The sequence below is a fragment of the Seleniivibrio sp. genome (genome assembly GCF_021209385.1).
Lineage (GTDB): Bacteria > Chrysiogenota > Deferribacteres > Deferribacterales > Geovibrionaceae > Seleniivibrio.
This window is the reverse complement of the sequence record NZ_JAJOIL010000023.1, coordinates 1-57671: the sequence shown is the minus strand read 5'-3', so window position 1 is coordinate 57671 and position 57671 is coordinate 1. Positions and strand designations below refer to the sequence as shown.

Annotated in this window: 56 protein-coding genes and 1 pseudogene; 31 read left to right on the top strand and 26 right to left on the bottom strand. The window is 47.1% G+C overall.

Annotated elements, in window-relative coordinates:
* Nucleotides 1-7 precede the first annotated feature (7 nt).
* The 13 genes from LRY47_RS07145 to LRY47_RS07085 all read left to right on the top strand — a co-directional run bounded on the left by LRY47_RS07145 (nt 8) and on the right by LRY47_RS07085 (nt 12055).
* Nucleotides 8-2524, top strand: a complete 2517-nt coding sequence (locus LRY47_RS07145; RefSeq protein WP_295223731.1) for a flagellar hook-basal body complex protein — start codon at nt 8-10, stop codon at nt 2522-2524.
* 162 nt (nt 2525-2686) lie between these two features.
* Entirely contained in the window at nt 2687-3451 is a 765-nt protein-coding gene (locus tag LRY47_RS07140; RefSeq protein WP_295223730.1) for a MotA/TolQ/ExbB proton channel family protein, read from the top strand.
* 20 nt (nt 3452-3471) lie between these two features.
* Entirely contained in the window at nt 3472-4236 is a 765-nt protein-coding gene (locus LRY47_RS07135) for an OmpA family protein (protein ID WP_295223729.1), read from the top strand.
* Nucleotides 4236-4748, top strand: a complete 513-nt coding sequence (locus LRY47_RS07130) for a flagellar basal body-associated FliL family protein (RefSeq protein WP_295223728.1) — start codon at nt 4236-4238, stop codon at nt 4746-4748. The genes LRY47_RS07135 and LRY47_RS07130 overlap by 1 nt, the downstream gene beginning before the upstream one ends.
* A gap of 5 nt (nt 4749-4753) precedes the next feature.
* Nucleotides 4754-5041 carry a FliM/FliN family flagellar motor C-terminal domain-containing protein gene (locus tag LRY47_RS07125; protein ID WP_295223727.1) on the top strand — a complete coding sequence of 96 codons (288 nt, stop codon included), beginning with the start codon at nt 4754-4756 and terminating at the stop codon, nt 5039-5041.
* Nucleotides 5025-5813, top strand: a complete 789-nt coding sequence (locus LRY47_RS07120; protein ID WP_295223726.1) for a flagellar biosynthetic protein FliO — start codon at nt 5025-5027, stop codon at nt 5811-5813. The genes LRY47_RS07125 and LRY47_RS07120 overlap by 17 nt, the downstream gene beginning before the upstream one ends.
* An 80-nt stretch (nt 5814-5893) precedes the next feature.
* Nucleotides 5894-6544, top strand: a complete 651-nt coding sequence (fliP, locus tag LRY47_RS07115; protein WP_295223725.1) for a flagellar type III secretion system pore protein FliP — start codon at nt 5894-5896, stop codon at nt 6542-6544.
* Nucleotides 6545-6550: 6 nt separating this feature from the next.
* Nucleotides 6551-6823, top strand: a complete 273-nt coding sequence (gene fliQ, locus LRY47_RS07110; protein WP_295223724.1) for a flagellar biosynthesis protein FliQ — start codon at nt 6551-6553, stop codon at nt 6821-6823.
* Nucleotide 6824: 1 nt separating this feature from the next.
* Complete coding sequence (locus tag LRY47_RS07105) at nt 6825-8150, top strand: caspase family protein (RefSeq protein ID WP_295223723.1); 1326 nt, start codon at nt 6825-6827, stop codon at nt 8148-8150.
* A 13-nt stretch (nt 8151-8163) separates the two neighbouring features.
* On the top strand, nt 8164-8847 hold the full coding sequence (locus LRY47_RS07100) for a Crp/Fnr family transcriptional regulator (protein WP_295223721.1): 684 nt from the start codon (nt 8164-8166) through the stop codon (nt 8845-8847).
* 123 nt (nt 8848-8970) lie between these two features.
* A complete protein-coding gene (locus LRY47_RS07095; protein WP_295223719.1) occupies nt 8971-10467 on the top strand; it encodes an FAD-dependent oxidoreductase in 1497 nt (498 codons plus the stop codon).
* A 60-nt stretch (nt 10468-10527) separates the two neighbouring features.
* Complete coding sequence (locus tag LRY47_RS07090; RefSeq protein WP_295223717.1) at nt 10528-10893, top strand: cytochrome c3 family protein; 366 nt, start codon at nt 10528-10530, stop codon at nt 10891-10893.
* A gap of 1 nt (nt 10894) precedes the next feature.
* On the top strand, nt 10895-12055 hold the full coding sequence (locus LRY47_RS07085; RefSeq protein ID WP_295223716.1) for an MFS transporter: 1161 nt from the start codon (nt 10895-10897) through the stop codon (nt 12053-12055).
* On the opposite strand, the gene LRY47_RS07080 is transcribed toward LRY47_RS07085, so the two are convergent.
* The 10 genes and pseudogenes from LRY47_RS07080 to LRY47_RS07035 form a co-directional block, all read right to left on the bottom strand.
* Nucleotides 12052-12306 (bottom strand): hypothetical protein, encoded by a 255-nt coding sequence (locus LRY47_RS07080; protein WP_295223714.1) that lies wholly within the window; start codon nt 12304-12306, stop codon nt 12052-12054. The two genes, LRY47_RS07085 and LRY47_RS07080, sit on opposite strands and share 4 nt — an antisense overlap.
* The gene (locus tag LRY47_RS07075; RefSeq protein ID WP_295223713.1) at nt 12303-12881 is read right to left on the bottom strand and encodes a phospholipase D-like domain-containing protein; all 579 of its coding nucleotides are present in this window, start codon (nt 12879-12881) and stop codon (nt 12303-12305) included. Before LRY47_RS07075 ends, LRY47_RS07080 begins: the two co-directional genes overlap by 4 nt.
* The gene (yihA, locus tag LRY47_RS07070; RefSeq protein WP_295223706.1) at nt 12847-13419 is read right to left on the bottom strand and encodes a ribosome biogenesis GTP-binding protein YihA/YsxC; all 573 of its coding nucleotides are present in this window, start codon (nt 13417-13419) and stop codon (nt 12847-12849) included. The genes LRY47_RS07075 and yihA overlap by 35 nt, the downstream gene beginning before the upstream one ends.
* Nucleotides 13409-14263, bottom strand: coding sequence for a DHHA1 domain-containing protein (locus tag LRY47_RS07065; protein ID WP_295223705.1), 855 nt, complete (start codon nt 14261-14263; stop codon nt 13409-13411). The genes yihA and LRY47_RS07065 overlap by 11 nt, the downstream gene beginning before the upstream one ends.
* The gene (locus tag LRY47_RS07060; RefSeq protein ID WP_295223704.1) at nt 14264-14683 is read right to left on the bottom strand and encodes a secondary thiamine-phosphate synthase enzyme YjbQ; all 420 of its coding nucleotides are present in this window, start codon (nt 14681-14683) and stop codon (nt 14264-14266) included.
* Nucleotides 14684-14720: 37 nt separating this feature from the next.
* On the bottom strand, nt 14721-14948 hold the full coding sequence (locus LRY47_RS07055) for a DUF2905 domain-containing protein (protein WP_295223703.1): 228 nt from the start codon (nt 14946-14948) through the stop codon (nt 14721-14723).
* 4 nt (nt 14949-14952) lie between these two features.
* A pseudogene (locus LRY47_RS07050) lies at nt 14953-16275 on the bottom strand (UDP-glucose/GDP-mannose dehydrogenase family protein).
* The gene (locus LRY47_RS07045; RefSeq protein WP_295223702.1) at nt 16272-17225 is read right to left on the bottom strand and encodes a UDP-glucuronic acid decarboxylase family protein; all 954 of its coding nucleotides are present in this window, start codon (nt 17223-17225) and stop codon (nt 16272-16274) included. Before LRY47_RS07045 ends, LRY47_RS07050 begins: the two are co-directional and overlap by 4 nt.
* Nucleotides 17226-17343: 118 nt before the next feature.
* Nucleotides 17344-19113: a methyl-accepting chemotaxis protein gene (locus LRY47_RS07040; protein WP_295223701.1), complete on the bottom strand. Its 1770-nt coding sequence runs from the start codon at nt 19111-19113 to the stop codon at nt 17344-17346.
* Between the two features lie 197 nt (nt 19114-19310).
* Entirely contained in the window at nt 19311-19877 is a 567-nt protein-coding gene (locus LRY47_RS07035; RefSeq protein WP_295223699.1) for an epoxyqueuosine reductase QueH, read from the bottom strand.
* A gap of 173 nt (nt 19878-20050) precedes the next feature.
* Between LRY47_RS07035 and LRY47_RS07030 the strand changes: the two genes are divergently transcribed.
* Both LRY47_RS07030 and LRY47_RS07025 read left to right on the top strand, forming a co-directional pair.
* Complete coding sequence (locus LRY47_RS07030; protein WP_295223698.1) at nt 20051-20605, top strand: DJ-1 family glyoxalase III; 555 nt, start codon at nt 20051-20053, stop codon at nt 20603-20605.
* Nucleotides 20606-20647: 42 nt separating this feature from the next.
* Nucleotides 20648-21244 (top strand): hypothetical protein, encoded by a 597-nt coding sequence (locus LRY47_RS07025; protein ID WP_295223697.1) that lies wholly within the window; start codon nt 20648-20650, stop codon nt 21242-21244.
* A gap of 24 nt (nt 21245-21268) precedes the next feature.
* On the opposite strand, the gene tpx is transcribed toward LRY47_RS07025, so the two are convergent.
* On the bottom strand, nt 21269-21775 hold the full coding sequence (tpx, locus tag LRY47_RS07020; RefSeq protein WP_295223696.1) for a thiol peroxidase: 507 nt from the start codon (nt 21773-21775) through the stop codon (nt 21269-21271).
* A gap of 210 nt (nt 21776-21985) precedes the next feature.
* Between tpx and rsgA the strand changes: the two genes are divergently transcribed.
* A complete protein-coding gene (gene rsgA, locus LRY47_RS07015) occupies nt 21986-22942 on the top strand; it encodes a ribosome small subunit-dependent GTPase A (RefSeq protein WP_295223694.1) in 957 nt (318 codons plus the stop codon).
* Nucleotides 22943-23007: 65 nt separating this feature from the next.
* The gene (nikR, locus tag LRY47_RS07010) at nt 23008-23427 is read left to right on the top strand and encodes a nickel-responsive transcriptional regulator NikR (RefSeq protein WP_295223693.1); all 420 of its coding nucleotides are present in this window, start codon (nt 23008-23010) and stop codon (nt 23425-23427) included.
* Here nikR and LRY47_RS07005 read toward each other — a convergent pair.
* The 8 genes from LRY47_RS07005 to LRY47_RS06970 all read right to left on the bottom strand — a co-directional run bounded on the left by LRY47_RS07005 (nt 23421) and on the right by LRY47_RS06970 (nt 31688).
* Entirely contained in the window at nt 23421-24179 is a 759-nt protein-coding gene (locus tag LRY47_RS07005) for a penicillin-binding transpeptidase domain-containing protein (RefSeq protein ID WP_295223692.1), read from the bottom strand. The two genes, nikR and LRY47_RS07005, sit on opposite strands and share 7 nt — an antisense overlap.
* A 46-nt stretch (nt 24180-24225) precedes the next feature.
* Nucleotides 24226-25095 carry a glycine--tRNA ligase subunit alpha gene (gene glyQ, locus LRY47_RS07000; RefSeq protein WP_295223690.1) on the bottom strand — a complete coding sequence of 290 codons (870 nt, stop codon included), beginning with the start codon at nt 25093-25095 and terminating at the stop codon, nt 24226-24228.
* A gap of 13 nt (nt 25096-25108) precedes the next feature.
* Nucleotides 25109-26320: an argininosuccinate synthase gene (locus tag LRY47_RS06995; protein ID WP_295223688.1), complete on the bottom strand. Its 1212-nt coding sequence runs from the start codon at nt 26318-26320 to the stop codon at nt 25109-25111.
* 59 nt (nt 26321-26379) lie between these two features.
* Entirely contained in the window at nt 26380-27303 is a 924-nt protein-coding gene (argF, locus tag LRY47_RS06990) for an ornithine carbamoyltransferase (protein WP_295223687.1), read from the bottom strand.
* A gap of 1 nt (nt 27304) precedes the next feature.
* Nucleotides 27305-28474, bottom strand: coding sequence for an aspartate aminotransferase family protein (locus LRY47_RS06985; protein WP_295223686.1), 1170 nt, complete (start codon nt 28472-28474; stop codon nt 27305-27307).
* A 527-nt stretch (nt 28475-29001) separates the two neighbouring features.
* A complete protein-coding gene (locus LRY47_RS06980) occupies nt 29002-29877 on the bottom strand; it encodes a lysophospholipid acyltransferase family protein (protein ID WP_295223685.1) in 876 nt (291 codons plus the stop codon).
* Nucleotides 29861-31084 carry a glycosyltransferase N-terminal domain-containing protein gene (locus tag LRY47_RS06975; protein ID WP_295223684.1) on the bottom strand — a complete coding sequence of 408 codons (1224 nt, stop codon included), beginning with the start codon at nt 31082-31084 and terminating at the stop codon, nt 29861-29863. Before LRY47_RS06975 ends, LRY47_RS06980 begins: the two co-directional genes overlap by 17 nt.
* Complete coding sequence (locus tag LRY47_RS06970) at nt 31059-31688, bottom strand: lysophospholipid acyltransferase family protein (RefSeq protein WP_295223683.1); 630 nt, start codon at nt 31686-31688, stop codon at nt 31059-31061. Before LRY47_RS06970 ends, LRY47_RS06975 begins: the two co-directional genes overlap by 26 nt.
* An 86-nt stretch (nt 31689-31774) precedes the next feature.
* On the opposite strand from LRY47_RS06970, the gene hslV reads away from it, so the two are divergent.
* From hslV to LRY47_RS06930, 8 genes are all read left to right on the top strand, one after another.
* Nucleotides 31775-32305, top strand: a complete 531-nt coding sequence (gene hslV / locus LRY47_RS06965; RefSeq protein ID WP_295223682.1) for an ATP-dependent protease subunit HslV — start codon at nt 31775-31777, stop codon at nt 32303-32305.
* Nucleotides 32305-33624 carry an ATP-dependent protease ATPase subunit HslU gene (hslU, locus tag LRY47_RS06960; protein WP_295223681.1) on the top strand — a complete coding sequence of 440 codons (1320 nt, stop codon included), beginning with the start codon at nt 32305-32307 and terminating at the stop codon, nt 33622-33624. The genes hslV and hslU overlap by 1 nt, the downstream gene beginning before the upstream one ends.
* A 22-nt stretch (nt 33625-33646) precedes the next feature.
* Nucleotides 33647-35251 (top strand): VCBS repeat-containing protein, encoded by a 1605-nt coding sequence (locus LRY47_RS06955; RefSeq protein WP_295223680.1) that lies wholly within the window; start codon nt 33647-33649, stop codon nt 35249-35251.
* Between the two features lie 400 nt (nt 35252-35651).
* The gene (locus LRY47_RS06950; protein WP_295223678.1) at nt 35652-36974 is read left to right on the top strand and encodes a hypothetical protein; all 1323 of its coding nucleotides are present in this window, start codon (nt 35652-35654) and stop codon (nt 36972-36974) included.
* Between the two features lie 325 nt (nt 36975-37299).
* Entirely contained in the window at nt 37300-37950 is a 651-nt protein-coding gene (locus LRY47_RS06945) for an ABC transporter ATP-binding protein (protein ID WP_295223677.1), read from the top strand.
* A complete protein-coding gene (locus tag LRY47_RS06940) occupies nt 37947-38738 on the top strand; it encodes an S-methyl-5'-thioinosine phosphorylase (protein ID WP_295223676.1) in 792 nt (263 codons plus the stop codon). Before LRY47_RS06945 ends, LRY47_RS06940 begins: the two co-directional genes overlap by 4 nt.
* Nucleotides 38735-39598: a UDP-N-acetylmuramate dehydrogenase gene (gene murB, locus LRY47_RS06935; RefSeq protein WP_295223675.1), complete on the top strand. Its 864-nt coding sequence runs from the start codon at nt 38735-38737 to the stop codon at nt 39596-39598. Before LRY47_RS06940 ends, murB begins: the two co-directional genes overlap by 4 nt.
* On the top strand, nt 39561-40988 hold the full coding sequence (locus LRY47_RS06930; protein ID WP_295223674.1) for a hypothetical protein: 1428 nt from the start codon (nt 39561-39563) through the stop codon (nt 40986-40988). Before murB ends, LRY47_RS06930 begins: the two co-directional genes overlap by 38 nt.
* 1 nt (nt 40989) lies before the next feature.
* Here the strand turns inward: LRY47_RS06930 and LRY47_RS06925 are convergent, their stop codons facing one another.
* Nucleotides 40990-41274, bottom strand: a complete 285-nt coding sequence (locus LRY47_RS06925; RefSeq protein WP_295223673.1) for a late competence development ComFB family protein — start codon at nt 41272-41274, stop codon at nt 40990-40992.
* A gap of 57 nt (nt 41275-41331) precedes the next feature.
* On the opposite strand from LRY47_RS06925, the gene LRY47_RS06920 reads away from it, so the two are divergent.
* Genes LRY47_RS06920 through hisD form a run of 4 tightly spaced genes read left to right on the top strand, consistent with a single transcriptional unit; the run spans nt 41332 to nt 47047 of the window.
* Nucleotides 41332-42324 carry an NAD(P)H-dependent glycerol-3-phosphate dehydrogenase gene (locus tag LRY47_RS06920; RefSeq protein ID WP_295223672.1) on the top strand — a complete coding sequence of 331 codons (993 nt, stop codon included), beginning with the start codon at nt 41332-41334 and terminating at the stop codon, nt 42322-42324.
* Nucleotides 42321-44723, top strand: a complete 2403-nt coding sequence (locus LRY47_RS06915) for a DNA polymerase I (protein ID WP_295223671.1) — start codon at nt 42321-42323, stop codon at nt 44721-44723. Before LRY47_RS06920 ends, LRY47_RS06915 begins: the two co-directional genes overlap by 4 nt.
* The gene (locus LRY47_RS06910) at nt 44723-45772 is read left to right on the top strand and encodes a diguanylate cyclase (protein WP_295223670.1); all 1050 of its coding nucleotides are present in this window, start codon (nt 44723-44725) and stop codon (nt 45770-45772) included. Before LRY47_RS06915 ends, LRY47_RS06910 begins: the two co-directional genes overlap by 1 nt.
* Complete coding sequence (gene hisD, locus LRY47_RS06905) at nt 45773-47047, top strand: histidinol dehydrogenase (RefSeq protein WP_295223669.1); 1275 nt, start codon at nt 45773-45775, stop codon at nt 47045-47047.
* Nucleotides 47048-47078: 31 nt separating this feature from the next.
* Here hisD and LRY47_RS06900 read toward each other — a convergent pair whose 3' ends face one another.
* The 6 genes from LRY47_RS06900 to LRY47_RS06875 all read right to left on the bottom strand — a co-directional run bounded on the left by LRY47_RS06900 (nt 47079) and on the right by LRY47_RS06875 (nt 55662).
* The gene (locus LRY47_RS06900) at nt 47079-47444 is read right to left on the bottom strand and encodes a thermonuclease family protein (RefSeq protein WP_295223668.1); all 366 of its coding nucleotides are present in this window, start codon (nt 47442-47444) and stop codon (nt 47079-47081) included.
* A gap of 71 nt (nt 47445-47515) precedes the next feature.
* Nucleotides 47516-49489, bottom strand: coding sequence for a methyl-accepting chemotaxis protein (locus LRY47_RS06895; RefSeq protein ID WP_295223666.1), 1974 nt, complete (start codon nt 49487-49489; stop codon nt 47516-47518).
* 94 nt (nt 49490-49583) lie between these two features.
* Nucleotides 49584-50837, bottom strand: coding sequence for a PAS domain-containing sensor histidine kinase (locus LRY47_RS06890; RefSeq protein WP_295223664.1), 1254 nt, complete (start codon nt 50835-50837; stop codon nt 49584-49586).
* A gap of 77 nt (nt 50838-50914) precedes the next feature.
* On the bottom strand, nt 50915-52888 hold the full coding sequence (locus LRY47_RS06885; protein ID WP_295223663.1) for a hypothetical protein: 1974 nt from the start codon (nt 52886-52888) through the stop codon (nt 50915-50917).
* A 217-nt stretch (nt 52889-53105) separates the two neighbouring features.
* Complete coding sequence (dnaX, locus tag LRY47_RS06880; protein ID WP_295223662.1) at nt 53106-54773, bottom strand: DNA polymerase III subunit gamma/tau; 1668 nt, start codon at nt 54771-54773, stop codon at nt 53106-53108.
* Between the two features lie 100 nt (nt 54774-54873).
* Nucleotides 54874-55662: an IclR family transcriptional regulator gene (locus LRY47_RS06875; protein WP_295223661.1), complete on the bottom strand. Its 789-nt coding sequence runs from the start codon at nt 55660-55662 to the stop codon at nt 54874-54876.
* A gap of 197 nt (nt 55663-55859) precedes the next feature.
* Here LRY47_RS06875 and LRY47_RS06870 point away from each other — a divergent pair, with 197 nt between their 5' ends.
* Both LRY47_RS06870 and lpxK read left to right on the top strand, forming a co-directional pair.
* On the top strand, nt 55860-56636 hold the full coding sequence (locus LRY47_RS06870) for a glycosyltransferase family 2 protein (protein WP_295223659.1): 777 nt from the start codon (nt 55860-55862) through the stop codon (nt 56634-56636).
* A complete protein-coding gene (lpxK, locus tag LRY47_RS06865) occupies nt 56614-57525 on the top strand; it encodes a tetraacyldisaccharide 4'-kinase (RefSeq protein WP_295223658.1) in 912 nt (303 codons plus the stop codon). Before LRY47_RS06870 ends, lpxK begins: the two co-directional genes overlap by 23 nt.
* Nucleotides 57526-57671: the final 146 nt, after the last annotated feature.

Genomic DNA, 57671 nt, shown 5'->3' with positions numbered 1-57671 from the left:
TGCGGTTATGATGCGATCACTTTACTCGGCCATCAGCGGTCTTGGTGTAAACCAGCAGGCGATGGACGTTCTGGGTAACAACATTTCAAACGTTAACACAATAGGTTATAAAGCTGGCAGAACCATATTTCAGGATATGCTGAGCCAGACGATATCAGGCGGTACGGCAGCCACCAGTTCTGTGGGAAGCACAAACCCCTCGCAGATAGGTCTCGGTTCCGTTCTTGCCACAGTTTCAAACATTTTTACAGACGGTACAAACAAGACCACTGATGTTGACACCGACCTTGCAATTCAGGGTGACGGTTTCTTCATTCTGGAAGGAAAATCGAACAACGAATTCCTTTACACCAGAGCGGGCGATTTCAACTTCGACTCTCTGGGCAATCTTGTTTCAGCCAGCGGCTACAGCGTTCAGGGCTGGATGGCAGATCCTGAAACAGGAGAGATAGTCACCGACACGAACACTGAAGATATCGTTGTCGGAACTGAGTATCAGGCTGTTGAAGCAAAAGCGACAACTGCGACCACGGTTGCAGGTATTCTCAGCACTGATGCGGATCCAAACGTTCTTGAGTTTCCCACTCTTCTGCACAGCGCGGAAGCGGGCAACAGCATATTTGCAGTTTACTCTGCAAACGGCGTGAAAATGGACGTTGCGGACGAAGAACCCATAAAAATAAAAGCTCATGCCACAGACATTACGGATATGAGCAATGTTTTCAACGATACGGACGTGAGCCTTGGTATAACATCTTCAGCAAATAACAGTCTTCTTGTTTATATCAACAACACAGCTGAAACCTTTACATACGGCACAGATTTCACAACGATGGGCGATCTTGCGAACGCACTTGAAACAAGGCTGAACACCATAGCAGGCGCGGCAGACTTCACAGTTTCAGTTGCAAACGGAAAGCTTAGCGTTGCCAAAACTGCGGCAGGCGGCGCAAACGTCACCATCAACTCTTTCAGCGGTTCCGCACGTCTTGCTGTGGCACTGTCCAACCTTGCGGGAACTTACGACGATACGTCTGATGTAAGAACCAGTGATCAGCTCTATTTTGAAAACACAGTATATGCCGGCAGGGATTTCACGACACTTTCTGAACTTGCTGCAGAGATAGAGGCATCCATTGACGGAAACGTCCTTAACGGTGCGGATTTCTCGGTTACATACGATAACACCACAGGTCAGTTCGTATATTCAAACACCGGAACGGGTACAGCTCCCGATCTGACAGGTTTTTCTTTTGATAAGGCATACAGCGGTACCGACTTTGAGCTTAACATGGTAGCAAGCGACCCGCTGACAGTTGCGAAAGGAGCCACAGGCAGAAGTATGACCTTCCTCAGAGAGGCAAAGGACTCCGACGCCCTTCTTAATCTTTACACAAGCAACGGTTCCTCTCTCGGTCTTACAAACGACGCGGTAATGCAGTTCACCTCAGGAATAGGCGGCGAAAACCTCACAGGAACAGGCAGTCAGGCTGTATATTCCGTGGGAACCGACGGTCTTGCGGGAACGACGGATGACGTTTACTACACGCTGCAGGATCTCAGGGTGGCGCTTGCCGATTACCTCGGCTATAACTCCTCTTCTGAATCCGAGCTTGCGCAGCACATCGGCAGTTTTGACGAAAACGCCGGAAAACTTGTGCTGACATCCAATTCTGGTATCCCCAACGAAATAGATTTTCTTAAGTTTGAGATACTCGGATCCGGAAACTACAGCAACTTCTACGACTACTATGACTATTCGACAACCCAGAACGCCACTGGCGGTGTTGTTACAACTTCACAGACCATCTATGATGCACAGGGTAACGAACACACTTTACAGTATAATTTCGAGATGGTGGATGCCATTGACAACCTCTGGAAGCTCACTGTGACCACGCCGGAGACAAATTCAACAGTTGAGTTCAACGAATCCAACGGCGGAAGTGTATACCTTCACTTCAACAACAACGGTTCGTTCAACTATATGGCAACAGAGGCGGGAACAAGGATTGCGTCCCTTACTGCAAACTTTGATCCTAATAACGGTGCAGGAGTTATCTCGGATATCTCAATTGACCTCGGAACACCCTCGATGTTCGACGGCGTATACCTTTCATCAGGTGACGGCGGTATAGAGAAAACAACTCAGGACGGTTACTCCACCGGCTCACTTGAGGACGTTCTCTTCAACACTGCGGGCGAGATAATCGGTTATTATTCAAATAGCCAGGTTGTAAAACTCGGTCAGATCGCTCTTGCGACTTTTACAAACCCCAACGGTCTGCTGAAAGTCGGCGATACAACATTTAAGTCAACAACCAGCTCCGGTGACGCATCTGTCGGAACACCAGGGACAGGCTCAAGGGGAGATATTGCGTCAGGTGCGCTTGAAAACTCCAACGTTGACCTTTCAAGCGAATTTGTAAACATGATCACCACGCAAAGAGGGTTCCAGGCGAACTCAAGGGTAATCACCACTTCGGATGAGATGCTTCAGGAGCTTCTTTCTCTGAAACGTTAATCAACTGACATAAAGGCTGCGGGTACTCACCCCGCAGCCCCCTTTTAATCACCATTTCACCATTATTTCTGTTGACTGCAATGGCTTACATCCTGTATCTTTATAATAATTATAAAACTGTCCTGAAAAAGCGGAAGACGTTAATTACATTTCGGAGAAGTTATGGACATAGCAACCATTGTCGGAATTCTGCTTGCATATTCTCTTGTTATTGCTGCGCTTCTGATGGGTGCGGGTATCGCCCCCTATATAGATATCCCTTCTGTTCTTATAGTTATCGGCGGTAACGCCGGCATTATTATGATGTGTGTCCCTCTGGGGACTTTCCTCTCTTTCGGCAAAGTGACGATGAAAACGTTCAAATATACTTTGGACGATGCCCCGAAACTTATCGGTCAGCTTGTCGAGTTCGCAGTTAAAGCAAGACGCGACGGCATCCTCTCTCTCGAATCCGCAGGCGACGAGGTTGGGGACGAGTTCCTTAAAAAAGGTATCAGGCTTGCGGTGGACGGCACAGAGCCGGAAGTTATAAAGGGCATCCTTGAAACAGAACTTAACTACATGTCGGAAAGGCATAAAACGGGAGCTAACCTGCTCGGTTTCATCGTGGATTACGGTCCTGCGATGGGTATGATCGGTACTCTGATCGGTCTTGTTGCGATGCTCCAGACCATGGACGACCCCAGCTCTATCGGTCCCGCGATGGCAGTTGCCCTGCTTACCACCTTTTACGGTGCGATGATGGCGAACCTTTTCGCCGGACCCCTTAAGGCAAAGCTGGAAGGACGCTCCGCTCAGGAGACCCTTATCAGAGAGATAATGATAGCAGGCATTATGGCGATACAGGCGGGTGACAACCCCCGTATCGTGGAGCAGAAGCTTAACGCTTACTTGGCTCCGAAGGAACGTAAATCTCAATTTGAGTGATATTTCCGGAGATTTTTCAAATGGGCGAAAAGAAGTGTCCCGAATGTAAACCTGGCTCTCCTCTTTGGATGTCAACCTTCACGGATATGAACCAGCTTCTGCTGACGTTCTTCATCCTGCTGCTCTCCATGGCGTCTATGGACCAGAGGAAGATTAAAGTTGCTCTCGGTTCTTTGCAGGGTTCTCTCGGCGTTCTTAAAGAAGGCTCACAGACGGAATATACCAAAGACGACATCATGTCGCGTCTGTCATTTGTGAAAAACGTTCAGTCCATGAAAAATAAATTAAGTGAAAACATAAAGACATATGCGCAGCAGGCAAACCTGCAGCAGAACATTACCGTTTCCGAATCCAAAAAAGGCGTCGCAGTACGCATCATGGATTCGGCATTATTCGCTCCCGGAACCGCAGATATAAAAACGGAGGCTTACCCGCTTCTGGATAAATTTGCAGCAGTTATTTCTGAATCGCCGTTCAACGTTGTTGTGGAAGGGCATACCGACGATCTGCCCATCACCACTGCTCAGTATCCCACAAACTGGGAACTTTCAACTGCGAGAGCTGTCAACGTTGTGAAGTATTTTGTAAACAAAGGTGTTGATGCGCAAAAGCTTTCCGCATCCGGCTACGGGTCGTACCATCCTGTTACACCAAACATTAGCCCCGAAAGCCGTGCGAAGAACAGGCGCGTTGAGATCAACTTTGTCAGCCCGGAATTGGCAGAGTCTAACAAAAATCTGTTTGATGCCGAGGAAGAGGCACAGGCGACACAAGGAGGAAAGTAATGGCCGCAGAAGAAGAAAAAACCGCTGAAGAGGGCGGAAAAAAGAAGAAAGGCGGGAAGCTTAAGCTTATTATAATAGTCGTAGTGCTGCTTATAATTCTGTTGGGAGGCGTTTTTCTCGGATATAAACTGTTTCTGGCGCCGAAAGACGCCACAGCTGAAGGAGAAATGCCGAAAAAAGAGGTCACAGCCGCTCCGACAAACGAAGTGGGAGTACTTTATCCTCTCGAAACCTTCATCGTCAACATGGCGGATAACGACGGTTCAAGATATCTGAAAGTTACAGTTCAGCTTGAGCTGGATAATACCGAAAAACTGAAAGAGGAACTGGATAAGCGCGTTCCGCAGCTTCGCGATGCGATACTCACCATTCTGTCTGCAAAAACTTATGAAGAGGTAAGCTCCGCACAGGGCAAGCTTATTCTTAAACAGGAAATACTCCGGAGGCTGAACTCTCTGCTTCCGTTCGGACAGATAACAAATATCTATTTCACAGAATTTGTGGCACAGTAGGAAATATGAAAGATACTCACATTGCCAAACATGAATTCGGAGAGGTTCTTTTCGACATTAAGGTCGAGCTCGGACGCAAGATGGTGAAAGTCCGCGAGCTTCTGGGCTGGGAAAAGGGAACCATACTGAAATTCAACAAAACGTCGGGCGAACCCGTGGATTTCCTTGTGAACGGAAAACCGCTGGCTCTTGGCGAAATAATGGTTCTGGATGACAAATTTGCCATCCGTATCACAGAGATACTGGACAAACAGAAACTTACCGAGATGTACAAGAATGGCATGTACCGTTAGATATCTCCTGACAGCGGTTCTGTTTCTGGTCAGTCTTACCGCCAACGCGGCGCATCTGACGTATGAGATAGACGACGCTGGTCTCAGGATACAGATAGATTTTGATCAGGGGTATTCCAACGTGAATACCCTTAAACTTGACAAGAGCTTCGTGGTCAGCTTTGAAACTCCTGAACCCATAGTGTTCCAGCAGGAGTTTTGGGATATGCCAGTGGAGAAGCTGTTTGTTACATCTGACGACACAAGAAAAAGGCTTATCACTGATTTTGCCGGAGAACTTGTGGTTCCGGAAATAGTCTCTCAGCCGAAACTGCTCAAGATAACCTACGCATTTCCGAAGATGCAGAAAACCGGCGATCCGGTTGTCGGTACGCAGGCCTATGCAAGAATGATATGGGGGCTGCTCATAATCCTTGCGGTGATGCTTGCAATCTTCTGGGCGTTCAGAAAATATTTCAAGAGACAGGTGTTCACCGACATACCCGGCACAGGAAGACTTCTGGGAAAAGCGGATATAGACCTGCGCAAAAGCCTTTATTTCTACGAAATTGACGACAAAATATACATTCTGGGAGTCACCGATACTTCCATGACACTCATCGAAAAGGTCACGGAAGAGGACGAAGTGACCCGTATCAAGGCGGGATTTACCAAGAAGACCGAATTTGTGAACTATATGAAGTTCTTCAAGAAAAACCCGGGAGTAAAAGACGAGGTGGAGATTTCCAGAAACTCCATTTCGGAGAGGTTGAAGTCATTAAGAAAGCGCTGATACTACTACCGTTACTTCTGATACCCTTCACAGGAGTTCTGGCGGCGGATCCGGTTCCGTTTCCAGCATTCCGTTTCGGCATGGAACAGGCGGCAACCCCGCAGGATGTTTCCGTCACTTTGCAGCTCGTATTCTTTCTGACGATAATTTCTCTTGCACCGTCGATACTTATACTAATGACATCGTTCACGCGCATAATAATTGTGTTCTCTCTGCTCAGAACTGCGATGGGTACCGCAACTGTGCCGCCCAGTCAGGTTCTGGTGGGGCTGGCACTTATTCTGACCTTTTACATCATGCAGCCTGTGTTCAACGAGGCATATACCAAGGGGTACCAGCCGTATATGGCGGGGCAGCTAACTTTTGGAGAGATGCTTACTCAGGCGAAACAGCCCCTTAGAAAATTTATGCTTAACAATACCAGAAAGAAGGACGTGCGAACCTTCATAGAAATAAGCAACCAGCCCAGACCGAAATCTGCGGCGGATATCCCCGACACAGTTCTGGTGGCGTCGTTTGTGGTGAGCGAGCTTACCACCGCCTTTCAGATGGGGTTCCTGATATTTCTGCCGTTTCTCATCATCGACTTTGTTGTGGCGAGCGTCCTGCTTGCCATGGGTATGATGATGCTTCCGCCTGCGATGGTTTCGCTGCCTTTTAAAATAATGTTGTTCATACTTGTTGACGGGTGGGGACTCATTGTTACGTCGCTCGTCAAAAGCTTCTGGTGATAACCTATGACACCCGATTTAGTAATCGACATGCTTACAAAAGCTTTGCAGCTTTCACTGCTGATCGCGTCGCCCATGCTCCTTTTCGGGCTTGTGATCGGTCTGATAATCAGTATCTTCCAGTCCGTTACGCAGATTCAGGAGATGACGCTTACCTTCATTCCTAAAATAATCGGCGTTATCGTGGCTGTTATGCTGTTCGCTCCATGGATGCTTGATCAGATAATGACATACACCATCCAGCTTTTCGGCAACCTTCATAACTATATAGGTAAGTGATATGAAACGTCTTCTGTTTTGCGTCCTGCTGTTTTCTTTCGGGGCTTATGCCGCAGAAAGGGCTGTGGTGCGGATGCCGGACACGCCTGATGATATGTATTCTTCCAGCCATGCGCTTGTGATCGGTGTTTCAGACTATAACGGCGGCTGGCCTAAACTGCCTGGCGTCAAGCAGGATGCGGATGCTGTTGCGGCTGCACTCACGGCGCAGGGATTTAATGTCAGACGTTCCGTAAATCCCACTGCGCAGGATATCAGAATTTCCGTTGATGACTTTATATCAAGATACGCTGATGATCCCAAAGCAAGAATACTCATATATTTCGCAGGACACGGACACACCATTGACGGCACAGGATATGTTGTCGGGCGGGATGCAAAAGACCCTGCGAAGGATTTGAGCGGTTTTAAAAAAGGCGCGCTTACAATAGATTATTTTGCATCAAGAGCAAAAACAATGGATTCCAGACATGGGCTTTTCGTTTTCGACAGCTGTTTTTCCGGTACGGTATTCAAGGCGCTCCGATCAATTCCTGATTTCAAAACAGAGATGCTTTCAAGACCCGCAAGGGAGTTCATTGCGTCGGGTACTGAGAATCAGCAGGTTCCCGACGACAGTGTGTTCCGTAAGCGTTTCATAGACGGTATCAGCGGTTATGCCGATGCAAACGGCGACGGGCTTGTGACAGGAAGCGAACTCGGACAGTTCGTGCAGAACGAGGTGTCGGACTATTCCGCCGGTACACAGACCCCCGTTTACGGCAAGCTGTCTGGTAACGACGGCGAATTCCTGTTTTTCAGAGGCAGAACGCAGCAGACAGTTTCCGCTCCAGCTCCCGCGTCGGACGGAGAGAAGGAACAGCTTCTTGCCGTGATACGCAGAAGCCCCGGTTCAATAGAGGCGAACAATGCCCTGAAAAGACTGCGCGAGATAGACGATTCACTGAAAAATCAGCCGCCTGTGACAGCTCCGGAACGAAAAGACAGAGTGACGACGGTTACGTCAACGGTTATCTATAACCGACCAGACAGAAATTATCCGTTTGTAGTGATAGCGCCTGTGACTGCATACGTCGGCGGACACAGAATAACAGCGGCTTTTTCTGTTGAGGCGGCAAACAGCAACGGATACAGAAATTTGCTGAACAGAAAAGAGATGCTCCGATCTGTAATGGGGCATAGAATAGAAGAGGCGGGGATATCACCGAACGACAGCATGACTGCTGTCAGGCAGAAGGTCAAAGATGCTGCCGCTAAAGGAATGAACTTTGCATGTCCTTCCTGCGGGCGCCATGCACCTGTTCTTAAAGGCTTGATGATAAGGTAGTTTTAGGTACAACGTGAGACAGGTTTTCAACGCTTTCCCATGGGTACTGCCGCAGGAACACGAACTGGTACAGAAACTGTATTTCAGATACGGCAGACTGCGCAAACTTTCAAAAAATGCGATACTTAAATGCGGCGGCGAGTGCAACAAACTTTTTTATCTTAAAAAAGGACTTTGCATGTACATGGTCAACTATGACAGGGAAAAACCAAGGGTACTCGCGCTGATCCCTCCCGGACGTGCTATGGGCGATCTGACCTGCCTTTCCGGTGAAATTGTCAATGTCACTACAGTCGCTAAACGCGAATCGGAAATACTTGTTCTTCCGCCCGATATCCTGAAAACACACATGCGAAGCAGCGTTGAACTTATGGACGCAGTTCTTAAAACCACCATCGCAAAGCAGGAAAGTCATATTGAGGGGATGATAGCAAACTTTACGCTCACCCCCGAAGACAGGCTCAAAACTCTTTTTAAATCAATGATATGCTCAAGCGGTATTGAACCGGAAGGAATGGTTAGACTGCCTCTTAAACTGAGCCATGAAGAACTTGGAATGGTGGTGAGCACAACCAGAGTGACAGTGAGCAGAATCATATCAAAATGGATAGAGGCTGATTTAATAAAAAAAGACGGCCGAAGTTTTGTCATAAATTGTGTTTTGTTCACAGGACTTTATGATTGGCATAATAAATAGTAATAACAACTATCACACATTTTTCTGAAAATTCGTAACACCGTATACATTTTCCGTTTTTTTCATCTGTTAGCCTATTGATAAGAGCAGGGCAAATTTTCCCTGCCATTTAGGAGGTTACAGATGAGTGGATTTCGTAAATTCTTTCTCACATTGTTCTCACTTATGTTTTGTGTTTCCACCGCATTTGCAGACAAAACAATGTCTGCCGATGTTGTAGTTGTCGGAGGTGGAGGATCCGGCACTGCCGCGGCATATTCAGCGGCACAGTCAGGCGCGAAAAGCGTAATAGTTCTTGAAAAACAACCGTCTCCCGGCGGTACCGGAAAATTTTCGGAAGGTATTTTCGGCGCTGAAAGTAAGATGCAGCAGGAACGCAATATCGTTCTTTTGAAAGACGACGCATTCAAAATGATCATGAACTACAGCCACTGGCGCGCAAATGCCAAACTTGTCAGGGCGTTCGTAAACAAATCACCGGAAACCATAGACTGGCTTGAGGCTCAGGGTGTGGAATTTCAGGAGCTTACTGCCAACTATCCCGGCGGTCTTCAGTCATGGCACATTTTTAAAGGCAGAGGCAAAACCATGCTCGAAACTCTGCGTGCGAAATTTCCGCAGCTTAATATCACACTGCTCAGCGAAACAGCAGGCAAAAGCATTATCATGAAAGATGGAAAAGCGGCAGGCGTTATTGCCGAAGACGTTGAAGGCGAAAAGGTCATTATCAACGCAAAAGCTGTTGTAATAGCCACAGGCGGATTCCTTAACAACAAGGAAATGCTGAAAAAATATACCAGATTTCCCGATATCGTTCCGGTCGGAAACGTCGGGAAGACAGGCGACGGCATACAGATGATGATAGATGCAGGTGCCGCACTGGAAGGTACGGAAGTTGTTCAGTCATACAGACCAGGTATGCCCGGGGAGGCGACAGATTCTCAGCTTATCGCCACAGCACGCCAGCCTTATCTTTGGGTTGATCCACACGGCGAGAGATTTTGTGATGAGATGATTATTTTCCAATGGCCTTTCGCAGGAAACGCACTTGAGCGCATCGGCGGTCTTATGTATGCGGTTTTCGATACAAACACCAAAAATTATATGATGCAGCAGGGGCTTGATGTAGGTGTCGGTGTTATGGTTCCCGTTAAAACAAAGCTGACCAAACTGGATGCCGAGCTTGACAGAGGTATCAAACAGGGAATCGCTTATTCAGGAAAGACAATCGAAGAACTTGCTCAGAAAATGGGTGCTGATCCCAAAGTGTTGAGAGCAACGATTGAGAGATACAACACTTTTGCAGAGAAGAAACACGATGACGACTTTGCAAAAGATCCCAAATACATTCAGGCAGTTGCAAAAGGTCCCTTCTATGCGGTCAAATCCATGCCTACGGCACTTGGAACACTTGGCGGTGCGAAAGTTACCGAAAATCTTCAGGTTGTCGGAACAAACGGAAAAGTCATAGACGGTCTTTATGCGGTGGGAAATGATGCCGGCGGTATGTACGGAGACAGCTATGACCTGCTTATGGCTGGCAGTACGATAGGCTTTGCTGTGAACTCAGGCAGAATCGCAGGGGAACACGCTGGCAAATATATTTCAACCGTTAAATAGCTGGTTGGGGGGACCATTGGGAGCGGAGAGTTCCGCTCCCTCTGTTTATAGGAGAAAAAAATGAAAAAAGCATTTTTTACTGTTATTTGTATCATGGTCTTTTCTTTTATCTGTTCAATTGCCATAGCTGGGTCGGGTGACCTAAGAGGCGCGCACAAAGACAGAGGGATTGCCTGCGAAGACTGCCATGGGACAAAAACTCCCGAAAAGAAAGCTCCTGCGTCCGTGTGTAAAACCTGCCATGCCGACCATAGAGGGGAGATAAAAACATATAAGAACAACGGACACGAAGTTAAGGTCAATCCTCATGATTCGCATCAGGGTGAACTTAGATGCACCCTTTGCCACAGCATCCATGAGCCTTCAAAGCTGTATTGCAATCAGGATGGCTGTCACGCATTTGAAAATAACATGAACGTGAAATGACATGAGACCAACCGAAAAAAGATTTAAACCTCTTTTTGCGGTAATGCTCTTTGTTTCCGCCGGAACTGCTGCCGCCGGACCGTTTCTGCCTGTCTACTGGGCAGCGAATATAAGCGGTTCGGTGGGGCTGGCATGGGTCATGGCAGGTTATGCCGCTGCGAAAATAGTTTCAGGTTATCTCGGAGGGCGATATGCAGGGAGGTTCGGAAGCGGTCAATTTATTCGCCTCGGGTGTTATTTCTGTCTGGCGGCATCAATCGGTTATCTGGTTGCACCAGTCTCTGTCGGCTGGATGTTACTTTGCCAGCTGCTGTATGGAGCGGGAGCGGGGCTGGTTCGTCCGATGGCAATGGCGGGAATAGGGGAAAAGTGTCCCGAAAATAAGATGGGAAGGTTTTTCGGCGGATTTGAAACCGTCTTCTACTTCGCTCTGGCAACGGGACCTGCGATAGGCGGGTTTATAGCTGAAAGATACGGTGCGAGCGCTCTTTTTGCCTTTGTTGCGGCGGTGAACACAGCCGCAATTGTTGCTTCATTATTTACGGATGACAGCGTACAGGAAAGAAGACCTGTTCCGTGTGAACTTTCTTCGGCACACAAAAGTATGATGATATACATTTTTACACGCACTTTCGGTATTTCAGCCGTTTCTGTTTTTCTTCCAGTATTCCTGTCTGCGTCGTTTAATATGACAGCTGACAGAATCGGACTAGCCATGGCGGTCATGTGCGCGATTTCAGCTCTATGTATGCCTTTGTGCGGGTATCTGACCGACAGATACGACAAACTGCTTATCATGACGGTTTCTTCGCTTGCGGTGTCGCTTCTGATTGTTGTGCTGGTCTTTTCCGCATCTGATGTCCTGTTCTGGACGCTTATGGCAGGGGTCGGTTTTTTCTCTTCACTTTCAAAGACATCGTCAATAGCGCTTACAGTAGGGATATCAAAGGGCAACGAAGCTTATGTGCTGGGGATGTATAATACATGCATCAATATCAGTTTCGCCGTTTCGTCATTTATCGGTGGCATATTGCTCGGACACAAATGGTTTGGAGTAGAGTCGGTTTTTATCATTTTCGGACTGGCAGGCATAGCGGGAACTCTTTTCACATGCGGCACTTTTGTCGGTAACGGAAGAAAAATACGTTCGATGGAGGCTTAGTTCTTTTTCTTTTCCACCAGATATTTTGCGATGGATTTTCTTTCGCCGCCGCTTATTTCCAATCCGAAATTTTCCATCCTTTTGATGGTGTCAAGCCACTGTTCATAAGTCTTTTTCTTTTCCAGTGCAAGCTGTGAGCCGTGACATCTTGAACATTTGGAAAGAAACAGTTCATCGGCAGGAGTTTTCGGTTCGGAACCGCAGGATACGCAAAGTACGGCTGAAAACATCGCAAGCAAAAAAACTTTCATTTTTCTCCTCTTTTGATGGATTTGATATACTCTGTTGTTTCGGCAGATGCACCGTCGGATACGATTCTGGCGGTTATCTCGTCGTTATATTTCATGGCACTCACAGTGTAGTTGTGACTGCCTATATAGGTTATTTTACCATCAATTACGGTGGTTTTGGCATGAAGACGTTTCTTTTTCGAGTCGTAGACCACTTTTATTCCCGCTTGTTTCAGCTCGTCTCCCGTTTCGCGGTTTATTTTTCCCGTGATGTCTTTGCTGTTGGAATCATCCATTACGACGTAAACTTTCACACCGCTTTTCGCCGCTTTTATGAGTGCCTGCTTGATTATCTCGGTGTCGCCGGGTTTGAAATCCGACGTTTTGAACATGTATATAGCCATATAGATGGACTGTTTAGCGTTCGATATGTCGTGTACGAACACTGGGAGCAGTTCTTCATTGGTCAGGATAGACACTGTGGATTCATATTCCTTTATGTCCGCCTTCAGGTTTGTATATACGAACAGGGAGACAAATATGGCGAGTATTGAAAATAGTTTAAGCCATAACTTCCTGTATTTTCTTCCAAACATCATCTTTTCCTTTTCCTGTGAGTGAGCTGAAAAGCACAAAGGATTCACGTGGCAGATTAAGCTGTTTGCTGATGGCTGCGAGTCTGCTTGCGTTCTGGTTGTTTGACAGTTTGTCGCACTTTGTCAGTGCGATTATTGTTCTGATATTGTAGTGGCTGAACCAGAACAGCATTCCAAGGTCGTCCTCGTTGGGGTCGCGGCGTATATCAAGAATGAGTACGCAGGTGGTAAGCTGACGGCGTTCTGTGAGGTAGTTTTCAATAGTTTCCGCCCATTGCTTTTTTTCTTCTTTGGAAACCTTCGCATAACCGTAGCCGGGCAGGTCAACCAGCATAATGCTGTCCTGCACAAGAAAAAAGTTAACCAGACGGGTTTTACCGGGTGTTTTGCCGACCTTTACCAGTTTGCGGGTTCCTAGCAGTGTGTTTATCATGCTGGATTTGCCTACGTTGCTTCGCCCGCAGAATGCGACTTCAGGAAATTCCGTCAGAGGGTAACCTTTAGGTTCTTTCGCAGAAGTTATAAATTCAGCCTTCATGTATTACTCCTATTTCGTGGAGGAAATCCATTGTGCCGAAATCGAAATCGAACGAAAATCCGGCTGCGTTCTTATGTCCGCCTCCGCCGTTCTGTTCCGCCAGTTTCCGCACGTCCACAGCGGGGCGGGAACGGAGAGACACCTTGCGCCTCTGCATATTTATGATAATGACGTAATCCATTTCAAGGTCTTTTATTATATGGTTGCCGAGTTCCGAGCTGTATTCTTCCGCAAAAACAACGAAGAAATCCAGCCCTTGTATATCTTTCATGGAAAATCCGGATTTTGATGCGGAGTGGATATATTTATCTCTGCGTTCAGTCTCAAGTTCAACTATAATCTGTTCGTCGCTGTTGAACCCGTTGTACGGTCTGCGGGAGAATCTTTCCATATAACGCTCAACGCCCAGTTTCATGAACAGCATATTCATCTGTAGACTGTCCTTGCGTTTCAGGTGCCACATATCAAAATCGTTTACGCACTCCGCAAGTTCTCTGTATGGTTCAACATCCTTTCCCATGTCTTTCAGCCATTCAAAAGTAAGCAGAGTTGCGGATTTTTTAATGTTATGGACACACTCGGTCATTTCTGTGAGCCATACGGAGGATTCGTGGTGGTCGATGATTATCATCTCTATTTCGCCCAGAAGTCTTTCAAAAGCCCGCTTGCCGGGTGACATATCGGTTATGAGTATTCTTTCGTACTCGGAGGTATTAACCTCCGCGAGTATCTGGTCTATCTCGTTATAATTACAAAAAATGTTGTCAACTTCCCGCAGAAATTTTTTTGTGAGAACGCCGCATGTAACGCCGTCCAAATCGTTGTGTGAAATGTGTAATAGCATCTATTCCCCGATTATCTTAACAAGAACTCTTTTCTTTCTTCTGCCGTCAAACTCGCCGTAGAAGATGCTCTCCCACGGTCCGAAATCAAGCTTTCCCTCAGTAACAGCGACTACGACCTCGCGTCCCATTATCTGGCGTTTGTGGTGTGCGTCCCCGTTGTCTTCGCCGGTGCGGTTGTGTCTGTAAAGGCTTAAGGGTTCGTGGGGAGCCAGTTTTTCCAACCAGTCCTTATAGTCCTGATGGAGTCCTGACTCATTATCGTTTATAAAGACCGATGCGGTGATGTGCATGGCGTTCACCAGACACAGCCCCTCTTTAATACCGCTTTCGCGGAGGCATTCCTCCACATCGCGGGTTATGTTCACAAATTCCATCCTTGCGGACGTGTTGAACCATAATTCCTTTCTATATGACTTCATAGTTATAAACTAACAGGAATCTTTTATTATTGAAAGGTTATTTTCTGAAAAACAGGTTCAGTATGATGGTAATGATCACGCTCACGACTATCGAAGTAACTATGGGGAAATGGAAGGAGAAATTCTCCCTGCGGATGTTGATATCTCCGGGGAGCCTGCCCAGATTTATACCGCCAAATTTTGACAGCAGGAGCACCACTGCTCCTGCCGCCGCGATTACTATACCCGTAATTATTAGAAATCTTGCAATATCGTTTGTCTGCAAGGTTTTATACGCCTATCTGGTAATACTCAAACCCATTCTCCGCCAGTTTCTCTTTTTTGTACTGGTTGCGTCCGTCGAAGATAACGGGGTTTATGAGTGATTTTTTTATTTCTTCAAAATCGGGGCTTCTGAACTCTTTCCACTCGGTTATGAGTATCATGGCGTCGGCACCCTGAAGAGCTGTATATTTGCTGTCAACATATTCAACCGCGTCGTTGCCTTTCAGATAGCATACCTTAGCCTCATGAATAGCTTTGGGATCGTATGCTTTTATCTTTGCACCCAGAGCGGTCAGTTCGTTGATAATGGTGATTGAAGCTGCCTCACGCATGTCGTCTGTTTCCGGTTTGAAAGAGAGACCCCAAACGGCGAATGTTTTACCTTTAAGGTCGCTTCCGAAACGTTTGATGACCTTCTGAACTATGACCTTTTTCTGAGCGTAGTTCACGTCTTCGACAGCATTGAGTATCTTGGGTTCATACCCGTTGTTCTTCGCAGTGCGTATGAGCGCCTGTACGTCTTTGGGGAAACAGCTGCCGCCGTATCCGCATCCGGGATAGATGAAGCTGTAGCCGATTCTGGAATCGCTGCCTATGCCGCGTCGCACTTTGTTAACGTCTGCGCCCACTTTTTCGCATATGTTTGATATCTCGTTGATGAAGGATATCTTTGTTGCGAGCATTGCGTTTGCCGCATATTTTGTCATTTCCGCGGAACGGATGTCCATGTCGATGAATCTTTCGTGGTTGACTGTGAAGGGTGCGTAGAGTTCGCGCATAACATCAAGCGCTTCGTTGCTGTCTGCACCGACAACAACTCTGTCGGGTTTCATAAAGTCCGATACCGCCGCGCCCTCTTTAAGGAATTCGGGGTTTGATATAACATCGAAAGTCAGGCTGCTTCCGCGTTTTTTCAGCGCAGCGGAAACGGTTTCGCGCACTTTGTCCGCCGTGCCGACTGGAACGGTTGATTTGTCTATGATGTACATGTGTTTATCCATGTACTGACCGATGCTGTCCGCAACGCGCAGGACGTATTGAAGATCGGCGCTTCCGTCTTCCCCCATGGGTGTTCCCACGGCGATGAAGCAGATGTTCGATTTTACAAGTGCCTCTTCAATCTTTGTGGTGAAAGAGAGGTCGCCTGATTTCACATTGTTCAGAACGATGGTGTCAAGTCCCGGTTCATATATCGGGATTATCCCGTTTTTGAGGTTTTAATCTTTTTTTTCGTCAATATCGACACAGATGACTCTGTTGCCCATTTCCGCAAAACATGCCCCTGTGACCAGTCCGACATATCCTGTCCCTATAACAGAAATATTCATTTAATGTCTCCTTGTTTTCTCAAGAGTTCTTCAAAATACTTTATTGTGTGTTTAAGTCCTTCCTCAAGCTGTACCTTCGGTTCCCAATTCAGCTCCGTTTTCGCAAGGGTGATATCTGGCTTTCTCTGCATGGGGTCATCCTGCGGCAGAGGCTGGAATACGAGCTTGCTCTTGCTGCCTACCATATCTATGACCTTCTGCGCAAGTTGTAAAATTGTAAACTCGCCTGGGTTACCGAGGTTAACGGGTCCGGTCAAGCCCTCTCTTGAGTTCATCATACGGATGAAACCTTCGATGAGGTCGTCGCAAAAGCAGAAGCTTCTTGTCTGGCTTCCGGTTCCGTATATTGTTATGTCCTCATTTTTGAGTGCCTGAACGATGAAATTGCTCACCACTCGTCCGTCGTTGGGGTGCATTCTGGGACCATAGGTGTTGAAGATGCGCACAACTTTTATGTCAACTTTGTGCTGGCGGTTATAATCGAAAAAGAGAGTTTCCGCACAGCGTTTTCCTTCGTCGTAGCACGCTCTGATGCCTATGGGGTTTACAGCGCCGCGATACGTTTCAGGCTGGGGGTGAATTTCCGGATCGCCGTATACTTCTGAAGTTGAAGCCTGAAATATCCTTACCTTGAGTCTTTTGGCAAGACCCAGCATGTTTATGGCACCCATTACAGACGTTTTGGTTGTCTGTACCGGGTCAAACTGGTAATGCACAGGGCTTGCAGGGCAGGCAAGGTTGTATATCTCGTCCACTTCCACATAGAGCGGGAAAGTGATGTCGTGGCGGAGAATTTCAAAGTTTTTATTATCTAGAAGATGTTTTACGTTATCCCTTCTTCCGGTGAAGAAGTTGTCTACACACAGAACCTCGTGTCCGTCTTTAAGGAGTCTGTCGCAAAGATGGCTGCCAAGGAAACCGGAGCCGCCGGTGACAAGTATTCTTTTCATGTACCCTTCCGTATTAAAGTATAAAAAAATATCTTAGCATAAACAGCAGAGATAAAAAAGAGGCGAAAAAAAAGGGCTGGTGAAAAACACCAACCCTCCATAGTCGTTGATATTTTTATCAGGAATATTTGTAGCGACCTGTTTCTTCCTCAAGCACATGCCCGTCGGTGCTGAGTTCCGTACTCATCTCCGCCAGAACCGACGTTGCCTGAGTTATTTCGTCTATGCCCACGGAAACGTTCTGTATCGCCTGTTCCATCTGGGAAATTGCCGCCGCCTGTTCCTGTACAGCGGAAACAACCTGCGATATGTTGTCAGATGTCAGGATTGAGTTATTTTTCGTAAGCTGAGCCATCTCTTTCAGGTTGCCCATGAAATCCGAGATGCCGCTTATCATGTTGATGTTCTTTTCAACGTTTTTAACTGCGCTTTCGACCTGTTTGTTGTTCTGGTTGATTATGTCTGATATTTCTTTTACGGACGATACCGTTCTTTCCGCCAGCTTACGCACTTCGTCCGCGACAACTGCGAAACCTCTGCCGGCTTCGCCCGCTCTTGCCGCTTCTATTGCGGCGTTAAGGGAAAGCAGGTTGGTCTGGTCGGCGATATCGTTTATCAGTCCCAGTATATCGTACATGGATTCCGAGTTGCTTTTCAGGGTATTTATATTATCTATGAGCGATTTACTTGATATGACCATTTCCCCTGCCAGTTTTTCGCCCTCCTGTGTCTTATGTTCGGAGTTTTCGGCATATTCACGGCTCTGTTTTGCCAGATTTTCAGTTTCGGTCACTTTCGCCGCAACGTCCTCAACGCCTGCGTTGATCTGGTGCATGGCTGTTGATATCTGGGAAACTTCCTGATTCTGCTGGGTTATGTTTGCGCCAAGCTCTTCTGTGGAAGATGAAAGCGTTGTGGAACCGAGATTCAGTTTATCCGCTGTCTCTCTGATGCTTTTCAGAGAGCGGGCTAGTTTAATGAGCATTGCCGAATTATATTGAGTGAGTTTTGAAAATTCATTACCGGATTTGAGTTCTTTCGCATAGTAACTGCAGTCGTCGCATGATTTTAATTCCCCGTTTTTCAGCTTTTCACATTGAATTTCCATGCCGAAGTTCGGTGCCTCGCTTCCGACGGTCAGATAACACGGTTCACCCTGAATTCCGTATGCGGAGCAGTTCTTGTCGTTGCAGTGCATGTGGTCGGAACAGCAGGAGCTGAATCCGTGTGTTCCGGTGTATTTCAGGTCGCCTTTGGCAACGCTTACGAAAGAACTCAGCATTTTTTCAATGTTTCCTTTGAACAGCCTGACTGTAAGAGCAGTCGAAAGGAGAAGAACCATAAGTCCGCCGATGCTGATTAGGGCGATGTTCCTCTCAACCATGCGGAATGATGCAAAGAGTTCATTGACCTCATATCCTGCGGCGAGTATCCACTTATTGTCCGGCAGGTTGGAATAGTCCACAACCTTTGTTTTGCCGTTGAAATCATATGTTATGGAGCCGTTTTTGTTTTCCAGCATGGTTTTTATGAAATCATAATTGGTTATACTGGTGCCGATAAGCTGGTGATTAACATGAAATAAAACGTTGCCGGTTTCGTCCATAATGAAGAAATATCCGTTTTCACCCAGTTTGTTTGAATCCACAAATTTACTTATCTGCGAATATTTTGCACTTTCTGTAACATCGCTGGCAAGCACTTCTGCGACGTAATACTTGAGAATGCGGTTCATTTCTGCCGAACGCATCTGGGCTATACCTTCGGCATTAATATTGTTGTAGTAGCGCGTCATCATTATTATGACCGCAAAGATAAGAATAGAGATAAACGTGATAGGCAGCAGAAGCTGCGCGGACACGCTTATCCTGCGTGTGAAACTGCTCATTTTTGCCTCCAAATCAAAATATCCGGTGCGAACGTCTTAAAAACGTTTATCAATAAAAAAAGAGGCGTAGGTTGTGTATGAATATTCAGCAATGGTGAAAAATAAATTGCCGAACTATGTTTAATAATAATGTCATATATACAATTATATTGTCAAACGGAAAATATTTGAACGAACAATGGATATTAATTAGTTAACTAAGAGTGTGACGTTATTGAGTTTATCTTTTTATTTATCTGTCTGATATATCGGTCCTCTTCACTGTATATGCACCCGCAGTAGGGCTGTCGGTACATGTTGCGTTCCTTTGAGCAGTCTATGCCTTTCTGCCACCCTTCGCGGAAGTCATGATAGAAAAAATCTATGGCAAAACGCATGGATATTTCCTGAGCGATTTTTTTCATGAGTTCGTGGTTCTGGTACCTGCTGTAGAACAGGGTGCTGGTGAACGCGTGGAAACCTTCCTCTTTTGCTTTTTTTGCAGCAGCTTCCAGCCGAATGGCGTAGCAATATGCGCAACGATTCGCTATGTCCTGGGCAACGTTCTTTGTGAACTCCTGAACACCGTATACATTGTCGGCGAACAGAGGGATATTCTCCTCTCTGTTAAACTGTGCGAGAGTCTCAAATCTCTTGAAATATTCGGTCACGGGGTGGATGTTCGGGTTGAACCAGTAACCCGCGATGCTGTGTCCCATGCCCTTTAATATTTCCACAGGGTAAACGGAACAGGGGCCGCAGCACTGATGCAGGAGTATATTCATCACATGCTCACTTCAGACGGATTCTTCAATTTTTTGGGCATATCGGCGGGGTTGAGACAGATTTTTTTCACACTGATCTCCGTAGAAACTTTCAGCGATTTTAATTGATTTCCTGGTTTAATTCAATAGAGTTCGAGGTCGTTTTCATGTTATTTTATGCTGTGAGGTGAGATATGAAAAAAGTACTTGTTATTCTTGCAGACGGATTTGAAGAGATAGAAGCGGTGACGGTCATTGATATACTTCGCCGAGCGGAGATAGATACTGTTACATGTTCACTGAAAGCGGGACTTGTTGAGAGTGCCAGAGGGATGTGTGTTCAGGCGGATACTGAGATTTCCAAAATAGATTCAGATGATTATGACATGATAGTTTTGCCGGGCGGGTCTCTCGGTGCTAAGAACATAGACGGGAATGAGCAGGTCAGAAATATCGTTGAAAAATATAACCGCGAGGAAAAATTTATAGCTGCCATATGTGCGGCGCCCTATATACTTGCAAAGAGCGGGCTGATAAAAGACTGCATGATGACCTGTTATCCGGCATACAAAGGCATTGTTGAACAGGTATGCGACTATCAGGTGGCAGAGGTTGTGGTTGACGAACACATTATAACCAGCCGCGGACCTGCAACAGCGCCGGAATTTGCCTTTACTCTGGTGGAACTTCTGAAAAGCGATGAGGCGGCACAGGAACTGCGCGAGGCAATGCTCTACGATCTGAAGTAATTAGCACATAATTTGCTGACATTCTGTATACGAGGTGCAATTATGAACAGTATATGGAGTGTTAAAGAAACTGAAAACGACGGGAACGTTCAGTTCAAAAAACCGTCAACTGTTTCTGAACAAGTGGATTTTACGTTAATGATGATGAACATGTCCGACACATCTGCTGTGGATCTGTTCAATGCGGCGGCGGAAGGAAGTACCCTTTCCGTTGATCAGCCCCTTCTGCCCACGCGTCAGAATGTGGAGGAAATTTCCGCCTATATGGAAGATCAGATCAACGATGCTTTCAAGAGGGCGGGCATCAGCACTGATGAGGCGGTCACTTTCACCGTTGGTTCGGATGGCAGTCTGAAAGTTACGGGTGACAGGGACGATATCGGCGAGATTCAGGAGCTTTTTGAGAATAATACGGATCTTTCAGACAAGATGAAGACTTTTATCGGGCTGGCATCTGAAATGCCGAAGTTTGAAAGAGCCATAGAGTTCCAGATTAAGTATGAGAATGCCGACAGCAAGAAAGAGATAGACGCCCTGCTGAAAGAATACGCCGACCTGTTCGACGGCAAGGAGCATTATGACTCCACCTTTGCCTTTGACAGCGGCAAAATGGATATAGAAACTACGTTTACAGCATGAAAAAGGGGCTCGCGCCCCTTCTCTTTATTTCTTTATAAAAGCGGTCAGTTTTTCGTAATCGGGAGCGTTTGTAGCTTCGGGAACAATTTCCGCATAGGTCACAACATCGTTTTTGTCCACGACGAAAACGGCGCGTGCGAGCAGACGCAGTTCTTTTATCAGAACGCCGAAAGCTGTTCCGAAGGAAGCTTCTTTGTGGTCGCTGAGAGCCACAGCCTTGTCAATTTCGGCGACTGTGCAGAATCTTTTGATTGCGAACGGAAGATCCATGCTGATGTTCAGCATAACAATGTCGTCGCCCATTGACGCTACTTCTGTGTTAAGTCTGCGGAGTTGGAAATCACAGACGGGAGTGTCCAGAGAAGGGGTAACGCTGATAACTTTCGTTTTGCCCGCATAGTCTTTAAGTGATACGGGAGCGAGTGTCTGGGAGACTACTGTAAAATCGGGCGCTTTATCGCCGACCTTCACTTCGCCGCCGACGAGTGTCATGGGATTGCCTTTCATGGTTACGATGCCGGTTTTTTCCATAAAAATCTCCTTGATTTTGAATGTATGCGATTATACACTTATTCTATCCTGTATTGACAGAAAAAAGGTGTTTTTTGTTTACAAACATTTCCAAAAATCCGATTGCTTAATGCGGACATAGGTTTAAAAGATCAGAGGGTCTTTTGTGCCTTTTCGTCCGTTTCTCAAAACCTTAACAATACCACTGACTTAAAAATACGGAGAATGGAAATGAACGATAGATTCAGAGTTATCTTTGCATCCAGAGAAATTTATGAACTTAAGGGCGGATACCGTGCGGTGCTTTCCGGCAAATTAAGAAATACCGCAGAAAGCCTCCCTGTTGTTGGTGATATGGTCGTCTGTTCCGACGGATACGTTATAGAGAGCATAGAGCCTCGTAAAACGGAGCTGAAAAGAAGCAGTCCTTCTGGCGGCGCTGGGATGCAGGTTCTGGCGGCGAACGCAACACATCTGCTCATAGTGATGGCGATGGGAGCCGGATTCAGCATCCGCAGACTGGAGCGCTTTCTGGTGCTTGCCGCGTCGGCAGGGATACAGCCTGTTGTGGCGCTGACCAAGTGCGACCTTGTGAATCCTGTGGACGCTGCCGTTGCAGAGAGCGAGGTCAAAGAAGCGGCGGATATTCCCGTGTTTTGTACCAGTACCGTCACCGGCGAGGGTATCGGTGAGCTTTCCGCTTATTTTTCGGAAGGGGATATAATCTGTCTTGCAGGACTTTCCGGCGCCGGAAAATCAAGTCTGCTCAATGCATTTTGCAATACAGACTTTGAAACGTCCGCCGTGCGCGAGAGCGACGGAAAAGGCAAACATACGACAACTGCCAGACACTTCATAGAGACCGGAAAAGGATATTCTTTCATAGACACGCCTGGGATTCGTGAGGTTGGGATTGGCGGTGATGCTGGTGCCGTTGAAGAGGTGTTCGACGACATAGCAAAATATGCGAAAATGTGCCGTTTTTCCGACTGCACGCACACTGGCGAGCCGGATTGTGCAGTTCTTGCGGCTGTGGCGTCCGGTGCGCTGAGTGCTGAAAGACTTGCCGGTATGCATAAGCTGAAAAAAGAGTCGGCGGCGAAGAACGAATCAGAGCGGAAAGTCAGGGATAAAAAGTTGTCAAAGACTGTGAAACAGATCAAAAAACTGGGCGGAACCCGTCACTGATATAGGCAGTTTCAAAACTGAACGAAATATGATATGCTGGCTTATGTTTTAATCTGAGGTGTTTTATGCCTAATGTTACAAGAATTACGGTATCCATAGATGAACCGCTTCTGGAGCAGTTTGAGAAATTCCTTGCGGATAACGGCTATCCCACCCGTTCGGAGGGTGTCAAAAGTATAATGCGCAAGGCGCTCATAGAAAATGAATGGCTGACGGAGAACACTGACGTTGCCGCTACCATAAGCATGGTTTACGACCACCACAAAGCGGGCGTTATGCAGAAACTTACGGATATCCAGCATGATTTCGGTGAGCTTGTGGTCTGCACGCAGCACGTCCACCTTGACCATCACAACTGCATGGAGGTTCTTATCCTGAAAGGACTTGCCTCAAGGATACAGGCTTTCCATAACGCGCTTAAATCGGTTAAGGGACTGAAACACTGTACACTTTCCGCCGCCACAACAGGCGAGGATATTCACTGATCTATAAAAACATCCGCTGCCTGTTCGGCAAGCTGCTGACGTAATTTCAATTGTTCGGGTGAATCTATTGCGACGCGCACAGCGAAGTAATAGGTTTCATCCGGACATTCGTAATATCCCACATACCAGCCGGAACCGTCTTTTGTTGCCCAGCCTGTTTTTGCGTATTGCGTACAGCCTTTAAAACTGCCGGAAAGCATCGCATCCTGAACGTATCTGACCGCCGTCTGATTCAGACGGAAATAATTCGTGTTGAATTTCTGCAGGAAATCTATCTCCTCAACGGGGCTTATTCTCAAATTACCGATGAGCCAGAAAGGATAATCGCCCGATATATCTTTATTGCCGTAGTTGAAAGCCGAAACGTATACGTTCAGCACATCCTGTCCGAGCCTTTTTCCGACCTCTTCAAACACCCACACGGCACTGACTTTTATGGCTTCGTTCAGGGTCATATCCCGATCCAATTCATCTCTGCCGCGATTTTTACCGTCCCATTTGAATACTTCGTCAGGCTTGATAATACCTGAATCCAGTGCCGCGAGAGCGTGGGGAACTTTAAACGTGCTGGCGGGGAGTGTTTCGGTTGCGGCTTTTGCAATATCTGAAACGTATAGAATGTTTTTTGATGCCGGATAGAAAGCTATCGCTGCGTTATAGGGAGCGGCAATCTTTTTAAGGACGTCCGATTGCTGAATTTCGTATGCGTGTGCTGTTGAGAAACAGAGGAGCAGAATTATTAAATATTTCATAATCTTAAAAAGGGACCGCCGTTTCCGGCAGTCCCGTGTGTGACTGTTATCTTCCCAGAAGAGGAAAACCGAGTTCCTCTCTGTGTTTCAGATAGTTTTCAGCGCATATCTTTGCCAGATAACGCACGCGGGCAATATAGCCTGTGCGTTCGGTGACGGATATTGCGCTTCTGGCATCCAGAAGGTTGAAAGTGTGGCTGCATTTCAGGCAGTAGTCGTATGCCGGAAGGGGCAGGTTCACTCCGTTCAGCCTCTTGCATTCGTTTTCGTACATGTCGAAAAGCTTGAAAAGCATGTCCGTGTCGGCATGTTCAAAGTTGTGGGCGGAATACTGAACCTCATTGGCGTGGTAAACGTCTCTGTAGGTTATCTTTTCGTTCCACTTAAGGTCATAGACGGACTCAACGCCCTGAAGGTACATGGTGATACGTTCAAGACCGTAGGTTATCTCGCCTGAAACTGGTTTCAGGTCGATACCGCCCGCCTGCTGGAAATAGGTGAACTGGGTGATCTCCATACCGTCCAGCCAGACCTCCCAGCCAAGACCCCACGCGCCGAGGGTGGGGGATTCCCAGTCGTCCTCAACGAAGCGGATGTCGTGTTCTGTCTTGTCTATGCCGAGCTGTTTCAGAGACTCAAGATAGAGTTCCTGAATATTATCGGGTGAAGGTTTCAGGATCACCTGAAACTGATAGTAGTGCTGGAGTCTGTTGGGGTTTTCCCCGTATCTGCCGTCTGTGGGTCTGCGGCTGGGTTCCACATAACAAACGTTCCATGGTTCAGGTCCCAGACAGCGCAGGAATGTTGCGGGGTTGAATGTACCCGCACCCACCTCTATGTCGTATGGCTGATACACTATACAGCCCTGATCAGCCCAAAATCTTTGAAGTTTCAGTATGACGTCCTGAAAATACATTAGCTTTTCTCCGTTATTTCTTTGCTCTGGCGGCGTGGGCTTTCAGAGGAAGCGCGTGGAGCTTGATGAAGCCCACTGCGTCTGTCTGGTTGTATGCGCCCGCGTCGTCTTCCATGGAAACCACAAGCTGGTTGTACAGCGAGTATTTGGATTCGCGTCCGATGCAAGTAATGTTGCCTTTGTACAGTTCGAGACGGACTTTGCCTGTTACAAACTTCTGGCTTTCGTCAAGCAGAGCGCGCAGGCAGTCCATTTCTGGGCTGTACCAGTAACCGTTGTATACCAGAGTTGCGAATCTCGGCATAAGGGTTTCTTTAAGGTTGATGGTTGCGCCGTCCAGCGTAAGCGCCTCAAGGTCGCGGTGTGCAGCGTAAAGGATGGTGCCGCCGGGTGTTTCATACACACCGCGGGATTTCATTCCCACATATCTGCTTTCAACCATATCTATACGTCCGATGCCGTGTTTTCCGCCTATTTTGTTAAGCTCTTTCAGCATTTCTGCCGGAGAGTATTTTTTGCCGTTCAGTTTGACAGCCACGCCCTTCTCAAATTTAAGCTCGATGATTTCCGCTTCGTCGGGGGCGTTTTTCGGATCGACAGTGTATTCAAACATGTCTGCCGGCGGGCGTTTTGACGGGTCTTCGAGGATACCCGCTTCAAAGCTTATGTGGAGCAGGTTGTCGTCGGAGCTCCATGGCTTGTCAGAAGTCGCCTTAACGGGGATTCCGTGTTCCTGTGCGAAGTCCATGGCTTCTTTACGTCCTTTAATAACGTTAAAGAATTCAGGCATTCTCCACGGAACTATGGTTTTCAGTTCGGGGTTCAGGGCAGCGGCTGTAAGCTCGAAACGAACCTGGTCGTTTCCTTTGCCTGTTGCGCCGTGCGCAAGGAATTTCGCGCCTGTTTTCTCTGCCACTTCAACCATTCCCTTTGCGATGATGGGACGTGCAAGAGAAGTGCCGAGCAGGTATCTGCCTTCGTAAACTGCGTTGAATTTTACCGCTTCAAAAACGAAGTCTTTTACGAATTCTTCTTTAAGGTCGAGTGCATAGAAATCCACTGCGCCGGATTTCATAGCTTTTTCTTTGATGGCTTCAACATCGGGAAGCTGACCGAGGTCTGCAACGTATGCTACAACGTCATAACCCTTAAGCTGGAGCCATTTCAGGATAACGGATGTGTCCAGACCGCCGGAATAGGCGAGAACAACTTTATCTTTTGCCATTTTGTCCCTCCGAAAATTTGTATATGTCCTTAGATTGCCGCAGGTGCGGCAGTCTGTATTTACTTGTCTCCCATCACCTTGAGCATGACGGCTTTCTGGGCATGGAGTCTGTTCTCCGCCTCATCCCAGATTATAGAGCTTTTCCCTTCAAGAACGTCCTCTGTCACCTCAAGCCCTCTGTACGCGGGCAGACAGTGCATGAACAGAGTCTCTTTTCCTGTCGCAGCCATAAGAGCCGCGTTGACCTGATAGTCTTTGAATATCTTTTTGCGCGCTTCTTTTTCGGCTTCCTGTCCCATGCTTGCCCACACGTCGGTGTAGATGAAGTCCGCACCTTTAACGGCGTCGTAGGGATCGCGCACCAGTTCTATTTTAGCACCGGTGGTTTCCGCTGTCTTCCTCGCTTCGTCATAAACGTGCTTTTTACATTCGTAGCCTTCGGGAGATGCCACGCTGATATCTATGCCGAATTTTGCCGCACCGTAAAGCCATGACTGAGCCATGTTGTTCCCGTCACCGATAAACGCTACTTTGACATCGTATGAATGTTTGTATTCATAGATGGTCTGGAGGTCTGCCATCACCTGACAGGGGTGGAAGTCGTCCGTGAGACCGTTGATAACGGGAACTGATGCATATTCTGCCAGTTCTTCGATTATCTCGTGTCCCTTGGTTCTTATCATGATGCCGTCGACGTATCTGGAAAGAGTGCGTGCGGTATCTTTGATGGTTTCTCCTCTGCCGAGCTGTATATCGTTTGAGCTGAGGTAAAGCGGATAGCCGCCCAGCTCGTACATGCCGGTTTCAAAGGAGACCCTTGTCCTTGTTGAGGGTTTTTCAAAGATCATCGCCAGTTTTTTGCCTTCCAGATGGTGATGGCGTACGTTGTTTCTGTTTTCCGCTTTCAGTCTGATCGCGGTCTGTATCATCTCTTTAAGGTCTTCTGCGCTCCAGTCTCTCAGTGTTAAAAAATCTCTTTTCATATCATTCACCTATACCCATTTCGGACGCAGATTTCTTAATGAGGGCAAGACCTTCGTCAAGCTCTTCGTATGTTATCGTAAGGGGCGGATATATCCTTATTACGTCGTTTCCTGCCGGAATGACGATAAGTCCGTTGTTCATGCATTTTTCAATGAATTCCTTCTGTCTGCCGGGAACCTTTATGCCTGACATAAGGGCGAGTCCGTGAACGGTCACCTCGGTCTGGTAGAATATTTCGTTCAGTTTGCCGAGAAAATAGTCGCCTTTTTCGCGTACGTCCTGCATGAAGCCTTTTTCCGTCATAACATCAAGAACAGCCATCGCCGCGGCACATGCAAGGTAGCCGCCGCCGAAGGTGCTTCCGTGTGTGCCTGCGGAAAGGTATTCCGCAATTTCATGTTTCGCCATAACAGCGCCCATAGGGATACCGTTTGCGATGCCCTTCGCCATTGTTATGATGTCCGGCGTGATGCCGAAATGCTTATACGCGAAGATATCGCCTGTGCGTCCGAACCCTGTCTGTATCTCGTCGAGAATGAGCAGGATGTCGTATTTCGCGCAGTACTCTGAAACCTCCACAAGGAAGTCTCTGGAAATTAGTTCCAGACCGCCTTCGCCCTGTATAAGCTCAAGCATGACAGCCGCCACGTCGCCCTTTTTGACCTCGCTGAGAAACTCGCCGAAGTCGTTTTGTTTGATGTGGACAAAGCAGTCCATTGTAGGCTCGAAGCCTTTTTTAACCTTTTCCTGTCCTGTGGCGGAAAGGGTCATGTAGGTTCTGCCGTGGAACGAGTTTTGCAGGGTTATTACTCTGTTTCTCTTTCCTTCGTACTTTTTATTGCCGTATATCCTTGCTATTTTAAGCGCCGCTTCGTTTGCCTCGGCGCCTGAGTTGCAGAAGAAAACATCGCCACCGAAACCACATCGGTTCAGCCTGTCCGCGAGCTGTTCCTGAATAGGGTTGTGATACAGGTTCGACGTGTGTATCAGCGTCTCTGCCTGTTTTTGAATGGCTTTTGTTACATGCGGGTGGCAGTGTCCGAGGTTCACCACGGAAATTCCGCACCCGAAATCCAGAAATGATCTGCCGTCTGCCTCGGTAAGCCTTGCTCCTTCGCCTTTGACGAATGTCAGAGGATACCGTGCGTAGTTCTGAAAAATTGCGGACATTTTTTACTCCTAAAAGATGAGTTCTGAACATTGTCCGGCGTATCAGCGCAATAGTGAGATCGCCGCGTTGCTAGTGCTCCTCGCGAAGACGAAAATGTGTCTCTGCGAGGGCTTGTCCCGAAGCAGTCTCATTAATTATGAGGCTGAAGATCACTTAGCCGAACGCTGTTCGGGAAAACTCTATTAAAAGCACATTTGCAATGGTAATTCAAGGATTTTTCCCGTTTGTCAAGTGTGTCTGTATAAAAATAACAATATTTTAAATTTTAGTGATATAATTAAATATAAAAACTTGTGTCTCAATTATTTCTTTTGAAGCCGTCCGGTATTTTCCGGCGGCGAGGAGCTATGCATGATATCCACTATGTCGCCTTTAATGGTGCTTTTGTTTGCCTGCATTTCTGCAGGTGTGTGTCTTGCGGTATATCTGACTTTCGGAAAGAAGAGATAACGTAAAGTGTTGTGCAGATACGGAAGTGTTTTAATTCAGTAATAATTGTTTTTTTAGCCGCCCTAAGGGGCGGCTTTTATTTGTAAAAAGTGTCCGTAACGTTTCCGTTTTCGTCCATTATCTTTTTAAATCTTTTATGGAGCAGATACCACTGGTCGGGATATTTTCTGATGATATCCTCGTAGACACCGTTTACCCTGCGCGCAACGTCGTAAATGCGCTCCTTCGGTTTAAGGCTCATGTCCGGGGATATTCTCGGATATATCACCATCTTGTATGACTTTTTAGTGCGTATCAGGAAAACGGGCTGAATGTCCGTGTTTCTGCGTACGGAGAGCATGGGAATTCCTTTAATGAAGGTTGTGTTAAGTCCGAAAAAGGGGACGAAGATACTGTCTTTCTGCACAGCGGAATGATCCAGCAGGGAGCCGACGTTAATACCCTTTTCAAGCAGTTCAGGCACCATCTCCGCAACGTATCTGTGACCGATGTGGATGAGACGGTCGTTTTCTCTTTGTCTTACAAGGAAATCGTTTATTCTGCTGTCTTTCATCTTCCGTCCGATCACTCCGCATTTTGTATCGAACAGGATTGTGAAGAAAATAGCGGAAAGCTCCCAGCACCCTATGTGGGCACTGATGAGAAAATAGCTCTTGGTTGTGTTGATAGATGCGCCGCCGACATATTCGACATCTATTTCGTCAGCCATATCCGGTTTTATCCTGTGGTTGTACATTGATTCGGCGAATGTTGCGAAGCTGTGTCTGAACGAGCTTTTCGCAACCGTCTTCGGATCTTTCACGCCGATAATTTCCGCGTTTTTTTCTGCGACCTTTCTGCGGGACGGGCTGACATGATAATAAAACGTGCCTAGTGCCATTCCTGTGCGGCGCAGTGCTTTGAATGACAGCAGAGACGACAGTGCGAAGAGAAGTCTAGCCAGCGGATACATCTGCCACCGCCTCTTTTATCTTTGTCATTATGCCTTCCTGCTGTGCGTCCATTTCACTGAAAAAGCCATTGAAGTCGGCTTCTGTCAGCGGTGCCGTTATGTATCTGGCGATATCGTCCGCGCTGCTGACTGTTACGGCAGCATTATATTTTGATGCCGTTATAAAAATTTCTCTGAAATTTGCCATATTGGAACCCACGCAGACCTGTTTTTCAAACATCACTGCCTCGTAAATATTGTGTCCGCCTGTATTGTCCAGTGAGCCGCCGACGAATATTCTGTCGGACATAGCGTAAAGCTCGTCCAGCGTTCCGAATTTGTCTGAAACTATGACCTGCGTGTCGTGATTTTGTTCTGTCAGTCTGCTGACGGTCAGTCCCGCCTTTTCTGCTAGGAGTACAACATCGCCGACACGGTTCATGTGTCTGGGTGCTATAACGAGTTTACCGCCGTATCCGCTCTTTTTAAAGGCTTCGATAATGATTTCCTCTTCGCCTTTGTGTGTGCTTGCTGCGGAGAATATCTTATGTCCGTTGAGGTACGCATATTCCTTCGGTTCGGGCTTCGGCTTGCGCGTCTGAAATTTTATATTGCCCAGTGTCTCTATGTTTTTCTTATTGCCTGTCACGGCGGCGAACCTTTCGGTGTCATCTGCGCTTTTCGTATAGATTGTCTGAAATTTACTGAGGAGCGGTGCGAATACGAATCGGAAGCGGACGTAGCTCTTTGAGCTGCGGTCGGACATTCTGGCGTTCAGCATGAACAGTTTTGTGTGTTTTGCCGCGGAGTTTATCAGGTTGAACCAGAGTTCCGTGTCTATGATTATAAGCGCTCTGACGTTCATGTAATGAATTATGTGCGCCACTGCCAGCGAGTTCTCAATAGGAAGCAGAAAAGCGTGATAAGGCGTTATGAGACGCTGTGCCTCCTGTTTTCCTGTGGCTGTGGTGGTGCTTACTATAATATTAAGGTCAGGGAAATCCGACTTTATCATATCTGTGATGAGTTTTAGGCTGCGCACCTCGCCCACGCTTGCGCAGTGGAACCAGATGCTTTTTGAAGGCGGTTCGGGGAAGGTGACAAACCCCAGACGCTCGAAGAAGTCTCCGTCCTCCTTTTTTTTCAAAGCCATAAGATAGCCTATCGGCATCAGAAAAGGAATAAGGACGAAAAGTATTATGTTATAAAATATTTTTACAATCAGCACTCGTTGCTTCCATCATTTTTTTCTGCACGTCGGAAAGTTCCGCGGCAGTGGTCTCTTTGTTCAGAGAGTCAGAAACGTATATGGGTTCAGAAAATATAAGCGTTATGCGGGAAAACGGTTTGGGTATCAGGAAATTATCCCAGCTCCGCGTGCGCCAGAACCTTTTGCAGTCCATCAGCAGGGGGACAAGGATACAGTCTGCCTTTTTGGCAAGATACAGACCGCCCGTTTTCACCTGATATTTGGGGCCTTTCGGGCCGTCCGCCGCCATTGCCCCGTGCCAGCCTTTGTTCATAAGGTCGAGCATTTCCAGAGTACCGGAAGCCGCACCTTTTGAAGATGATGCGCGCACTACCTTGTTTTTGCCCATCGCTTCCACAACAGGGGCGAAGAGATCGCCGTCCTTGCTTTTGGATATCATGGTGACAAACGGATGCTTTTTATTGCGGAAACCCACAATACCCATAAGCTGGTTGTGCCATAACAGGAAGACTATCCGCTTTGTTTCAGCCAGTTTTTCAAAGTCTTCAAAACCTTTGAGTCGATAGCGGAAAGTGGAGAGATATATTTTAACAAGTGTTTTGACAATGAATACTTTTATCATACCCGCACAATATATTAATGCAGACGGCGATGCAAACACAATTTTTCTGTTGCGCCCGTTCAGTGGGAAATGGTAAAAACCCTGTTATGGAAATCAGAGGCACAACCGTTGTAGCGGTAAAAAAAGACGGAAAAACCGCCATTGGCGCGGATGGACAGGTGACATTCGGAAACACTGTGCTTAAGCACAATGCAAAGAAGGTCAGAAAAGTTTATAACAATAAGGTTCTCTGCGGTTTTGCAGGGTCAACTGCGGACGCATTCACCCTTATGGAGCGGTTCGAGGCGAAACTTGAACAGCACGGAGGACAGCTTTTGCGCGCGGCTGTTGAGCTTGCAAAAGACTGGCGCACCGACAGATATCTGCGCAGGCTGGAAGCAATGATGGTGGTCGCCGACGGAAAGGAACTATACATAATCACAGGCAACGGCGATGTTGTCGAACCGCAGAAAGGAGTTGCGGCTATAGGTTCCGGCGGACCCTATGCACAGGCGGCAGCGACAGCACTCACTGAAAATACCGAACTTTCCGCATTGCAGATTGTCGAAAAGGCACTGCGTATAGCTGCGGATATCTGCATATATACGAACGACAACCTGACCATTGAGGAGATCTAGTGGAAGACTATACCCCCAAAAAGATAGTTGAAGAACTCGATAAATATGTGGTGGGACAGCATAATGCAAAAAAAGCAGTCGCCATCGCTCTCAGAAACAGATACAGAAGGATGCAGCTTCCCAAAGCAATTCAGGAAGAAATAGCACCGAAAAACATAATTCTAATCGGACCCACGGGCGTCGGAAAGACGGAAGTGGCGCGCAGGCTGGCAAAGCTGGCAAAATCACCTTTTATAAAAGTTGAAGCGAGTAAATACACCGAGGTGGGATACGTCGGACGCGATGTTGAAAGCATGGTTCGCGACCTGATGGAAATAGCTGTCGGCATGGTGCGCGATGAGAAAAAAACTTCCGTTATGGACAAGGCAAAGCTGAATGCAGAGGAGAGACTTCTCGATCTGCTCATTCCGCCAACAACCGGATTCGCAGAGCAGGAAACCGGAACTCGCGAAAAATTCCGCACTAAACTGCGCGACGGCGAACTTGAAGACCGCACGGTTGAAGTGGACGTAGAAGACGCGGCTCCCAACGTTGAGGTGTTCACTAACATCGGCATGGAGGACATGACCTCCGGCATATCCGATATGATGAAAAACATCTTCCCCGCAAAAAAACGCAAAAGAAAAATGAAGATAAGCGAGGCGCGCGGCATACTTGAAATGCAGGAATCGGCACGCCTTATAGATATGGACGACGTTAAAGACGTTGCCAGACAGAGAGTGCAGCAGAGCGGCATAATCTTTCTGGATGAGATAGACAAGATATGCGCATCCGCATCAGCAGGCGCAAAGGGCGGCGACATCTCCCGCGAAGGAGTGCAGCGCGACCTTCTGCCCATTGTCGAAGGTTCAAATGTGAACACTAAATACGGCATGGTGCGCACAGACCATATTCTTTTCATCGCGGCTGGTGCTTTCCACACCGCGAAACCCACAGACCTTATCCCCGAACTTCAGGGACGTTTCCCCATCAGGGTTGAGCTTGAGCCTCTGACAACTGAAGATTTCATCCGCATACTGAAAGAACCCCAGAACAGCCTCACAAAACAGTACAGCTCGCTTCTCGGCGCTGACGGTGTTGAGGTCAGGTTCACCGACGACGGCATCGAACGCATCGCGCAGATGGCAGACGAGCTTAACCGCTCGCTGGAGAATATCGGCGCAAGAAGACTGCATACAATAGTTGAAAAACTGCTTGAGGAAGTTTCATACGAAGCTCCGGAGATAGATAATAAGGACGTTACCGTGGATGCGGCATACGTTGACGGACATCTTGCGGAGATCGTTAAAGACAGAGACCTCAGCAGATATGTGCTGTAAAGAATAACCGAGGTATAGATTAATGAAGAAACTGATATTTATTCTGGTTCTGATGGTTCCTCTGGCGGCTTTTGCCAGATTTGAAAAACTGGTCAGCGACATAGATGTGATGTTTGCAAAAATGACCGGATACGTTGTCAACTCCGAAGAGGGCACCATTTACACCGACCTCGGCAGAGACAAGGGTGTTTATAACGGCATGACCCTCAAAGTATACAGAGAGAACGAACCCATTATTCACCCCATAACCGGTGAAGTGCTCGGCAACAAAAAACTGTATGTCGGCGACCTTAAGATCACCGACGTTCAGGATAAATTCTCAACAGGTGTTATGACCGTTCAGCAGAGAGCACCCCAGAAAGGTGATCTTGCAATAGTGACGCCTCCCGTTGACGTTACTGTTAATATAGAGGACATGCCCAAACGTCTGGATGTGCTCCTTCGTGAGGACTTAAGCAAGGCTAACAACATTGTTGTAAAAGACAAAGCAAGGCTTGGCATCACCTTCACCCAGAGAGAAGAGGGCGGTATCGAGTATAAGATAACGGATTCAGTGAACAAAGCGGTCATCTACTCAAAATACTTTTCAGATGTTGATACTCAGGAAGGTCAGAGTATGAATGCCGCAAAGGATATAGTCACAGGAGCCCCTATTGACAAAGCATACAAAAGTATGGCTGTCGGACACATTAAAAATGACGACAAAATATATATAGTGACTGCAACGGAGAAGGCTGTTGATTTTTATACATTCGACGGCAAAGGTTTCAAACCCGCGGGCTCAATAGATGCCAAGCTTAAAGATATCCAGCACGTTGAGGTTGCAGATCTGAACGGTAATGGTGTTGAGGAGATTTTCGTCGTTACAGTTGTCGACGACCAGTATGTCAAAACAAAAGCTTTTGAGTTTGACGGTAAGAAATTCAAAGAGGTTGAGGACAACATCCCCTATATCCTGCGTACTGTATATGTGAAAGGTATCAAAAAGATAGTTGCACAACGCATCGGTCAGGACGGAACCTATCTCGGCAACGTTCAGGAACTTGTATGGCGCGACGGAAAATATGAACGTGGTCAGGTTGTTTCACCAGCCAGAGGTGTCAATGTATACGGCTTCGGATATGCTGACATCGACGGTGACGGAACAGACGAGGTCTTCAATATCAATGAAGATTACAAAATAGATGTTTATAACGGTACCGTAAAAAAATACACTTCTGTGGAGGAATTCGGACAGACCCCTTATTCTTTCACCATGGAACTTGAGAAACTGGAGCAGTTCAAGACAACGGAAGAAGACGACCCCTTCACAACGGAGAAAAATAAAAAATATATCAAAGGAAGGGTCTTTGTTAACTCCGACGGTAATATATACGTTGTGAAAAACTCCGAAAAATATAAGATGCTGAACAGGATGAAAGCATACGGTTCATCATACTTTACAGTATTCGGATGGGACGGTAAAAGACTTCGTCAGGTATGGACCTCAGATGTCTTCCAGCCTGTCATAGTGGACTATTTCATGTACGAGGAGTTCGGCAGAACCTACCTGTTTATGCTCAGGAATTTTTCGGACGGTTTGTTCAGCGGAGACAAGTCGGAACTGATATATATAGAAACAAAATAGGAAAAAGCATTTTTCTAAAGTTTATATAGATATAGGCGATTGTGTAAAAACAGTTCGGATGTTTGACAGTTTAACGGCTTATTTCCCGTTTACGCCAATAGTTAATGCAATATGTATCTAATGTGCGGAAGTTATTGACAAAAAACGCACATTTTTTTGACTTGCGTTTAAATCGATTTGGGTTTAAAAAGAGCTTTCGCGGATGTTTCGACAGTTGACAGAGCACGCATTTCCGGTTAACTATGTGCTGGTTAAAGTATAAAAAAAGTTGTTTTGATGTTGACAGGCTGAAATATGCATGGTAACATAAAAACGATTATATAGTAGCGGTAATCCCGCAGGCTAAGAGAACAAAAGGTTACCAAAGACCTTTAAAGTAAAACCTACAGGAGGAAATGATATGAGGAAACTTTTAGTGGCTCTCATGATGGTAGCTTTCGCAGCTACAGCTTTCGCAGCTGATATTAAATTCAGCGGTTCTTATGAAGTTAACGGTAGATATACCGATAACTACAACCTTAACGGACTTTCAGAACATGTTTACACTGGCTACGGCACTGGTACTCCTACTCAAGAATACCAAAACGGTGCTCCTGTTGCTTCTGACGATGCTGTAAGTGCAAGCTGGTACAAACAAACTTTCGATCTTTGGATGAACGTTCAAACTGACAAAGACACATTCTTCAAATCAATGATCGAATTTGTCGATGACAAATATGCTAACGGAAGTCCTAACTCTCAAGACGGAGATTATGCAAAGAACGGTCTTGGTGGCGACAACTTTGAACTGCAGAGAGCATGGCTTGGTCACAACTTCGGCGGTATTCTTCTTGAAGCAGGTCTTATGAACTCAGGTACATGGGGATATGCTTTCGGTGACAACGCTGAAGGTAACATGCGTATCAAAGCTACTTTTGATGTTCCTTATGGTAAACTTTCTGTTTATACACAGAAATCTGCTGAATCCAGCGACATCAACAAAAAAGATAGCGAAGATGACGATGCAGACAAGTACTCTATCGGTTACAAAGGTACTTTCGGCGGTATCATGGTTGCTCCTAAACTTGACTATGATATCAAATCATCAGGCACCAAGAACGGCGACTATGAAGGTTCTGGCGACAGCAAAACTATCGATTTCGACCTTGCTGCCGGCGGTAAATTCGGAGCCCTCACTGTAGAAGCTGAATACCAACTTAAATCTACTTCTCTTGCTGACGAAGGTACTGGCAACAACAAAGACTATGATGTATACGGCTTCTATCTGAACGCTAACTACAACCTTGGCTCTGCAACTGTTGGTGCTCTGACTGCTTACGCATCAGTTTCAAGCGATGACGAAACTCAAGGTTACTCTTTCGGAGACGACTTTGACGTTACTTTCATCCTTGACGATGAACTTGCACTCGGCGACAAAAACGGTATCGGTATGACTGGTTTCTGGACAACTGCTCTGTACGCAACTTATGACGTTAACGACAAACTTAACGTTATGGCTAAATACGCATATGCTAAATCTAACTGGAAAAGCGATTCTGGCGCAAACAAATACCTTGAAGATGCTACAGCATGGGAACTTGATGGAATGGCAACTTACGCTATAACTAAAGACCTTAGCTACTATGTACTTGCTGGCTACGCTAAAGTAGACCTTGACGTTGATGGCGTTGATGATCCCGATGGAATCATCCTCGTTAAAAACGGTCTTGCAATCAACTTCTAATCACCTACGTGATTTAGATAGAAAGGCTCACCAATGCGGTGAGCCTTTTTTTTGACCAACTTGCACCTGTACAGCAAAATTTTTAGAAGCGCACTGAATTGTGCAATATAAAATTGCAACGCAATCCTTATTCAGATTAGTACCTTTTTTGAGAACATCTTACTTTGCTACTGCCGGTTATGTTTTGAGATACTGTTCAATATTTCTTGAATATGTGGAATTTATGTGTAAGAAACATGTTCAAACCATGACTGAAACGCCAAAAAGTAGTAGTTGTGACAATGAAACAAAGTGACGTATCTCAATCGTTATGCTATCTTGAGCCATGCTTGAAATAATCAATCTTAACAAAACATTTGGTATGGGTGAATCCTCTATTCATGTTCTGACTGACTTTAACATGACAGTAGAACAAGGTGAGCGTGTTGCTATCGTCGGGCAGTCCGGTGCCGGAAAATCCACCCTATTGCAGATAATCGGCGGACTTGATTCTGCTGACAGCGGAATAATCAACTTTAAGAATGAAAATATATTCGATAAAAAGGGTAAAGAACTGGACAGATATCGCAACCGTGAGGTAGGTTTCGTGTTCCAGTTTCATTATCTTCTGGATGATTTTACGGCACTTGAAAACGTTATGATGCCGGCTATGATAGCTGGTGAAGATACAGCGGAAAACAGAGAATATGCGAAATCTCTTCTCGCCCGTTTCGGGCTTTCTGACCGAGAAATACATTTCCCTTCACAGCTTTCAGGCGGCGAACAGCAGAGAACTGCACTGGCAAGAGCGTTGATGAACAGACCTTCGATGATACTGGCGGACGAACCGACGGGCAGTCTGGATAAAAAAAACAGCGAAGAAGTGTTATCAATGTTTGATTCTCTGAAAAATGATGGTATTACTGTATTAATAGTCACTCACGATGACGAAATTGCAAAATCGTGCGACCGTATTGTGAAAATGGAGAAGGCATGACAAAGATCGGCATAATCGGCGGAAGCGGACTTTATGAGATCGAAGGTTTTGAATTTATTGAAGAAGTTAAAGTGTCTACTGAATACGGTGACCCCTCGGACAACTACAGATTTTTCAAATACGGTGACCTCGAACTTTATTTTCTGAACAGGCATGGCAGAAATCATTCATACCCGCCACATCTGGTAAATTACAGAGCGAATATCGACGGATTCGCGCAGATCGGCGTTAAAGCTATTTTCAGCTTTACGGCGACGGGCGGTATAAACAAAGATTACAGACCGGGGGATATAATAATCCCTGACAACGCAATAGACCTGACTAACGGTCGTGGGCACACATATTTTGAAGAGAATAACGTACACCACATAGATTTCACGGAACCTTTCTGCATAGACCTCCGCAGGATAATGTTCGATGCGGCGGAGCGTGCAAACGTTCCTGTGTGCAGAACAGGTACATACATCTGCACCAACGGACCCAGACTTGAAACAGCGGCTGAGATACGCGCTTTTGACAGGTTGGGTGCTGACCTTGTGGGGATGACACTATTTCCGGAATGCTCACTCGCCAGAGAGAAAGAGATCTGCTATACGAATATCAGTGTAATAACAAATTTTGCGGCAGGCACTACCTCGCAAAAGCTGACATCTGACGAAGTGGTGGCAGAAATGGGAAAAGCAGGCGAAAAGCTCAAAAGACTGATGAGAAATCTGCCTGCAAGCTACACAGACAATCGCACCTGCGGATGCATTAACGCACTTGAAGGTACAAAGATAAGCAAATGACGATACAGACCGGTGTTGTTTTAAAAGATCATTGCAGTTACAGAACAGGCGGTGCGGCTGAATTTTATGCTGCGGTGCAGACAAACGGCGACCTTGCCATGGCGCTTGACTTTGCCGCAAAGAAAAAACTTGAGATAACGGTTCTTGGCGGCGGATACAACGTGCTGATAAGCGACAAAGGCGTTAAGGGACTGGTGATAGACACCACGGGACTTAACTGTCACATGGTGATAAACGGTGTTGAAGTATATGCCGGTGCCGGAGTCAGTATTGATGAACTTGCGGCGGAAGTCTGCAAAAGAGGGCTGGGCGGCATGGAGGACATGTCGGGGATTCCCGGATGTGTCGGCGGTGCAGTTAAGATGAACGCCGGAGCATTTTCCACAGAGATAAAAGACATTGCCGTTTACGTTGACATGATGGACTTTGACGGCAGAGTATACAGGGTTTCAAACGCGGAAGCCGGATTCGGATACAGAAAGGCTGACGGGCTTCATGGTATAGTTCTCGGCGCCATGTTCGGGCTGAAAAAAGCCGATGCAGAAGAACTGAAAAACAAACGTGCTGAAATACTGGTAAAGAGAACTGAGAAACAGCCTCTGCATCTTCCTTCATGCGGATCGGTCTTTAAGAGACCTGAGGGCAATTATGCCGGAACCCTCATAGAAAAGTGCGGGCTGAAAGGATACAGAATTGGCGGTGCGCAGGTTGCGGAGAAACACGCAAACTTCATACTGAACACAGGCGAAGCAACCGCAGACGACATATACAGGCTTATAAAGCATGTGCAGGACACTGTTGAGAAACAGACAGGAGTCAGGCTTGAAAAAGAGGTCAGGTTCATTGGCTTTGAAGATTAAGAACGCGGAACTTACACAGCAGGAGAAACTTGAACTTGCGAACAAGGTATATCCTGCGCTCAAAAATCCGAAAAAACATCCCATTTTCCGGCTGCTCAGGTTTTCAGCGTCGGCTGTGATGCTTGTTCTGTGCTCGGCATGTGCGACAGTGGACACACCCGTTCAGCAGACTGCGGCGGCACCCGCCGGAGAAACACAGCAGCAGAATCTGGTCTCAATGTCAATCCGCAACGGCATAACGAAGCCGGACGAACCTGCCGCCTTCGAGCTTGCCATGCCGGAATCGGACATTGCGCTGGCGTCAGTGTATAAATATTCAAAAGAACCCACAGTGCTCACCATAGCTCAGGATGCAGTGGATTTCGATTACGAAAACGGTATTCTGGTCATACTGAAAAAAGACAGGCTTGAAACCAATTTTGCAAAATGCGTACAGATCAATTTCAGCGGAAAGTTCAATTCAGTGCAGCTCAGTGGGGAGCTTGCTCTTTTATCAGGGGAAAAAGAGGCTGCAATAGCCGACATCCGGCAGTGCGGCATTGTGCGTGAGTTCACCGGAGAGAACAAGGGCTACTTTCTAAATCAGTCAGGACTGCTTGAGTTTACTCCAAAGCATTATATCTTTTCCGACAGGCTGCAGACGAAAACTTACAACGAGGGCGATTTTGTTGGCACTGTGATATATGGTGCGCTTGGCACCACGCATATGCTTTTTGCAACTGACACAGGCAAGCTGGCACTGATGAATATGCACGACGGAAGGTTCAACGCGCTTTCACCCGGAAACTATAATATCAAGGATATCAAATATGTCGGTAACGATATTTACATCTATACAAAAGAGAACAAACTGCTCATGCTGCAGGCGGATTTAGCAAACGGGACAATAAAGCAGGCCGGAGAGGCACAGGGTAAAGACGGGTGCTTTTTCCTGAAACGCAGCGGGAAAATATATTGCGACGGATACATAACGGATATAAACACTGCTGAGAAAGCGGCTTCGTCAGGCGATTCCGGACTTTATTCAGAGGGAATGCTGTTTCTGAAAAAAGAGGGTGTCCTGTCATTTGTTGATTCTGAAAAGGTTTACAGACAGTCGGTTCTGATTGGCTCGCCAGCGCAGAACCAGGTATGTGTCAAAGATGGCAGAGGCTATTTTCTCGACCTTGATCTGAAAATAAAATATTTTACGGCTGACGGTGTGGAATCGGTTCCTTCTGCAAATCCGGAATCATGCGATTATGTGTTCACGCTGAAAGAGGGCGCTGTAAAGGCAGCAGGCGGAAAGGTCATCTATGAGTTCGCGAAACCAGTCAACCGCTCTGTTAAGGCTGTTATGCTGAAAAGGATAATCGGTCAGGACATCTATTACTATTTCGAGAAACAGTAACCTACCTGTTGTGTCTGGGACGTTTCTTAACAACGAGCGACGCTTCCTTCATCTTTCTGTAAATCTCTTCGTCTGAAACCTTGTTGCGCGCGGCATTCACATTGTGCTCGTTTGTCTGATAGCAGGGGGGCAGAGTGTTCAGAGTTATAGCCATTGTGTCAAGAATACAGCTTGAGCAGGTGCAGAGGTCGGGGTTATGCTCAAGAAAGATTGGGAAAATCTCCCATGCTCTCTGTTCGTTTACGTTTTTGAGCAATTCTATGTCATATTGATTGATTTTAAGCATAAAAGCACCTACAATTTTTACTGGAATACAATGGAATATATCACCGCGGGGGGTTCTATGCAAGGAAAAACGGCTGTAATCGGCGGAGGTAACTGGGGCTCGGCTCTGGCTGCGCTTGCCGCACATTCTTCAAAAGAGGTAGTAGTTTACGCACTTGAAGATGAGGTCGTGAAAAGCATAAACAATAGCCATGAGAACGCTGTTTTCATGAAAGGGATACAGCTTCCTGAGAACATAGTTGCAAAACCCTTCTCTGAAATCGAAAATATTGAGGCTGAAAGGGTAATATGGACGGTTCCAACACAGTTTTCAGGCAGAACAGCGAAGCAGTATGCGAAAGCTCTTAAAGGCAAAAAGATACTTATTGCCACCAAGGGAATAGAGATAGATACGGGCGACCTTATGATACATGTTCTGGAGCGCGAGTTCGAAGGCGGATTCGCCGTGATTTCCGGACCTTCTTTTGCTAAAGAGGTGGCGCAGAAGATGCCCACCGCAGTGAGCATCGCCGCGAAGGACGAAGAGGATGCGAAATGGTGGCAGAGCCTGCTGTCCACAAGCTATTTCCGCTGTTACTACTCAAGCGACATGATAGGTGTTGAGGTTGGCGGAGCTATAAAGAACGTAATGGCTATCGCAACCGGCATATCCGACGGGCTGGGGTTCGGGCACAATGCCAGAGCCGGACTTATCACCCGGGGACTGACGGAGATGGCTCGGCTGGGCATGTCACTAGGCGGCAAATCTGAAACTTTCATGGGGCTTTCCGGAATGGGCGACCTTGTGCTCACCTGTACGGGAGATCTTTCCAGGAACAGGCAGGCAGGGCTTAAAATAGCCTCAGGAATGACACTGGACGAAGTTACTGCGTCTACAAATAACGTTGCCGAAGGGGTGTATACCACAAAAGCGGCGTATCTTCTCGCGAAACGTCTTGGCGTGGAGACACCCATAATAAACGAAGTGTACGAGATACTTTATAATAATAAAAAACCGCTGGATTCGGTGACTGATCTGATGAGGAGACCCCTCAAGAGTGAAAGCATATGAAAATAATCATAGACGGCAGCTATATAGCGTTTCGCACTTTTCACAAATCCCCGCCGCTTACAAACTCCAAAGGGATTCCCACGGGTGTGGTTCACGGTGTTATGAACGTACTTCTGACCCTTTCGAACAGGTTCGGCAAAGATAACGTTTCCATAGTTTTTGACCATAAGAGCAAGAACCGCAGACACGAACAGCACCCTGAATATAAGGCGACACGGGATGCCACGCCGGAAGACCTGAACGTTCAGTTTCAGATACTGGATGAGCTTATCCCGCTGACAGGGATAGCCTATTACCGCATTGAGGGTTACGAGGGCGACGACATCATGGCGACCCTCGCGGCGCACGCAGAGGGCGAGGTGGGGATGCTCACCCGAGATAAGGATATCTTTCAGATAGTTGACGACAGGGTTAAAATATACGATTCACAGACAAACGAGTTTGCAGGCAGAGAGCTTGTGCTTGAAAAATTTAAAGTGCTGCCGGAGAAGATGGGCGACCTTCTGGCGCTTACCGGAGACACTTCTGATAATATCCCAGGTGTGCCCAAGGTGGGCGTTGTCACTGCGGCAAAGCTGCTGGATGAGTTCGGCAGTCTGGACGGAATATATGCCAATCTGGACAAGATAAAGGGCAAGGTGAAGGAAAACCTTGAGAACAATAAGGAGCAGGCATATCTGAGCCGAAAACTTGTTGAACTTGATATCCTCGAAAAAGACCCAGAACCGGAAAACCGCGAAGACAGGGCGCTTCTGATGGAAAAACTTCAGGAGTACGAGCTTAAAAGCGTCATCGACAAACTGAATGCGCAGAAGCCGGAAACGGACGAAGAGCCTCAGGTTCAGGTGATAGAGCTTAAAGAGTGTTCCCCTGCGAACATTGAACTGGTGCTTTTCGAAGGCGGAAAGATGTATGCGGCTGGCGGCGGCTGTTTTTACGAATACGCCGGACAACCTCTTGAAAACGTAAAATATTTCTATGATATAAAGCATATATATAAGCTGACAGGCTTCAGGTCTGAAAATATTTACGACCTGATGCTTGTGAGCTGGCTGAACGATGCAGACACAGGCGGTCTGGAACGGGCGAAGACCGAGGAGCTTCCGGCTTTCATAGCGCGGCTGCTTGCATCTGCGGAGGCGGAGGTTCAGGCGCTTGGGGACAACAAACTCGAAAAGATATATTTCGACATGGAGCTTCCCTGCGCATACGTCCTTGCGGACATGGAAACGGCGGGTATCGCTCTGGACAAGAGCGTTATGGAAAAGGTAGCAGACAGACTGCGCGACGAAGTGGGCGCTGTCAGCGACGCTATAAAGAATTTTGTGGGGCACGATATAAATCTGAATTCTCCCAAACAGTTGCAATCGTTCCTTTTCGAAGAGCTTTCCCTTATGCCGCCGAAAAAGACGAAAACAGGGAACTCCACAGATGAAGAGGCGATAAAGGCGCTTATATCCCTCAACCCCATATACGCGTCAGAACTGGAAAACATACTTAAATATCGCGAGCTTACTAAACTGCTGACAACCTATGCACTGCCCCTTTGCGACTATGCAGGTGCCGACGGCAGAATACACACTTCATTTAAACAGACGGGAACAGCCACAGGCAGGCTCTCGTCCGTCAACCCGAACATGCAGAACATTCCTATGAAAGGGGATTACGGAGTCCTTCTGCGCAGTGCGTTTGTGCCTGCGGAGGGTTATAAATTCGTATCTTTCGACTATTCTCAGATAGAATTGCGCATCCTTGCGCATCTGACTGGCGACGTTAACCTTCGTGAGGCATACAGAAATAACGAGGACATCCACACCAAAACCGCAGCCGGCATATTCCACGTTGCGCCGGATCAGGTCACAAGCCATATGCGGAGAATGGCGAAAGCCGTTAACTTCGGAATACTTTACGGACTGTCCGCTTTCGGGCTGTCCAGAGACACCGGAATTGCTCAGAAAGAGGCGAAAACTTTCATCGAAAGGTACTTTGCCGCCTATCCTTCGGTTCGTACCTTCATAGACAAAACCGTGCAGGAGACGCGCACAAAGGGTTATGCCGAGACTATTCTGGGGCGCAGAAGATACATTAAAGAGATAAACAGCCGGAACAAGACCATAGCCATGCGGGGTGAGCGCATAGCCGTAAACGTGCCCATGCAGGGTTCTGCGGCGGATATTATTAAGCTGGCGATGGTTGAGTGCGGGCGGGTTATGGACGATAATAAGTACGATGCCCGCATGGTGCTTCAGGTGCACGACGAACTTGTATTCGAGGTGAAGGCTGATATTGCAGAGGAGTTTGCGCCAGTTATGCAGAAAATTATGGAGAGTGTCGTAACGCTGGACGTGCCTCTGGTTGTCAACGGCGCTGTGGGAAATAACCTTGGAGAGTTAAAATAATGAATAAGCTGAATAATATTATCCGTGAGAATGCTGAGCTGAAAGAGGAGATGAACAGACTGGTTGAGCTGGTGAAGCGAAATCAGGTGAAACATGAAGGGTTTCGGACTGTAGAATTTTCGTTTTTGCTGGCGGAGAGCCTCAGGGAGATGATTGACAAGCCGCTTCATTATATCGAGGATATATTTGACGTTGACCGCGCAGTGATGTTCATTAATGCAGATGTTATGGATTTTGACCGCGAGAGCAACAACCTTGACCACAGGATATATTTCATGCCCTCAGGTGTGTTTAAGGCGTTCTTTCTTGAGCGCCGTCCATATACGGGTGATTCGAAACTTAATCTTATCAGTGAGTTCGATGTTTATGAGGATATGGATTCATATCTTATTGCGCCTTTGTTCCACGGGGACAATATTATCGGGAGCATCAACCTTTACAGCAGGGAAAAAGAGAAATACGGCGGCGAAATATCCACGGATTTTATGAAAGATCTTTCCGCAGTAGCTTCCGTTTCCCTGCAGAAGATGTATAACACTGAACTGATATTCCGTCAGACACGCACAGACTTTATGACGGGCACCTATAACAAGCTAGCCATGGCTGAGTTTCTGGAAAAGCTCATGGCGGAGTACAGACGGTACGGCACGGGCTTTTACTTCGTGCTGCTGGATATCGACAACTTCAAGCAGATAAACGATACCTGCGGGCACCTTACGGGTGACAACGTCATAAGGGAGATTGCGGACGAGATAAAAGCGGGGCTGCGCACCAGCGACGTGCTCGGCAGGTTCGGGGGCGACGAGTTTTTCCTCATTTTGCCAAACCATGCCAGCTCCGATATGTTCACTCTCGTTGAGCGGCTTCAGGATATAGGTAAAAAAGTTTTCAACGCATACGGGTTCGACTTTGCAAGCCTTTCAGGCGGAGTGGTTGCAGTGCCCGGAGATATAAACACGGACGACACGCCGGAGGATGTTGTGCGCATTGCCGACGGAAGGCTGTATTACAGCAAAAAGAACGGAAAAGGATTTTTCACAGGTGTATAGATGATTATCAGAAAAGACAGTAAAAAATTACAGGAGATTCTTGACAGGGGCGGCATAATGGAGGGTGAATACCTCCGCACCGTACTTGATATAATCGATAATGTCCGCAAAAACGGCGATGAGGCGCTTGCGGAATATTCGCTGAAATTCGACAGATACGACATTAAGAAACATGGAATAGAGATTTCAAGGGACGAGATGAAGGCAGCGTGGGATGCGCTCCCCGAAAGGCTGAAAACCGCCCTTGAAAACGCGAAAAAGAACGTTGTGGAGTTCCACGAAAAACAGCTCGAATCCACATGGATGTACGAGAAATCCAAAGGAACCTTCCTCGGACAGAAGGTGACGGCACTTGAAAGCGTCGGCGTTTATGTGCCGGGCGGAAAGGCGGTTTACCCTTCCAGCGTGCTTATGAACGTACTGCCTGCGAAGGTGGCGGGTGTTGACGAGATAATCATGGTAACACCGGCAACAGGCGGACAGGTGAACCCGGTTGTTCTGGCTGCGGCATACCTTGCCGGAGTGGACAGAGGATTCAAAGTGGGCGGTGCGCAGGCTGTTGCGGCGCTCGCATACGGAACAGAGAGCATACCGAGGGTCTGCAAGATAACAGGTCCCGGAAACATATACGTTGCCCTCGCCAAAAAGATGGTATTCGGCAGGGTGGATATTGACATGATAGCAGGTCCAAGCGAAGTGCTTATCGTTGCGGACAGCTCAGCCGATCCGGATTATGTGGCGGCGGATATGCTTTCACAGGCGGAGCACGACGAGCTTGCCAGCGCAATAGTTGTAACTGACAGCATGGAGCTTGCCAAGGAGATAGAGAACAGCGTGTATGCCCAGCTTGCGGAACTGCCGAAAAAGGAGATAGCCGCTAAATCCCTTGAGCGCTTCGGCGCAATTATAGTTACTGATGATCTTGACGAGGCGGCGGATATCGTAAACGAGATAGCTGTTGAGCACCTTGAACTTTGCGTGGCGCACCCTATGGAGTTCATGCTGAAAATACGCAACGCGGGTGCAATTTTCCTCGGACAGAACACTCCCGAACCTGTCGGAGACTATTTCGCAGGTCCCAACCACGTTCTGCCCACAGGGGGCACTGCAAAATTTTTCAGCCCTCTGGGAACGTATGATTTTCAGAAGAAAACCAGCATAATATATTATTCCAAAGAACAGCTTATGGCGGATATGGACGACATAAGGGTGCTTGCGGAATCCGAAGAGCTTATCGCCCACCGAAATTCGGTGATAATCAGACAGGAAGACTGAAAAACGAAGCCGCCTGAGAGGGCGGCTTTTTTTACGGCTGCAAAAGTTCGTTTCTGTTTATCTGCCAGTCGCCGACATAAATATCCGCATCTATTCTGAAATACTTGTCCCGCGAGATATCTTTCAGCGTGACAGTTCTGTTTGCGCCTATGAGCGCCTCCAATTTGCTTTTTGAGATAAGCCCCAACGCCCGCTGTTTACCACGTATTTCCGGAGTGTTTATCCCGCGGAAACGCACGGATATTCCGCGCCCTATTATATCAGGATACCCGGCGATATCACATTTAATCGTATCTCCGTCAATAATTTCCAGTAGTGTGCACTGTGCGTCCCCGTAGGTTGTGCAGAACACCGGAAGCGGCAGTAAGATTATCAGAACGGCAACTATATACCTCATGCTGAATTAAATCACGTTTAGAAAATATAGCAATATGTATATCAGTGAAAAATAACCTTTAAAAATATATATCAGATTGTTTTGAACCTCTCCATAAGTGAGTTTAGCCCCACCGCACGCTGTTCAAGATCCGCAACAGTCGCGCTTATCTGTGCCACTGCCGCTGCGCTCTCCTGTATGCCTTTTGAAAAATGGGCGGTATTGTCTGTTGAATTTTCTATGGCATCTGACTGTTCACCGACGGATACACCGACAAAATCGTTGGATTCCTTAACGGTTGCCACCGCTCCCTGTATCTGTCCGAAAATTTCATCGGTATCTTTAATCGCCTTAACGCCGTTCTCAACGTTCTTCTGAGCATTTTCCATATCCGCATCAGCGGATTTTGCATCATCTGCTAGCTGTTTTATGATGGAAACGATCTCCTGTGTTGCCGTCTGGGTCTTTTCTGCGAGCTTCCTCACTTCGTCCGCAACCACAGCGAAACCTCTTCCGGCATCTCCTGCGCGTGCCGCTTCAATGGCTGCATTGAGCGCCAGCAGGTTTGTCTGGTCGGCGATATCCGATATTGCTGTTACGATGTCGCCTATCCTGCCGGATGATTCGTTAAGTCTGCTTATAGTGCCGGACAGCTTGTCAGCGCTGCGCCGTATTCCGTCCACCATTTCAACTGCTGTCCTGAGCTGAACACTGCCCCTGTTCGTGGAAACATATGCCTCAGCGGTGAGTTTCTGTGCGTCTTCTATGTGGTTGTTGATGGAGCGCGAGGTCACGTTCATCTCCTCCATGGCGGAAGCGATATCGTTGACCTGACCCGACTGCTCGGAAAGGGTGCCGGAGAGCTGGTCGGCGGTTGCCGCAAGTTCGCAGCTGCTGGAAGCCAGCGCCTCCGCGGTCTGTTTCACCTCGGAGACAATGACGCCGATACCGGCAATGAACGTGTTTACGTTTTCAGCAAGCTCCTGAAGCTCGTCTCCGGTCTTTATGTTAAGCCTTCGGGTAAGATCCGCGTCAGAGCTGTTCAGCTCCGCTGTTATAGCTGTCAGTCGCGTTATGTTCCCAACAATTCTGGTGTGAATTATGTAAAGCAGAATCAGTAGCGCTGCCAGTGAACCAACCGCCGCCGCGCCGTTGAACAGAAGCGCGTAAAACGACGAATCCAGCAGTGAGGCAGCCTGAGCATCGATTGTTTCAGACATCCTGTCTTCCGCCGTTTTAAGGGCGTTTATACGGTCTGTAGCCGTTTTAAACCAGACCTCCGCACTAATGCCGAAATCACCCGCCGCAGAAAGATCCTCCGCCTTTTTCTCTATTGCAGCGGTTGCGGCAAATGAGGGGGTTGATGAAATATCGTCAAAGATGCCGATGAGCTCCGGCGGCGCAGTGCGAAGAAACATTGAAATATATGTGTTCTGTTCCGCTTTAATGGCACTGTAACGCCCGAAGTCTCCGTTTCTGAACTTTCCGTTGGCGAAAACGTTTGTCAGCAGCGCCCGCTCTATACCCGCTTTCTCCTTCGCACTCAGAAAGTTGGCATATGCTGCCAGCGAGCGGGAAACGGAAGCGTCGTTGGTAAGTCCTGATGCACTGAACACCTCGGACAGAAGTTTTGAGTTCATACCGGAATAAAAAGCGGTGGTTTCCGCTGCGGAAACAGACCCGGAATCTATTTTGGATCTGATACCTGCGCGCTCTTCAAATGTGTTGAGCGCCGCGTTGAGTCTGTTTTTGATTTCTGCGTCTATTTCGTTGTCAGACACGAATCTTTTGAGAGACGCGACCTCACTGTCCACGTTCTGTCTCTGGGAGGGGAGTTCGTTTGCGAATTTCGTTCCGTCGCTCCCGATAAATCCGGAGGTCATGCCTCGCTCTTTCTGAATCTCATGGACAAGTCGGCTTATTGCCGCGCTGGCATGAACCATGGTTTTGACCTGCTTCATACCTGAATGGACGGTATAATACCGATAAGACGATGAAAATGAATAAAATAATAACGCAATCGCCGGAAAAATAAGCGCCAGCGTTACTTTCTTTCTGATACTCATGTTTAATCCCCCACAGGTTAATAATGAGATAATAACTGTCCTGTTGGGATAAGTCTATTGAAAACGGATGTTAAGATTGTAAGTTTTATGAATTTTATAAAGTCTTTAGATGTGTTTTGCTGGTTGAACCCGTACAAGCGGCAAGCGGGAGCACTATGCGCACCGTTACTCCGCCTTCACAGTTGAAGATGTCAATAGTGCCGCGCATGTATTTTTCTATGACGGTTTTGCTGATGAAAAGCCCCAAGCCTATTCCTTCGCCCTCGTCCTTGGTTGTGAAATAAGGTTCAAAAATTCGTGAGAGAGCCTTTTCCGGTATGTTTTCGCCATTGTTTGTCACGGTTATTACTACACATTCTGCGGAAAACCTGACATGAAATTCAATTTTCCCACGGGAGCGGTGTCCGCTCATAATAGCTTTTACTATGGCATATCTCGCATTTGAAATGATGTTCAGGAAAATATGCTTCATCTCTATTCCGCTGCATTTTATAAGGTTTTCCTGAGACTGGCAGGGGGGCAGTTTAACTTCGTTAGTGCAGATGAAATAGTCGTTGCTTGATTCGCAGATAAAAGTGAAATCTATCCCGCACTGCTGGAGTTGGCTGAAAACAAGTGAAATACACTCTGTCAGCACGGAGGTTACCGATATCAGATCCTCTTCATGCCTGTCGCTGAAAAAACTGCGGAAGCTGTCTATAGTGGAGGACATCTTCATTATCAGTTCCATTGCCATGGCTGTGTTGGACTTTATCTCATCCGACTGCAGACCGGAAATTTCCGCAGCTTCCTGAGTGTCCTGCACGATGAGCGCAAGCGCGTTGAGCGGCTGTCTCCACTGGTGGGCAATGGCTCCCAGCATCTCGCCCATAAGTTCCAGACGGGTTTTGTTGAAGATACGTTCCTCAATGCCGAGATATACTCTGTTTTCATCCTTTATAATATCTGCTTCGCTGCGCCGGAAAGCGGAATGGCTGCGGAGGAATGTGCCGTCTGGCGCGCGTTCTATTGTACCGTTGAAAACAAGCTCAATGGCATGCCCTGCTTTGTGTTTAAGGATAAAAGTGAAATCCTCAATTATTCCTTTTTCTCTGAGATGCGCGAATCCTTTTTTGAATTTTTCAAGATAGGTTTCGTGGATGAAGTTTCCGAACCATTTCCCGACAACCTCTTCACTGGAATAGCCCATTGTGTCGAGCCAGACCTGATTGACGTCCAGCAGCATGCCGTTGATATCAATTGACTGATAACCCAGGGAAGAGCGTTTGATAAGCTCGCGCAGAGCCGCGTTCTCAGACCGTACCCTTTTCAGAATGTCATTTTCTGCATGGCTGTTTTCGCCGGTCATGGGAAACCTGATATAGTTTAATATTTAATGTTAAAGTATGAAAAATCAGATTGCAACAGAGAATGAGTAATTATGGATTAAAAAAGTCCATCAAGTCCAAGTGTTTTTGTAAAGTCCCAAATATTCATGAAGAAGGCGTCAAATCGGGATTTCGTGACCTGTTCCTCCTCTCTTTCCCAGAAATACAGCCCGCTTACAGGGTAAAGATACCCAAAACTATACGAAGTATGTGTGCTGGTTCGGCGCGCAATGAGCGAGATGGGGTAGCGGTAGATGAGTTCCTGACAGCGGACTATTCCCTCGGCTTTTTCGCGTACGCGTTTTGCTTCTTCCAGAAGTGTCTGGATGTAATAATCTGAGGAATCGCTCAGGTATGTGTTGCGGTGTGCCGCCGCCGTAAGCGTCAGCTGGCGGTGCTTTGCGCGTAGGGCGGTGATGTACATGGCATTGATTATTTCTGTTCTGAGCGTATCCTTCATGAAAACCGTGTCACCGTGGTGCTTCTCAAGTTGCTGAGTTACAGCATAGAAACGCCTGTAGAACTCGTCCAGCATATCCGCCTGTTTCTGCATCTTTTCGCGGTGGCTTTCACCCATAAAGGGGATCGCCGCTTTGAACACGGATGCGCTGTCTGAAGGCTGAAAACTCCGGTTGAAAGGATAGGGCAGTTCCTCGAAAGGCGTTTTTGCCGCCATCAGGCTTATGAGGTTGTCATTTTTCAGATATTTTTCCTGTAAAAGAAACGCTTCATGCCAGAGTTTTTCAGAATCTTTACCGAAAAGCTCCGTAAGTACGGAATCCTCCGTGACTCTGCGTTCTCTACCGTTGTCGTAAAGCCGCCACGAGAAACGGGTTATGCTGTAATCTATCAGCCAGTAACCCCATTCCCACCCGCTTGTGAAAGTGACGTGTCCTGAAATGCCGTCGTCCTTCAAAAGCTGTATATCGTCGTATCTGCTTTTCAGATACGGCAGAAGAAAAAGCGGAACTGAAGTGTCGAACGTCACCCAGTAGGATGATTCCGGCCAGTACCACGTTTCGCGTTTGTCTTTGTTTTCTTTCAGCATTTCATACATGAAGTGCAGATTGGTGTTTCCGTAAACCGGAGCGTTCTTTTCCGCCAGACTGTAGAACATGACGGAGTGGATGAGAAGACCGGCATAGGACGGTGTGTCAGAATGTTTCCGCTTTATCACATGGGTATTCTCATAGACCCTGCGCTTATATTTGTGTGCGATGAGGTCGAGGATGTATCTTTTTTTGTCGGGTAGAAGCTGTGCCAGATCGGGCAGAAACTCGCCCATAGTGAAGTCAATGCAGACATAGTCGAACGGAACCTGCATAAGCCAGCTGATATTGCGGTCGATTTGCTGTTCGTAGCTCTCGGGGCGCAGAAGTTCCATAGCCTGAAAAGCTTTCTGCTGCAGTGTCGAAAGGCTTATCACCGCGCCTGTCCGCAGTCCGCGCCGTTTTGCATATTTTATGTAATCCGAAGCATACGCAGGCCAGATGCGTCTGTCTGCGGTGCGCAGTATCCAGAACTGGAAAGTGTTCTGTCCGTTGCGCACCAGCCAGTCGATGTACTGCTTCACATCGTCCTTACCGAACGGAATGTCCGGATTGAAAAGGGGTTCGGTGAGTTCAACCGGATGCATTGTGTGCATGTGAAAGCCCATGTTTGCAAACAGCGGCTCGCCCTCAAACTCGAATTTAGGCGCAAGCGGCCAGTTTTCGTATATGGGGACGTATGTTTCTTTGGGATGGAAAAACCGGAAACCAAGCTTGTGCTGAAGAAGTCCGTAGATGCCGTTTACGATGCCCTGCGGGGTGTCTGCTTCCACGGTCACCGTAACACCCGCTCCTTCGGCTGTGGGAGCGGATGTTATTCGGTAGCCATGTAGCTTGGTAAGAACTTTAAAAGGAGGTTTATGAAGCAATTTATTTCTATCGGCTCGCTCTCTGAGCCGAATATTCACACTGCCGGATGCTTTGTTAACTGAAACTGTTGTATGAGGAAAGCATTGTTTCAAAAGCGTTCCGGCGTCTGCCATTGTTAGATAGACAGAGCTGTTTCGCAATAGTTCAGGAGAAACCGAGAAATTTATATTTTCTATAGCGGCATTGGCAGAAAAAATAGGCATCAGAAAAAGAAAAACCAGAAGCAACCGATATTTGGGCATTAAGCACAGCCTTAAAAAAAATTGTATTAAGGCGATGATACATGAAAAAAAGGAAAGATGTGTTCAGATAGTTGTCAGAAATGGGCTGTCAGTCTTCGTTTTCGTGTTCTTCGTCCTCTTCCGCGTCGAAACTGGGGCGCTGTAACACGTCAATATCCAGCAGTTTACCGTCAAACTCGTTGAGAAGGAGCTTCACTATGCTGTCCTGTTCCGCCTCTTTTTTTATACGGATGTCATGGATGGTCTCGATATGCTCTTTTTTTTCAATTATGCTTTTTTTTTTGGAATCCTGTTCGAGGATCACCGAAACTTCGGAAATGGTCGGGAACGCCTTTGGCACCACCTGATTCAGAACGTCCAGATTCTGCTTGCGGGCTATGTAGTCGTAATGGAACTTTTTGTCGGTGCTGAAGCCTATGGAGAGAACGCCGTTCGTCTGCTGAATGATGTATCCGTGGCTCAGGTTGGATGCTATAAGCGGCTGTTTGTTGTCGTCCAGAGCGTTCATTATGTTTTGCAGCTGGATGTCGGTGGACGACAGAACAGGCTGTGTGGATGTGTCCGCCTGCGGTTTCTGTATAATAGGCTGCGGAGCAGACGTTCCTTGGTTGTTCACAGGTGCCGTCGCATTGCCCAGCGGCACGGTCGGAGCCATACCTGTTGTTGGTATAAGTGCCGAAATGCTCGCCGCCTTGTACATTCCGAACTCGAAAACGTACTGGCTGAAACTGAAAAACTTTATATCGTTCAAAAGCTTCTGGAAGACCTGAAACAGTGCGAAGAGGCGCTGTTCGCTTGTGGTCTGTGCCAGAGAGCCGTAAAACTCGTTCTCTTTTGATGTGAGTTCCGGATTTTCTTTTTTTGTGATTATGCGCATCATCAGGTTGCGGGTATGCTCAATGAGAGTTTCCGCCGCAAAAGTGTAGTTGATGCCCTTCGCGGTAAGTTCCGTGCATATCTGCGGGAGATCCTGCGTATTCTCTTTAATAACCGCATCGAACAGTCTGTTCAGTATGTTTTTATCTGAATAGCCCAGCAGGAAAGACGTGTTCTGCTCGTCCAGAGAGCCGCCTGTGAAGGCTATTATCTGGTCAAGAAGAGAGAGCGAATCGCGCATACATCCGTCGGAATTGCGCACTACAAGGCTGAGAGCATCGGGTTCGTATGTTATTGCTTCCTTGTCCAGAGCGTTTGCGAGGCTCTTGTACATTATGTCGTAAGGTATTTTATTGAAATCGTATTTCTGGCAGCGGGAAATTATTGTCGCAGGAATACGGTGGGGGTCGGTTGTCGCCAGAATGAAGATGACGTATTCCGGCGGTTCTTCAAGGGTTTTCAGAAGTGCATTGAACGCGTGTTCTGTGAGCATATGCACTTCATCTATTATATATACTTTATATCGGCACTTCATGGGGAGGAAACGGACTGCTTCACGCAAATCCCTTATCTCGTCGATACCGCGGTTTGATGCGCCGTCTATCTCCGCAACGTCCATTGATGTCCCGCTTGTTATCTCAAGGCAGTTTTCACATTTGTTGCAGGGGTTGCATCCGTCGGGGTCAAGGCAGTTGACTGCCTTTGCCAGAATACGCGCCGCACTGGTTTTGCCCACGCCGCGGGGACCTGTGAAAAGGTATGCGTGGACGATGCGTCCCATCTCAATGGAGTTTTTCAGGGTTGTGACAACGAATCCCTGTCCTGAAAGCTCGTCAAAATTTTGAGGTCTTAATTTGCGGGCAAGCGCGACATATGACATATGTAGAAGTTAAAGTATGTTGTCCGTTTGGTCAAGTGTAATATCAGAGCAAAAAAAGCCCTGCTTCAGCAGGGCTTTGCAGTAAGTTATTCCTTACAGCTTAGATTTCGTGGTAGCCGAGGCGTTTTGAAATCTCCCTCGCATATTTGCGTGCGATGGGGAGAATCTCTTTTTCCATTCTCTGTTCGGACATACGGCAAGCCGGACCTGTAACGGACAGCGCCGCAACGGGAACGCCAAGATAGTCCTTAACGGGAACAGCAATACAGCGCACACGCGGCTCGAACTCCTCGTTGTCGAACGCATAGTTGTCAACAGCCACTTTTTTCAGCTCTTTTTTCAGAACCGGAAGTGAGGTGACTGTGTTGTCAGTATATCTTTTGAGTCTTGCACCCATGTATATTTTATTAATTTCCTCTTCGGAAGAGAACGCGAGCTGTACCTTGCCTATTGCAGTGCAGTACGCCGGAACGTCCTTGCCCACGCGGGAAACCACGCGAACAGGAAGACTTGTTTCTGCTATATCAAGATAGATCACGTTGCCTTCACGCAGGATACCGATGTAAACAGATTCATTTACATCAGAAACTATTTTTTCCATAAACGGGCGTGCAAGTTTTAAAATTCCGAGTTTGTTCACGAACTTCTGTCCGAGATTGAAAATGCCTATACCAAGACGGTAGTTCTCTGTGTTGAGATTTTGTTCAATATATCCTCTTGATGCGAGTGTCGCCAGAAGTCTGAACACATTGTTTTTGTGCAGACCGAGCGATTTGCTGAGTTCAGTGACTCCGAATTCGTCTTTATTCTCAGCATTGCGGAAAACCTCGAACAGCTGTAATGCGTGATAAACTGACTGGACAGGTTTTACATCCGGCTTATATCCCATAGAACGCTCCTTTTATCCTAGTTAGCGAATAAATTAGAAAATCGTTATAATATTTGGCTGTGTCTTTAGCAAGAGTAAACCACAGTTTTGTAAATTAAGAAAGTGAAATTTAAAAAAAATGGTGAAAATTACATATTCAAACAATTTCTTGTATAATCCGCACCTCTGTTGATATAATCCGCAGGATGAGAGGACATATGAAAGAGGAAAAACTGCCCGTTTCGGCGGCGCTTATCTCCTTTAACGAGGAGAAGAACATAGAGAGAACACTGAACGCTGTGCTTCCGTTTGTTTCGGAAGTCATAATAGTGGATTCACACTCAACCGACCGCACGGCGGAGATTGCCCGCGGGCTTGGCGCACAGGTTTACGATGAAGACTGGAAAGGTCACATAGCACAGAAGAATTCGGCACTTGAAAAATGCACTAAGCCGTGGGTGCTTTGTCTGGACTGCGACGAGGTTGTTGACGGCAGTCTGCGTAAAGAGATAGAGAACGCGGTGCGCAGCGGTGCCTTGGACGGCTACTCTGTTAACCGTATGACCCATTATATGGGCAGATTTCTGAAACATTCGTGGCAGCCGGACTGGAAACTTCGGCTGGTAAAACGCTCGGCGGAACCCGTCTGGGCAGGGTACGACCCCCACGACGTTCTGACCATAAAGGGCAGAACAGGCAGACTTAAAAACGGGTACCTCCTGCACTATTCATATAAGGATACGTTCGACCACTATCAGCGGCTGGTGAAATATTCAAAGATCGCCGCAGAATCATATAATAAAAACGGCAAAAGGTTCAGCTACTTAGATCTGTTCACGAAGCCACTGTTCGCATTCGTAAAGAAATATTTTATCAAGGCGGGCTTTCGGGACGGTTTTGCCGGATTTGCGGTTGCTGTCAGCTCGTCCATATATGTTTATCTCAAGTATCTGTTCTTAAAAGAAATTCAGGATGGAAAAAATAAAAATGGCTAAGATAATATCCGTAGGCAACATCTCCCTGGGCGGTACAGGAAAAACACCTTTTACCATAATGATAGCGAAACATTTTCTGGAACAGGGAAAGAAGGTCTGCGTGCTTTCACGCGGCTACAGAGGAAAGATCGGTTACGATACCCATGTGATAAGCAACGGCGAAGAGGTGCTTATCGGCGCGGAGCTTGCGGCGGACGAGCCCTATATGATAGCGGTGAACTGCCCGGGAGCCATAGTCATAACCGGAAAGGAACGCATTAAGTCATACGAATATGCGGAGCGCGAGTTTGCACCTGACATATATATATTGGACGACGGATTTCAGCACAAGAGGATGAAGAGGGATATAGATATATGTCTGCTCGACCATAAACGTCCGGTGTCTACGGGATGGATGTTCCCGTTCGGATATCTGCGCGAACCTGCATCAGCCATTTCCCGTGCGGACATAGTCGTTTTCACACGAGCAGAGAACGACACTATACCGGAGAAGACAGCTAAGTATATTAAGGACAAGCCCGTTTTCTTCAGCGATATAGAGTTTGCAGGGTTTTACAACGAAGACGGAAAGATCGAAGAGGATATGAAAGGGAAGAACGTCCTTGCTTTCGCTGGAATAGCGTCACCCTATAAGTTTTTTTCGTTTCTCAAAAAGATTGGCGTAAATGTCGCCAGTAAAAAGATATTCGGAGACCATCACATATACCTCGACCGCGAGGGCTACAGCATGATGAAGAAGGCGAAAGACCTTGAGCTTGACTGTCTTGTCACCACAGAAAAGGATTATGTTAAGCTGACGGACGACATGAAACAGGACACTATTTACACTAAGATAGATATCAATCTGCGCAACAGGGAACGATTCTTCCAGATACTCGATATGAGATAGGTTGTTTTGCTCTCCCTCCTTTGACAAGGGAGGGTCGGGGTGGATTTTGATTAATTTCAAATGAAAATCCCCCTTAATCCCCCTTTGTTAAAGGGGGAGACGAGAATGTATGATTAGTTTATGTTGGAAATTTCGTAGTAAATAGG

Bases quoted from the DNA above. Each gene is read 5' to 3' on its own strand.
- LRY47_RS07145 (WP_295223731.1), top strand. From the start codon at position 8: ATGATGCGATCACTTTACTCGGCCATCAGCGGTCTTGGTGTAAACCAG.
- LRY47_RS07140 (WP_295223730.1), top strand. From the start codon at position 2,687: ATGGACATAGCAACCATTGTCGGAATTCTGCTTGCATATTCTCTTGTT.
- LRY47_RS07135 (WP_295223729.1), top strand. From the start codon at position 3,472: ATGGGCGAAAAGAAGTGTCCCGAATGTAAACCTGGCTCTCCTCTTTGG.
- LRY47_RS07130 (WP_295223728.1), top strand. From the start codon at position 4,236: ATGGCCGCAGAAGAAGAAAAAACCGCTGAAGAGGGCGGAAAAAAGAAG.
- LRY47_RS07125 (WP_295223727.1), top strand. From the start codon at position 4,754: ATGAAAGATACTCACATTGCCAAACATGAATTCGGAGAGGTTCTTTTC.
- LRY47_RS07120 (WP_295223726.1), top strand. From the start codon at position 5,025: ATGGCATGTACCGTTAGATATCTCCTGACAGCGGTTCTGTTTCTGGTC.
- fliP (WP_295223725.1), top strand. From the start codon at position 5,894: ATGGAACAGGCGGCAACCCCGCAGGATGTTTCCGTCACTTTGCAGCTC.
- fliQ (WP_295223724.1), top strand. From the start codon at position 6,551: ATGACACCCGATTTAGTAATCGACATGCTTACAAAAGCTTTGCAGCTT.
- LRY47_RS07105 (WP_295223723.1), top strand. From the start codon at position 6,825: ATGAAACGTCTTCTGTTTTGCGTCCTGCTGTTTTCTTTCGGGGCTTAT.
- LRY47_RS07095 (WP_295223719.1), top strand. From the start codon at position 8,971: ATGAGTGGATTTCGTAAATTCTTTCTCACATTGTTCTCACTTATGTTT.
- LRY47_RS07090 (WP_295223717.1), top strand. From the start codon at position 10,528: ATGAAAAAAGCATTTTTTACTGTTATTTGTATCATGGTCTTTTCTTTT.
- LRY47_RS07085 (WP_295223716.1), top strand. From the start codon at position 10,895: ATGAGACCAACCGAAAAAAGATTTAAACCTCTTTTTGCGGTAATGCTC.
- LRY47_RS07080 (WP_295223714.1), bottom strand. From the start codon at position 12,306: ATGAAAGTTTTTTTGCTTGCGATGTTTTCAGCCGTACTTTGCGTATCC.
- LRY47_RS07075 (WP_295223713.1), bottom strand. From the start codon at position 12,881: ATGTTTGGAAGAAAATACAGGAAGTTATGGCTTAAACTATTTTCAATA.
- yihA (WP_295223706.1), bottom strand. From the start codon at position 13,419: ATGAAGGCTGAATTTATAACTTCTGCGAAAGAACCTAAAGGTTACCCT.
- LRY47_RS07065 (WP_295223705.1), bottom strand. From the start codon at position 14,263: ATGCTATTACACATTTCACACAACGATTTGGACGGCGTTACATGCGGC.
- LRY47_RS07060 (WP_295223704.1), bottom strand. From the start codon at position 14,683: ATGAAGTCATATAGAAAGGAATTATGGTTCAACACGTCCGCAAGGATG.
- LRY47_RS07045 (WP_295223702.1), bottom strand. From the start codon at position 17,225: ATGAAAAGAATACTTGTCACCGGCGGCTCCGGTTTCCTTGGCAGCCAT.
- LRY47_RS07040 (WP_295223701.1), bottom strand. From the start codon at position 19,113: ATGAGCAGTTTCACACGCAGGATAAGCGTGTCCGCGCAGCTTCTGCTG.
- LRY47_RS07035 (WP_295223699.1), bottom strand. From the start codon at position 19,877: ATGAATATACTCCTGCATCAGTGCTGCGGCCCCTGTTCCGTTTACCCT.
- LRY47_RS07030 (WP_295223698.1), top strand. From the start codon at position 20,051: ATGAAAAAAGTACTTGTTATTCTTGCAGACGGATTTGAAGAGATAGAA.
- LRY47_RS07025 (WP_295223697.1), top strand. From the start codon at position 20,648: ATGAACAGTATATGGAGTGTTAAAGAAACTGAAAACGACGGGAACGTT.
- tpx (WP_295223696.1), bottom strand. From the start codon at position 21,775: ATGGAAAAAACCGGCATCGTAACCATGAAAGGCAATCCCATGACACTC.
- rsgA (WP_295223694.1), top strand. From the start codon at position 21,986: ATGAACGATAGATTCAGAGTTATCTTTGCATCCAGAGAAATTTATGAA.
- nikR (WP_295223693.1), top strand. From the start codon at position 23,008: ATGCCTAATGTTACAAGAATTACGGTATCCATAGATGAACCGCTTCTG.
- LRY47_RS07005 (WP_295223692.1), bottom strand. From the start codon at position 24,179: ATGAAATATTTAATAATTCTGCTCCTCTGTTTCTCAACAGCACACGCA.
- glyQ (WP_295223690.1), bottom strand. From the start codon at position 25,095: ATGTATTTTCAGGACGTCATACTGAAACTTCAAAGATTTTGGGCTGAT.
- LRY47_RS06995 (WP_295223688.1), bottom strand. From the start codon at position 26,320: ATGGCAAAAGATAAAGTTGTTCTCGCCTATTCCGGCGGTCTGGACACA.
- argF (WP_295223687.1), bottom strand. From the start codon at position 27,303: ATGAAAAGAGATTTTTTAACACTGAGAGACTGGAGCGCAGAAGACCTT.
- LRY47_RS06985 (WP_295223686.1), bottom strand. From the start codon at position 28,474: ATGTCCGCAATTTTTCAGAACTACGCACGGTATCCTCTGACATTCGTC.
- LRY47_RS06980 (WP_295223685.1), bottom strand. From the start codon at position 29,877: ATGTATCCGCTGGCTAGACTTCTCTTCGCACTGTCGTCTCTGCTGTCA.
- LRY47_RS06970 (WP_295223683.1), bottom strand. From the start codon at position 31,688: ATGATAAAAGTATTCATTGTCAAAACACTTGTTAAAATATATCTCTCC.
- hslV (WP_295223682.1), top strand. From the start codon at position 31,775: ATGGAAATCAGAGGCACAACCGTTGTAGCGGTAAAAAAAGACGGAAAA.
- LRY47_RS06955 (WP_295223680.1), top strand. From the start codon at position 33,647: ATGAAGAAACTGATATTTATTCTGGTTCTGATGGTTCCTCTGGCGGCT.
- LRY47_RS06950 (WP_295223678.1), top strand. From the start codon at position 35,652: ATGAGGAAACTTTTAGTGGCTCTCATGATGGTAGCTTTCGCAGCTACA.
- LRY47_RS06945 (WP_295223677.1), top strand. From the start codon at position 37,300: ATGCTTGAAATAATCAATCTTAACAAAACATTTGGTATGGGTGAATCC.
- LRY47_RS06940 (WP_295223676.1), top strand. From the start codon at position 37,947: ATGACAAAGATCGGCATAATCGGCGGAAGCGGACTTTATGAGATCGAA.
- murB (WP_295223675.1), top strand. From the start codon at position 38,735: ATGACGATACAGACCGGTGTTGTTTTAAAAGATCATTGCAGTTACAGA.
- LRY47_RS06925 (WP_295223673.1), bottom strand. From the start codon at position 41,274: ATGCTTAAAATCAATCAATATGACATAGAATTGCTCAAAAACGTAAAC.
- LRY47_RS06920 (WP_295223672.1), top strand. From the start codon at position 41,332: ATGCAAGGAAAAACGGCTGTAATCGGCGGAGGTAACTGGGGCTCGGCT.
- LRY47_RS06915 (WP_295223671.1), top strand. From the start codon at position 42,321: ATGAAAATAATCATAGACGGCAGCTATATAGCGTTTCGCACTTTTCAC.
- LRY47_RS06910 (WP_295223670.1), top strand. From the start codon at position 44,723: ATGAATAAGCTGAATAATATTATCCGTGAGAATGCTGAGCTGAAAGAG.
- hisD (WP_295223669.1), top strand. From the start codon at position 45,773: ATGATTATCAGAAAAGACAGTAAAAAATTACAGGAGATTCTTGACAGG.
- LRY47_RS06900 (WP_295223668.1), bottom strand. From the start codon at position 47,444: ATGAGGTATATAGTTGCCGTTCTGATAATCTTACTGCCGCTTCCGGTG.
- LRY47_RS06895 (WP_295223666.1), bottom strand. From the start codon at position 49,489: ATGAGTATCAGAAAGAAAGTAACGCTGGCGCTTATTTTTCCGGCGATT.
- LRY47_RS06890 (WP_295223664.1), bottom strand. From the start codon at position 50,837: ATGACCGGCGAAAACAGCCATGCAGAAAATGACATTCTGAAAAGGGTA.
- LRY47_RS06885 (WP_295223663.1), bottom strand. From the start codon at position 52,888: ATGGCAGACGCCGGAACGCTTTTGAAACAATGCTTTCCTCATACAACA.
- dnaX (WP_295223662.1), bottom strand. From the start codon at position 54,773: ATGTCATATGTCGCGCTTGCCCGCAAATTAAGACCTCAAAATTTTGAC.
- LRY47_RS06875 (WP_295223661.1), bottom strand. From the start codon at position 55,662: ATGGGATATAAGCCGGATGTAAAACCTGTCCAGTCAGTTTATCACGCA.
- LRY47_RS06870 (WP_295223659.1), top strand. From the start codon at position 55,860: ATGAAAGAGGAAAAACTGCCCGTTTCGGCGGCGCTTATCTCCTTTAAC.
- lpxK (WP_295223658.1), top strand. From the start codon at position 56,614: ATGGAAAAAATAAAAATGGCTAAGATAATATCCGTAGGCAACATCTCC.